44 protein-coding genes and 1 pseudogene are annotated in these 50,097 nt (G+C 41.2%); 9 read left to right on the top strand and 36 right to left on the bottom strand.

Annotated elements, in window-relative coordinates; all coding sequences use genetic code 11:
• The 3 genes from C4S60_RS20195 to hslU form a co-directional block, all read left to right on the top strand.
• Positions 1–204 (top strand): SPOR domain-containing protein (locus C4S60_RS20195; protein ID WP_208623290.1); only part of this gene is annotated, 204 nt, incomplete at its 5' end.
• A 258-nt stretch (positions 205–462) separates the two neighbouring features.
• Positions 463–996, top strand: coding sequence for an ATP-dependent protease subunit HslV (gene hslV / locus C4S60_RS20190; RefSeq protein ID WP_103882100.1), 534 nt, complete (start codon positions 463–465; stop codon positions 994–996).
• Between the two features lie 49 nt (positions 997–1,045).
• A complete protein-coding gene (hslU, locus tag C4S60_RS20185; RefSeq protein ID WP_103882099.1) occupies positions 1,046–2,380 on the top strand; it encodes an HslU--HslV peptidase ATPase subunit in 1,335 nt (444 codons plus the stop codon).
• 534 nt (positions 2,381–2,914) lie between these two features.
• Here the strand turns inward: hslU and C4S60_RS20180 are convergent.
• On the bottom strand, positions 2,915–3,205 hold the full coding sequence (locus tag C4S60_RS20180) for a GIY-YIG nuclease family protein (RefSeq protein ID WP_103882098.1): 291 nt from the start codon (positions 3,203–3,205) through the stop codon (positions 2,915–2,917).
• A 184-nt stretch (positions 3,206–3,389) separates the two neighbouring features.
• On the opposite strand from C4S60_RS20180, the gene C4S60_RS20175 reads away from it, so the two are divergent.
• The 3 genes from C4S60_RS20175 to C4S60_RS20165 all read left to right on the top strand — a co-directional run bounded on the left by C4S60_RS20175 (position 3,390) and on the right by C4S60_RS20165 (position 5,606).
• Complete coding sequence (locus tag C4S60_RS20175) at positions 3,390–4,307, top strand: 1,4-dihydroxy-2-naphthoate polyprenyltransferase (protein ID WP_103882097.1); 918 nt, start codon at positions 3,390–3,392, stop codon at positions 4,305–4,307.
• Between the two features lie 80 nt (positions 4,308–4,387).
• Positions 4,388–4,903: a ribonuclease E activity regulator RraA gene (gene rraA, locus C4S60_RS20170; RefSeq protein ID WP_103882096.1), complete on the top strand. Its 516-nt coding sequence runs from the start codon at positions 4,388–4,390 to the stop codon at positions 4,901–4,903.
• A 505-nt stretch (positions 4,904–5,408) separates the two neighbouring features.
• On the top strand, positions 5,409–5,606 hold the full coding sequence (locus C4S60_RS20165) for a hypothetical protein (protein ID WP_103882095.1): 198 nt from the start codon (positions 5,409–5,411) through the stop codon (positions 5,604–5,606).
• Positions 5,607–5,619: 13 nt separating this feature from the next.
• On the opposite strand, the gene C4S60_RS20160 is transcribed toward C4S60_RS20165, so the two are convergent.
• The 3 genes from C4S60_RS20160 to C4S60_RS20150 all read right to left on the bottom strand — a co-directional run bounded on the left by C4S60_RS20160 (position 5,620) and on the right by C4S60_RS20150 (position 8,388).
• Positions 5,620–6,786: a nucleotide sugar dehydrogenase gene (locus tag C4S60_RS20160; protein ID WP_103882094.1), complete on the bottom strand. Its 1,167-nt coding sequence runs from the start codon at positions 6,784–6,786 to the stop codon at positions 5,620–5,622.
• Between the two features lie 100 nt (positions 6,787–6,886).
• Positions 6,887–7,447: a sugar transferase gene (locus C4S60_RS20155; RefSeq protein WP_103882093.1), complete on the bottom strand. Its 561-nt coding sequence runs from the start codon at positions 7,445–7,447 to the stop codon at positions 6,887–6,889.
• Positions 7,444–8,388 carry a UDP-glucose 4-epimerase family protein gene (locus C4S60_RS20150; RefSeq protein ID WP_103882092.1) on the bottom strand — a complete coding sequence of 315 codons (945 nt, stop codon included), beginning with the start codon at positions 8,386–8,388 and terminating at the stop codon, positions 7,444–7,446. Before C4S60_RS20150 ends, C4S60_RS20155 begins: the two co-directional genes overlap by 4 nt.
• A 222-nt stretch (positions 8,389–8,610) precedes the next feature.
• On the opposite strand from C4S60_RS20150, the gene C4S60_RS20145 reads away from it, so the two are divergent.
• On the top strand, positions 8,611–10,479 hold the full coding sequence (locus C4S60_RS20145) for a polysaccharide biosynthesis protein (protein WP_103882091.1): 1,869 nt from the start codon (positions 8,611–8,613) through the stop codon (positions 10,477–10,479).
• A gap of 168 nt (positions 10,480–10,647) precedes the next feature.
• On the opposite strand, the gene C4S60_RS20140 is transcribed toward C4S60_RS20145, so the two are convergent.
• The 12 genes from C4S60_RS20140 to C4S60_RS20085 all read right to left on the bottom strand — a co-directional run bounded on the left by C4S60_RS20140 (position 10,648) and on the right by C4S60_RS20085 (position 24,876).
• A complete protein-coding gene (locus C4S60_RS20140; RefSeq protein ID WP_103882102.1) occupies positions 10,648–11,775 on the bottom strand; it encodes a glycosyltransferase family 4 protein in 1,128 nt (375 codons plus the stop codon).
• Entirely contained in the window at positions 11,762–12,655 is an 894-nt protein-coding gene (locus C4S60_RS20135) for a glycosyltransferase family 2 protein (RefSeq protein WP_103882090.1), read from the bottom strand. Before C4S60_RS20135 ends, C4S60_RS20140 begins: the two co-directional genes overlap by 14 nt.
• A 41-nt stretch (positions 12,656–12,696) precedes the next feature.
• On the bottom strand, positions 12,697–13,653 hold the full coding sequence (locus tag C4S60_RS20130; RefSeq protein ID WP_103882089.1) for a CgeB family protein: 957 nt from the start codon (positions 13,651–13,653) through the stop codon (positions 12,697–12,699).
• A 2-nt stretch (positions 13,654–13,655) separates the two neighbouring features.
• Positions 13,656–16,121, bottom strand: coding sequence for a glycosyltransferase family protein (locus C4S60_RS20125; protein WP_244183152.1), 2,466 nt, complete (start codon positions 16,119–16,121; stop codon positions 13,656–13,658).
• Positions 16,122–16,144: 23 nt separating this feature from the next.
• Entirely contained in the window at positions 16,145–17,269 is a 1,125-nt protein-coding gene (locus C4S60_RS20120) for a sulfotransferase family protein (protein ID WP_103882088.1), read from the bottom strand.
• 7 nt (positions 17,270–17,276) lie between these two features.
• A complete protein-coding gene (locus C4S60_RS20115; RefSeq protein WP_103882087.1) occupies positions 17,277–18,635 on the bottom strand; it encodes an ABC transporter ATP-binding protein in 1,359 nt (452 codons plus the stop codon).
• A gap of 13 nt (positions 18,636–18,648) precedes the next feature.
• A complete protein-coding gene (locus C4S60_RS20110) occupies positions 18,649–19,467 on the bottom strand; it encodes an ABC transporter permease (protein WP_103882086.1) in 819 nt (272 codons plus the stop codon).
• Between the two features lie 65 nt (positions 19,468–19,532).
• Positions 19,533–20,087 (bottom strand): dTDP-4-dehydrorhamnose 3,5-epimerase, encoded by a 555-nt coding sequence (gene rfbC / locus C4S60_RS20105; protein ID WP_103882085.1) that lies wholly within the window; start codon positions 20,085–20,087, stop codon positions 19,533–19,535.
• Entirely contained in the window at positions 20,087–20,965 is an 879-nt protein-coding gene (gene rfbD / locus C4S60_RS20100; RefSeq protein WP_103882084.1) for a dTDP-4-dehydrorhamnose reductase, read from the bottom strand. The genes rfbC and rfbD overlap by 1 nt, the downstream gene beginning before the upstream one ends.
• On the bottom strand, positions 20,965–21,858 hold the full coding sequence (gene rfbA / locus C4S60_RS20095) for a glucose-1-phosphate thymidylyltransferase RfbA (RefSeq protein WP_103882083.1): 894 nt from the start codon (positions 21,856–21,858) through the stop codon (positions 20,965–20,967). Before rfbA ends, rfbD begins: the two co-directional genes overlap by 1 nt.
• Position 21,859: 1 nt before the next feature.
• A complete protein-coding gene (gene rfbB / locus C4S60_RS20090) occupies positions 21,860–22,924 on the bottom strand; it encodes a dTDP-glucose 4,6-dehydratase (protein ID WP_103882082.1) in 1,065 nt (354 codons plus the stop codon).
• A gap of 599 nt (positions 22,925–23,523) precedes the next feature.
• A complete protein-coding gene (locus C4S60_RS20085) occupies positions 23,524–24,876 on the bottom strand; it encodes an MBL fold metallo-hydrolase RNA specificity domain-containing protein (RefSeq protein ID WP_103882081.1) in 1,353 nt (450 codons plus the stop codon).
• A gap of 488 nt (positions 24,877–25,364) precedes the next feature.
• Here C4S60_RS20085 and wecA point away from each other — a divergent pair, with 488 nt between their 5' ends.
• Positions 25,365–26,438, top strand: a complete 1,074-nt coding sequence (gene wecA, locus C4S60_RS20080; protein ID WP_103882080.1) for a UDP-N-acetylglucosamine--undecaprenyl-phosphate N-acetylglucosaminephosphotransferase — start codon at positions 25,365–25,367, stop codon at positions 26,436–26,438.
• A 1,532-nt stretch (positions 26,439–27,970) separates the two neighbouring features.
• On the opposite strand, the gene cysN is transcribed toward wecA, so the two are convergent.
• The 20 genes and pseudogenes from cysN to wecB form a co-directional block, all read right to left on the bottom strand.
• A complete protein-coding gene (cysN, locus tag C4S60_RS20075; RefSeq protein ID WP_103882079.1) occupies positions 27,971–29,380 on the bottom strand; it encodes a sulfate adenylyltransferase subunit CysN in 1,410 nt (469 codons plus the stop codon).
• A gap of 85 nt (positions 29,381–29,465) precedes the next feature.
• Positions 29,466–30,437 (bottom strand): acetyltransferase, encoded by a 972-nt coding sequence (locus tag C4S60_RS20070; protein ID WP_103882078.1) that lies wholly within the window; start codon positions 30,435–30,437, stop codon positions 29,466–29,468.
• Entirely contained in the window at positions 30,437–31,084 is a 648-nt protein-coding gene (gene cysC / locus C4S60_RS20065; RefSeq protein ID WP_103882077.1) for an adenylyl-sulfate kinase, read from the bottom strand. Before cysC ends, C4S60_RS20070 begins: the two co-directional genes overlap by 1 nt.
• 6 nt (positions 31,085–31,090) lie before the next feature.
• Positions 31,091–32,005, bottom strand: coding sequence for a sulfate adenylyltransferase subunit CysD (gene cysD / locus C4S60_RS20060; protein WP_103882076.1), 915 nt, complete (start codon positions 32,003–32,005; stop codon positions 31,091–31,093).
• 18 nt (positions 32,006–32,023) lie between these two features.
• Positions 32,024–33,763, bottom strand: coding sequence for an SLC13 family permease (locus tag C4S60_RS20055; protein WP_103882075.1), 1,740 nt, complete (start codon positions 33,761–33,763; stop codon positions 32,024–32,026).
• 432 nt (positions 33,764–34,195) lie between these two features.
• A complete protein-coding gene (gene galU / locus C4S60_RS20050) occupies positions 34,196–35,077 on the bottom strand; it encodes a UTP--glucose-1-phosphate uridylyltransferase GalU (RefSeq protein ID WP_103882074.1) in 882 nt (293 codons plus the stop codon).
• 107 nt (positions 35,078–35,184) lie between these two features.
• A pseudogene (locus C4S60_RS20045) lies at positions 35,185–35,337 on the bottom strand (UDP-glucose 6-dehydrogenase); the annotation flags it as partial.
• A gap of 104 nt (positions 35,338–35,441) precedes the next feature.
• Positions 35,442–36,134 carry a transposase gene (locus C4S60_RS20040; protein WP_103882072.1) on the bottom strand — a complete coding sequence of 231 codons (693 nt, stop codon included), beginning with the start codon at positions 36,132–36,134 and terminating at the stop codon, positions 35,442–35,444.
• A 298-nt stretch (positions 36,135–36,432) separates the two neighbouring features.
• The gene (locus tag C4S60_RS20035; protein ID WP_103882071.1) at positions 36,433–37,359 is read right to left on the bottom strand and encodes a KpsF/GutQ family sugar-phosphate isomerase; all 927 of its coding nucleotides are present in this window, start codon (positions 37,357–37,359) and stop codon (positions 36,433–36,435) included.
• Position 37,360: 1 nt separating this feature from the next.
• Complete coding sequence (kdsB, locus tag C4S60_RS20030; protein WP_103882070.1) at positions 37,361–38,110, bottom strand: 3-deoxy-manno-octulosonate cytidylyltransferase; 750 nt, start codon at positions 38,108–38,110, stop codon at positions 37,361–37,363.
• Positions 38,107–38,667, bottom strand: coding sequence for a KdsC family phosphatase (locus C4S60_RS20025; RefSeq protein WP_103882069.1), 561 nt, complete (start codon positions 38,665–38,667; stop codon positions 38,107–38,109). Before C4S60_RS20025 ends, kdsB begins: the two co-directional genes overlap by 4 nt.
• Positions 38,668–38,669: 2 nt before the next feature.
• Positions 38,670–39,467 (bottom strand): 3-deoxy-8-phosphooctulonate synthase, encoded by a 798-nt coding sequence (gene kdsA / locus C4S60_RS20020; protein ID WP_103882068.1) that lies wholly within the window; start codon positions 39,465–39,467, stop codon positions 38,670–38,672.
• Between the two features lie 13 nt (positions 39,468–39,480).
• Positions 39,481–40,296 carry a glycosyltransferase gene (locus tag C4S60_RS20015; protein WP_103882067.1) on the bottom strand — a complete coding sequence of 272 codons (816 nt, stop codon included), beginning with the start codon at positions 40,294–40,296 and terminating at the stop codon, positions 39,481–39,483.
• A 232-nt stretch (positions 40,297–40,528) separates the two neighbouring features.
• Positions 40,529–41,392 carry a glycosyltransferase family protein gene (locus C4S60_RS20010; protein WP_103882066.1) on the bottom strand — a complete coding sequence of 288 codons (864 nt, stop codon included), beginning with the start codon at positions 41,390–41,392 and terminating at the stop codon, positions 40,529–40,531.
• A gap of 2 nt (positions 41,393–41,394) precedes the next feature.
• Complete coding sequence (locus C4S60_RS20005) at positions 41,395–42,237, bottom strand: hypothetical protein (RefSeq protein ID WP_103882065.1); 843 nt, start codon at positions 42,235–42,237, stop codon at positions 41,395–41,397.
• Positions 42,238–42,625: 388 nt separating this feature from the next.
• Positions 42,626–43,981, bottom strand: a complete 1,356-nt coding sequence (locus tag C4S60_RS20000) for a capsular polysaccharide export protein, LipB/KpsS family (protein ID WP_103882064.1) — start codon at positions 43,979–43,981, stop codon at positions 42,626–42,628.
• Positions 43,978–45,423, bottom strand: a complete 1,446-nt coding sequence (locus tag C4S60_RS19995) for a flippase (protein WP_103882063.1) — start codon at positions 45,421–45,423, stop codon at positions 43,978–43,980. Before C4S60_RS19995 ends, C4S60_RS20000 begins: the two co-directional genes overlap by 4 nt.
• Positions 45,424–45,434: 11 nt before the next feature.
• Positions 45,435–46,484, bottom strand: a complete 1,050-nt coding sequence (locus tag C4S60_RS19990) for an acyltransferase family protein (protein ID WP_160111389.1) — start codon at positions 46,482–46,484, stop codon at positions 45,435–45,437.
• A 56-nt stretch (positions 46,485–46,540) separates the two neighbouring features.
• A complete protein-coding gene (locus C4S60_RS19985; protein ID WP_103882061.1) occupies positions 46,541–47,326 on the bottom strand; it encodes a glycosyltransferase family protein in 786 nt (261 codons plus the stop codon).
• Positions 47,327–47,390: 64 nt separating this feature from the next.
• The gene (gene wecB, locus C4S60_RS19980; RefSeq protein WP_103882060.1) at positions 47,391–48,521 is read right to left on the bottom strand and encodes a non-hydrolyzing UDP-N-acetylglucosamine 2-epimerase; all 1,131 of its coding nucleotides are present in this window, start codon (positions 48,519–48,521) and stop codon (positions 47,391–47,393) included.
• 321 nt (positions 48,522–48,842) lie between these two features.
• On the opposite strand from wecB, the gene C4S60_RS19975 reads away from it, so the two are divergent.
• The gene (locus tag C4S60_RS19975) at positions 48,843–49,877 is read left to right on the top strand and encodes an IS110 family RNA-guided transposase (RefSeq protein WP_103882059.1); all 1,035 of its coding nucleotides are present in this window, start codon (positions 48,843–48,845) and stop codon (positions 49,875–49,877) included.
• The last annotated feature ends 220 nt before the right edge of the window (positions 49,878–50,097 follow it).

The following is a 50,097-nucleotide window of genomic DNA, read 5'->3' as shown; positions in this document are numbered from 1 at the left end:
TACAAGACACTGGCTCAGGCAGAAGCCCGCAAACTGGATATCGCCTTCCAGGGCATCTCCAGCACCATTCGCAAGAAAGAGAACAGCAGTTGGTTCCGTATTGTGCTTGGCCCATACAAATGGAAGCGAGACGCTGAGCGCGATAAGCACAAATTGCAACGAGCCAAAATAGAACCGTGTGCGATTTGGAAAGAGGCGCAGTAGGTTCTATGGTTCTATGGTTCTATGGTTCTATGGTTCTATGGTTCTATGGTTCTATGGTTCTATGGTTCTATGGTTCTATGGTCCACAAAACCATAGAACCTCAAAATCATCTAGTGTAATACGCTGTTCGTTATCTCCCCTCAGGGCCACAGGGCCATAGTCCCGCTCTTAAACCGCTTTTCTTCCCCCTTGAAATCCTTTTCTTTCGTCCACATATCCATTTCAGACACAAATTAAAACCAAAATGAGGCAAACGTCGTGACTACTATCGTATCTGTACGCCGAAACAACAAAGTCGTGATTGCGGGTGATGGACAAGTATCACTGGGCAACACCGTAATGAAAGGGAATGCCCGTAAAGTTCGTCGACTGTACAACAACCAGGTACTGGCCGGTTTCGCTGGCGGTACTGCTGACGCGTTTACTCTGTTCGAGCGCTTTGAAAGCAAACTGCAAATGCATCAGGGTCATCTGACCAAAGCAGCAGTAGAGCTCGCTAAAGACTGGCGTAGTGACCGAGCGCTGCGCAAACTGGAAGCCCTGTTGGCCGTGGCCGATGAAACGGCATCCTTGATCATTACCGGTAATGGCGATGTGGTTCAGCCAGAAAATGACCTGATTGCCATTGGCTCTGGCGGCAACTTTGCCCAGGCTGCAGCCACTGCACTGCTGGAAAACACCGATTTAGACGCACGTGAAATCGCCGAGAAAGCACTTAAGATTGCCGGTGACATCTGTGTGTTCACTAACCACCATCACACTATTGAAGAACTAGAAACCGACGAGAAATAACGTCCAAGAAGAAAAAATAGTGTCTGCAAATTTGTAAGGAATTTTTATTATGTCTGAGATGACTCCACGCGAGATTGTTCATGAGTTAAACCGCCATATCATTGGCCAGGACAAAGCGAAACGCTCTGTGGCGATTGCCCTGCGTAACCGCTGGCGTCGTATGCAGCTCGAAGAGAGTCTGCGCGTAGAAGTATCACCAAAAAACATTCTGATGATTGGTCCAACGGGTGTGGGTAAAACCGAGATCGCTCGTCGTCTGGCAAAACTGGCCAACGCACCTTTTATCAAAGTCGAAGCGACCAAATTTACCGAAGTGGGTTATGTCGGTAAAGAAGTGGAAACCATTATTCGTGACCTGACGGATGTGGCGATCAAAATGACCCATCAACAAGCGATGGAAAAGGTGCAGTTCCGCGCGGAAGAGCAAGCCGAAGAACGCATTCTTGATGCTCTGTTGCCACCAGCACGTGATGCATGGGGCCAGAACGAGCAACCAGACGAGAGCACATCGAACACGCGCCAAATCTTCCGTAAGAAGCTACGTGAAGGTAAGCTGGACGATAAAGAAATCGACATCGAAACTGCAGCACCGCAAATGGGGGTTGAGATCATGGCGCCTCCTGGTATGGAAGAAATGACCAACCAGCTGCAAAGCATGTTCCAGAACCTGGGTGGTGATACCAAGAAGAAACGTAAGCTGAAAATCAAAGATGCCTTTAAGGCTCTGACGGAAGAAGAAGCGGCGAAGCTGGTTAATCAGGAAGAGCTGAAAGAGCAAGCGATCTACAACGTTGAAAACAACGGCATCGTGTTCATCGATGAGATTGACAAGATCTGTAAGCGTGGCGAAGCGTCAGGCCCGGATGTCTCTCGTGAAGGTGTTCAGCGCGACCTACTACCACTGATCGAAGGCAGCACGGTTTCTACCAAACACGGCATGGTGAAAACAGACCATATCCTGTTTATCACTTCTGGCGCGTTCCAGGTCGCCAAACCATCGGATCTGATCCCTGAATTGCAAGGTCGTCTGCCTATCCGTGTCGAACTTGAAGCCCTGAGCAGTGATGATTTCAAACGCATCCTGACCGAACCAAAAGCGTCACTGACCGAGCAATACATTGCCCTGATGAAAACCGAAGAGGTGGATATCGAATTCACCACCGACGGCATTCAGCAAATCGCAGATGCGGCCTGGACCGTGAACGAAACCACCGAAAACATCGGTGCCCGCCGCCTGCACACGGTAATGGAGCGCCTGATGGACGAGATTTCATTCGAAGCCACCGACAAACCAGGTTCTAAACTGGTCATCGACTCTGGCTACGTGAAAGCGAAACTGGGCGAGTTTGTTGAAGATGAAGACTTGAGTCGTTTTATTCTTTAATCGGTAACGACTTGATGGATAAGAAGCGGTGTTCGAAAGAACACCGTTTTTTGGTTGGTACAAATGGAGTTCCTATCAGCGTAGTCACTGCTCCTGATTCTCCAATACCACGTCGTCTCCACTCCCCGTCATCTCCACTCCCCGTCATCTCCTTGAAAAAGGAGATCTCCTACCGCGCGTGGCTGACTAAACCAAAGCACCTCACCTTTGTATGCGGTACAAACTGAGTCCCTATCAGAGAAGTCACTCGCTTTATGAGATCTTCACTTGCGTGAAGATGACGGGAGGGGTGAAGATGACAAAACCGCCGTCATCTCCTTGAAAAAGGAGATCTCGTACCGCGCGTAGCTCACTAAACCAAAGCACCTCACCTTTGTATGCGGTACAAACTGAGTTCCCATCAGGGTAGTCATTCGCTTTATGAGATCTTCACTTGCGTGAAGATGACGGGAGGAGTGAATATGGCGGAGAGGGTGAAGACGGCAGGTATTGGGAGACCTAGTACCTCACATAACTCTCCCAACTCATACCCCCCTACCACAGCTCCAAACTCAGATCTCGCCAGTATGGGTTGTGGCTGGTGACCAATTCATTCTTCCATGGGCGATTCCAGTGTTTGATCTGCTTTTCTCTGGCGATCGCCGCTTCCATGGTGTCAAACTGCTCAAAATGTACTAGCAAGTGCACATTGTACTTCTTGACAAAACCACCCGTGACGCCGTGTTTATGCTTCCAGATTCGCTGTTGAAGATTAGACGTCACCCCGATGTAGATAACACTATGATTTCTCGAAGTGGTGATGTATAAGCAAGGGCCTTTTACCATGGAATACTCTCTATTCTTGGAACGAAAACCCATACTAATCCCCTAAAAGTAAAGAGTTTTCAGCGCACTTCACACATTGAAAGCAATCATACTTTTTTCAAACTTTTCCCTTGGTATGGTTCGAGGTTAGCCAAAGCCTCTTTTTTCCGTATACTAAACCAAACTGAAGACAGCTAAGCAGACTATGAATCAATCCGTTCGAATCTGGCTCGATGCGGCCAGACCCAAAACTTTACCTCTCGCGTTGGTCTCAATTGTGACCGGAAGTGCTCTGGCCTTTTCTACTGGCAAGATGTCCTGGAGTGTGGCTCTTCTCGCACTACTCACAGCAACCTTGCTGCAAATTCTTTCGAATCTGGCGAACGACTATGGAGATGCGGTAAAAGGGACGGACAACGACAACCGTCTGGGGCCGATGCGTGCTATTCAGTCTGGTGAAGTTTCGCAACAGGAAATGAGAAAAGCCATTATCCTCAATGTTGTACTGACTATCTTAGCGGGCCTGGGGCTTGTTCTGCATGCGCTTGACTCGCTGCAGAATATTCTGGCCTTCATCGGCTTGGGCGTATTGGCTATTGTCGCGGCTATCGCCTACACAGTTGGCAACAAACCCTATGGTTACGTTGGTCTTGGCGATATTTCCGTGTTTATCTTTTTTGGTCTGCTGGGCGTTTCCGGCACCTACTTTCTGCATACCGGGCATATAGACTCACTACTGTTCCTGCCTGCGGTGGGCTGCGGCTTGCTTGCTGTTGCGGTACTTAACGTCAACAACATGCGTGATATTGAAAATGACAGCGCCTGTGGCAAACGCACCGTCGCGGTCAGACTTGGCGAGCGCAAAGCCAAGGTGTATCACTTTTCCCTGCTGCTGTGTGCCGTCATCGCTTTCGCACTCTACCTGACACTGCAACAGTCGCCTCTTTGGATCAGTCTGCCATTTATCTTTAGCCTGATTGTGGTCGCCAAACATGGTAAAGCCGTGTGGAAAACCACTCAGCCAGCTCAAATCGCTCCTATGATGCCAATAGTAGTGAAGTGCTCACTGTTCACTAATATCCTGTTTTCAGGAGTGGTTATAGCTCAAACTCTGATGACATAATTGAGCCTTGTCATTGCATTGACCTATTCAACCGATATACTCGAATCATACCTTTTGAAAAACTGCATAGAAGAGTCGCCATGGAATACAGTACTTCAGCCCTATGTGATATCTACTTAGATCAAGTAGACGTTGTTGAACCTATGTTTAGTAACTTTGGCGGCAGAGCCTCATTTGCAGGTCAGGTCACCTCGGTAAAATGTTTTGAAGATAACGGTCTTATCCGTGAAATCCTGGAACAGGATGGCGTGGGTCGCGTGCTGCTAATCGACGGCGGTGGTTCACTTCGTAAAGCCCTCATCGATGCGGAAATAGCTCAGCTAGCTGAAGACAACGAATGGGAAGGTCTGGTTGTTTATGGCTGCGTCCGAGAAGTGGATGAACTGGAAGACATGAATTTAGGCATTCAGGCCCTGGCTTCGATTCCTGTCGGCGCTGCACAGTCAGATGTCGGTGAAGTGGATGTACCGGTCAATTTCGGTGGTGTCACCTTCTTGCCTGAAGATTATGTCTATGCCGACAATACCGGAATCATCTTATCTCAAGAGCCACTGGATGTGAGCTTTGAGGAAGATGAAGAAGAAGCGGGAGAGTAATTACACCTTTTCCCCAGTAACACCACGCGGTTATCCTCCTGAAGTAGAGGGGATAACGCAGTGGCGATTCAAGCCTCTGTTGTCTCCTATTCTCTTTCGTCTCCAAGAGCCCGTCATCTCCTTGAAAAAGGAGATCTCATGCCGCGCATGACTCACTAAACCAAACCACCTTGCCACACCGCGTTCGGACGCTTTGGGTGCTGCAGTCACTCAGGGTAGTCACTCGCTTTAGGAGATCTTCACTTTCGTGAAGATGACGGGTATTGGGAGATCTCGTACCACACATGACTCATCCAATTCATACACCATGCCCTACCACCTCGCCTTTGTGCGCGGTGCAAACGATGACTCACTCAGGGTAGCCACCCGCTTTGATAGATCTTCACTTGCGTGAAGATGACGGATGGGGTGAAGATGACAAAACTCCATGTTTCACCGCGCTCTATTGATGCGCTTTAGGTTCAGTGGTTATTTGAGGTAGTCACCCGCTTTAATAGATCTTCACTTGCGTGAAGATGACGGATGGGGTGAAGATGACGGATGGGGTGAAGATGACAAAACCCCCGTCATCTCCTTGAAAAAGGAGATCTCATGCCGCGCGTGGCTGACTAAACCAAAACACCATGTTTCACCGCGCTCTATTGATGCGCTTTGGGACAAAGACTACCGTATGGCCGAGGGCACAAAAAAGGCTGTCGATTGACAGCCCTTTTCGTTTAATCGTTACCAAATAGGTCTCGCGTGTATACCTTATCCGCGACATCCGCTAACTCAGGCAACATACGGTTGGAAATAATCAAATCGGCTTCTTGCTTAAATGCGTCTACATCACGAATTACTCGTGAATGGAAGAAGTGGTCTTCTTTCAGTACCGGCTCATACACAATGACTTCAATACCTTTCGCTTTCAAGCGCTTCATGATGCCCTGAATACTGGATGCACGGAAGTTATCTGAACCAGACTTCATGATCAAACGATACACACCGACAACCTTCGGGTTGCGCTTCAAAATGGACTCAGCAATGAAGTCCTTACGTGTACGGTTCGCATCCACAATGGCGCCGATGATATTGTTTGGCACTTCCTGGTAGTTAGCCAGTAGCTGTTTGGTATCTTTCGGTAAGCAATAACCACCGTAACCAAACGATGGGTTGCAGTAGTGACCACCGATACGTGGGTCAAGCGCCACGCCTTCAATGATTTGGCGAGTATCCAGACCCAATGCTTCAGCATAAGAGTCCAGCTCATTGAAGTAGGCTACACGCATCGCCAGGTATGTGTTCGAGAACAGCTTCACCGCTTCGGCTTCAGTTGAGTCAGTAAACAATACCTCGATGTTCTCTTTCTGCGCCCCTTCCACCAGCAAGTCAGCAAACACTTTGGCACGCTCACTGCGCTCACCAATGATGATGCGAGAAGGGTTAAGGTTGTCATAAAGCGCACTGCCTTCACGCAAAAACTCTGGCGAGAAGAACACATTCTCTGTGCCTAACTCTCCACGAATTCGTGCGGTGTAACCAACAGGAATGGTCGACTTAATCACGATGACCGCATCCGGGTTCACCGCCATGACATCCTTAATCACCGCCTCTACGGAACTGGTATTAAAGTAGTTGGTCTGTGGATCGTAGTCGGTTGGCGTGGAAACAATGACATAGTCCGCACCACTGTACGCCAGCTCTTTGTCCAGCGTTGCCGTGAAGTTCAGATCGTCACGTTTCAGAAACGCTTCAATTTCGCTGTCAACAATTGGCGACTGGCCATTGCGCAGCATCTCTACTTTCTCTGCATTAATATCGACCGCTACTACCTCATGGTTCTGAGCCAGCAACATCGCATTTGATAGGCCTACGTAACCTGTTCCTGCTACTGCAATTTTCATCGCATTATCTCTTTATTAAGCTTAACTGTGATAAATGGTATCGGTTGCCGCTTTTTGAAACAAGTAAAAGCGTGTAAGGGTCATGTCGCTCTCTAAAAGCCTATCTAATCCTATCACCCGCGCCCTTACCTGTTGCTGTGGCAATAATCAGACGAAAATAGAGGCCAATGGAGAACTGCTCTATCATTTTTGCATCAACCACAGCCAATTTGCCCGGTTCAGACATGTCGATACCATTCACCTGAGCCAATCCTGTAATTCCAGGTAACACCGTATCCACCCCTCGCTTTTGTCTTTCTTCAATCAGCTCTTCCTGATTAAACAAACACGGTCTTGGGCCTACAAAGCTCATCTCTCCTTTGAGGACATTCACCAATTGCGGCAATTCATCCAGTTTACTCTTTCTGAGAATTGCCCCCAGTTTAGTGACGGATTGGGCATCGACCATATGGGTCGCCACTGACTTTGTACTCACGGCCATGGTACGAAATTTATATAAAGTGAATGCCTTGCCTCGTATACCCACTCGGGTTTGGCTGAAAATGGGAGAGTCACTATCGAACTTTCCCACTACATACACTATAGCCATCACTGGCCAAAGCAGACACAAACCAACAATGGCTAAAGTGATATCGATAAGTCTGACTAGAGGTGAGTTCATTTTTTCTTACTGTCCTTTACCGTTTTTGCAATACCCTGTTCAAAAGAATAAGGAGGAGCCCAATTCAGGGTTTGTTTTATATGGCGAATATCAAACTGAAGGTTGCCAAATAGGCGTTCCGCTATCATTGGTTTACCCACGATTTTTAGCAAGATTTTTAGAAACGCCACCGGAATGGGCACTAATAGAGTTCGAGCCCCATATGCCTTTATTAACTCTGTTAACAATTGAGTGGTAGACGCATCTTCGTCGTCGGAAACTAAAAACGTTTGATTTGCCGCTGCAGGGTGAGTGATACAGAGACTGATCACGTCACACAAGTTGTCTAGCGAAATAAGCGAGCGCTTGTTGTTTATGGCTCCGAAGGGCAAAGGTAGCCCCAGACGACTCAGCTTCATCAAAGCCGCAAAGTTGGCTTTAACCTCTGGCCCGTATACCAGTGGAGGTCGGATAATCACCACTTCCATGCCCGACTCGTTAGCGATTTGGGTAAGTGCTAATTCCGCTTCGTACTTACTTAAGGCATAGGGGTCTGTTGGCGCTTCTAAGACGGTTTCGCTCAGTGGATGACTCGCCGCACTCACCTCACCATTCACTTTCGCACTACTGATAAAGATAAAGCGTTTTACTCCAGCGGCTACAGCCTGCTTTGCCAACTCAATAGTGGCTGAGGTATTGACTTTGCGATATTCCTCTAACGGGCTTTTGGCATCGTCATCTAATATATGAGCACGCGCAGCACAGTGGATCACGACGTCAACCTGTCTCTGATGAAGCTCTTGCGCTACATCAAAATGACTCGAAAGATCCAATTTCATCTCTGACGAATGTGAGACATTTCTGCACATTGAGATCACTTCAACCTGCTGATTTTCAGTCAGTAAGTGAACCAACGCCTTACCCAAAAATCCTGTTGTCCCTGTTACTGCTACTTTTTTCACTTATCTCTCGATTTTTGCGCCTATTTCGGGCTCTATTATGCAAAAAAACACAAGTAAAAGCTGCCAATTCTTTAACTCTATCCCATTGTGTCTGTGAGTCATCTCATGAATTCTGTAGCCCTATAACATCACCTGCTGCGACAAAACTAGCCAGCCCAGTCAACACAAGGTAAAATCAAAAAAAAACTAAAAACCATAAACTCAGTTGCTTCTAGGGTCCCCATGCTATCTCACACTCCCTTTACTTTTCTTCTTTCTGCGGACAGAAGACTAAAGCGAGCAATAACAATCACATACGATGTGGTCGCTATCGCTTTTTCTTTGTATCTTGCGATCGCTTTACGTCTGAATGAATACACGTTTGACTTAGAATTCCGAGAAATACTCACTCTACTGAGTACTATCGTTGTAACCATTGGCTGCTTTATCAAACTAGGCATGTATCGTGCGGTGCTGCGCTACATGATGTTGCCCGCATTAAGCCACATTTTTCTCGCAGTATTTATTTCTGCTATCACTCTGGCTTTAACTGGCTTCTTCTTTCATACCTTTATTCCACGTAGTGTTCCGTTTATTTATGCTGGGCTGGCTATACTGACCCTAGGCATGCCTAGAGTATTCATTCGTTCGGTGTACTACCAGCTGTACAAACGAAAAAAGGCCAATGTCTTTATTTATGGGGCAGGATCAGCGGGTAGAGATCTTGCTTACGCATTGATCCAGGGCGAAGAATACCATCCCGTTGCGATTCTTGACGACGATCCTGTAAAAATCGGACAGATCTTTTTTGGCATACGCGTTTACCCAAGTTCTGAGTTTCAAGAGCTGAGTAATCTCTATCGCCCCAAAAAAGTACTGCTTGCGGTCAACAATATTTCCAAAGGTGAAAGACTAAGATTACTAGAAAAGCTGTCACATTGGCCTGTAGAGATATTATCGGTACCGTCGGTGGAGGACATCGCACTAGGTAAAGCAGAATCAACCGAAGTAAAAGAGCTGGACATTGCCGACTTATTGGGGCGGGAAGCCGTAGAGCCTGACATGGCGCTCATGGCGAAAAATATCAAAGGGGAAAGCGTAATGGTGACCGGAGCCGGAGGCTCCATCGGCTCAGAACTTTGCCGTCAAATCCTGCGCTTAAAACCGAAGTCACTGGTTATCTTTGAGCTTAATGAATATAACTTATACAAAATTGATCAAGAGCTTTCTGCCATTAAAGAAAGACTCAACCTCGATGTCGTTATCACTCCGGTATTAGGTTCGGTTCAACGTCAGAATCGCCTGGAAAAAACGATGATTGCTCACGACGTCAATACTGTTTTTCATGCCGCAGCCTATAAGCACGTGCCACTGGTTGAAAGCAACATCGTTGAAGGGGTGCGTAACAACGTATTTGGCACTCTATATTGCGCTCAAGCAGCAATTAACTGTAACGTACAAAACTTCACGCTGATCTCCACGGATAAAGCCGTTAGACCAACCAATGTGATGGGGGCAACAAAACGCATGGCGGAGTTGGTCCTACAAGCACTTGCTGACAAACAGCATGATACTACCTTCACCATGGTCCGTTTTGGCAATGTACTAGGCTCATCCGGGTCTGTTGTACCACTGTTCAAACAACAGATTCGCAAAGGTGGCCCTGTTACGGTAACCCACCCAGATATCATTCGTTACTTTATGTTGATTCCAGAAGCGGCACAATTAGTTATTCAAGCGGGCGCTATGGGTCATAATGGGCAAGTATTTGTCCTAGACATGGGAGAGCCGGTGAGAATTCTGGATCTTGCCAAACGGATGATACACTTGATGGGCATGAGAGAGCACATTGATGAATGTGGTCAGGAAGGCGACATTACCATAAAGTTTACCGGCTTGCGGCCTGGAGAAAAACTTTATGAAGAGCTATTAATTGGCGATAACGTCGAAGGCAGTGGCCACAAAAAAATCATGACGGCCAAGGAAGAGATGCTGACCTGGATCCATATGGAACCGCTCTTATCCGAGCTTGATACTTGCTGTCATAATTTTGATGAAGAATGTATCATACGCATCCTATTAGATGCGCCGACTAATTATTCACCTAGCTAAGAGAAATGCAGAAAATTCATATCTTACAACTAGAAAGGGTTAACAGAAGCTAATGGGGCTTCTGCGAACACTCCTATTTAAAGATGGGCCACTTATAGAAATCTTCACTGTCTCCATTGACCTAGTGGTAGCTTCAAGAGTTAATTGGTTATATACAGGATGTTCTTATTAAGAAATTTTCAAATAAACGGCTTCTGTTTTGCCAAATACAATATGTTGAGAAAACTGCTCTTCAACTAGCTTTCGACCATTTATTCCAAATGCCTTGGTCTGGACAGGTTCTGCCAATAGGTACTTTAGCGCAGAAGCAAGCGATTCACTGTCATTAGGTTTGCATAATATACCGTTGACATGGTTACTGACGATTTCACGACAACCTACAACATCCGTAGCTACAATAGCTCTTTCGCATGACGCAGCTTCTATTAATATTCTTGGAACACCTTCACCATAAACTGTAGGCAGACACACTATGTCACTTTCAGCAATAAGTGCAGGCATATTAATCACACTACCTAGCCATTCTATTAATCCTTCTGAACTCCATTGCTCAATTTGATTCAAGGAGATTGCGGAGGAAACGTCAGTATCAACAATGCCGGCAACTTTTATGGTGAAATCGACACCCTCTTTTTTTAGAATTTTCCGTGCCTCAATTAATTGATCCAGTCCTTTTTCTTTTAGTAAACGGGCCGCGAATAAAACCGACTGGTTGTTTGGAAAGGGAGAGGGACTGAATTTATTAAGATCTATGCCGGCACCTTTGATCACAGTGCCATTATTTTTCACAACCTTTTTGTCAATAAAACACTTGTAGTCATCAGAATTTTCAAATATAAAGTATGATTTCGGAGTTGATACAAACCGGTAAAGCAAGGTAACCAAACGTCTAATCATTCGAAACTTAAAATGATTCGAACTAAAAATGATACCTAGACCTGTGACACTAAAAATTATTGGCCTCTTTAAAAAAAGACGATTTAATATACCACAATAGAGGTTAGGCTTAACTGTAACACAATGAACTAAGGTTGGTTGTATTTTTTTTATCTCATGATACAAAGAAAATATACTGCTTATTTCAGAAAAAGGGTTGATACTTTTACGTGCAAATCTCAGCGAGTGACAAACAAAACCAAGTGAAGAAAAGTATCTTAAACTCTCATTATCTGTAAACTTGGTTATAATATGAACCTCATATCCCTTAGAGCGAAAATAACTTGCTCTTTCAACCCAATGCAGTTTAAAGTACCAATCTACATTAATCACGAATACAAGCTTTTTAGTACTTTCCATACTTACCTCGTCGTGCATCACAAATGCCTTGCATAATCTTTTTGAAGTGTTCATATCGATTCGGGAGTAAAGTAGAGAAAACCAAAGCTTGAAGAGTTGACTTAATTAATACGTATTTCTTCCAAGGTGAAGGGATATAGTCTCTATGACGAAGCAAATGAAAATTACGATAGAAATAATAATGCCTTAAAGGTGAATGTATGGTCAGATATCTACCAAAGACAATTAAAGGCTTATCTCCTATTTTATGATACATCTTCGCATTTTTAGCTACTACACAGCTATAATTATAGTTTTTTAAACGAAACCCCCATTCCATATCGACACAATCAATAAACAAGCCCTCTTCCATCAAACCAATTCTATCTAATATATCCATTGATATTAAACAACCGGAGGCAATGAGAAAATCACATTCAAAAAAATCTTGCTTTGAATTGTTAGGGTTAATCTTATGCAGTTTATTATTTCTTGTGGCTATAAATAAACCAGGAGCTCTACTGTCAGTATCGATATGCACTGGACCTACCGCTCCAACAGAGCAACCTGAAGACCTAGCACGTTCTCTAGTGAATAATAGATCAGAAACAAGACTTAATGAAGGCAAACTATCTTGATCAAAAAGAATAACATCTTTAAATTCATCACTCTTAGCTTTTGATATGCCAATATTTTGAGCGTAAGCGATACCCATATTTTCATTTAGCTCACTCAAAGTAATATTTGAACAAACCAAATGCCTCAAGTCAGTAGAAGAACCATTGTCTACTATATATATTTTTCCTACTTGACATATCAAAACCTGAATCAGTTTCTCAAGTTCACTCAAGTCTGGGTGATATGTTACAATTACTGCTGCAACATTAGTATTATCATTCATACATAAAGCCAAATTATGGGTATATGAACATGCCCAAAAAATTAATTAAGCGCTAAAAATTTCTCTATTATAACTGCACACCTATTCTTATATTGATGATCATTCAATGTTCTTTCTTGAGCATTTCTTGCTATAGAAATCAGTTTTTCAGGATCATCAACATATTCCTCAAAAAGTTGCTCAAGTTGTTTAGCATTATCAAAAAGTAGTATCTCATTATCCGGTTTATAATATTCTTCAATTTCGAGTGATTCAACATAATATAACTGCACACTACCAGCCATGGCTGCTTCAAACGTTCTAGGACCAGGTGTTGAAGGATCTAACTTAAACCTATCGTTACCAAGGCTGAGATGGCGACCAACGTTTAATGTGAACTTTGAGTTCGCAATAAAATTAGGTAATTCTAAGTTATTTATCCGTTCATTTTTGCAAAATGATAAATCAGCAGGCCATTCGGCACCAGAAATATTACAATTCTTCGATGAAAGAAACTTTTTTAAATCACGAAGCAAGCTAACTCTATTTTCAAACGCTACACCACAAAAAAATAAATCATGGTCCCACTTATTAGTGATCTCAACAAAGTGAGCATTTTTCGATGCCGCCATAGGCAGATGAAAAGTATTGTCATGATAATAGAATTTTGAGGCCCACTTATCATTACTAAATACAATATCGGCAATATCTAAGATTTTGAAATTAAAATCCTGCTCATATGGATCGTCATGAAGCCAAAAAATCAATTTTGCTCCTGTTTGCGCGCATGCATGTTTTATTGCACCGTACTCACAGCTATCCGGCATACAAGACCCAAATACGAGAACAAAGTCAGCAGGTTGGTTCAATATTGATTTAGCACAACTCTGAAGAGGAACATTAGTGACTTGTTCTTTTGATAATAAACTAACAAAGCCATCATATACGTAATTACGCATAACCGAATTGTGGTTTATCGAATCCGGAGACGCACCAGTAAGAATAACATTCATACTCATAATTATATACCGGCCTTAATTTTCATGTTCTTAATAATCTTTTGAAGAGTCACTTTAATCCCCCTCGTTTTCACCTGATTTATTATGAACTTAGATAAGTGAATAGGATGCTTAGGAATTCTTCTTGCGACAGAGGGCATGTGCAAAATAACAGGTTGATTTTGTAAAGAAGCCCAAAAAATGGAATTTAACTTAACACCACATGTCACAAGATCAATATTACTTTCAACATTAATGATGTTTTTTTGTGGCCGAGTAGTTATCAGCTCTTGATAAAGCGTGTGCAACCAGTCTTTATGCCCATTGACTGATTCATGTAATTGCTCATTTAGAATATTAGTTTGGATATTCTTCCAAGATATCCTATCATAATTTAATTGTTCAATAACATCAACCACCGCGCCTACATCATCAATACCAACCTTAAAGCCTATATTATCAGTGACTCTTTCAGCAAGTGCACCAACATCGGTAACAATAGGCACGATACCGGCACGCCATACTTCAGATAAAGTAATGCAGTAGGTTTCAGGCCAAATTGATAGATGTAAAGACACATGTTTATTCTTTAGTATTTCTGGCAAATCTGTATATTGATATTCACCATGAAATACAACATGTTTAAAGTCTAGACTATGTATTGCATCCAAAAACTCAGGTGCAATTTGTCCATAGACATGGAATCGTAAGTTTGAATTTCTTGTTTCATTAAATACACGTAATAATGTATCAGCACCTTTTACACGGGTAAAGTTGCCTAAAACTAACACTTCAAACATTTCATCAAACTGACTAGCAGCTTCTATCTTTTCAATAAAAGCATCATCACTACAAGGTATGCCTCTAGTAACAATTTTATCCCGATTTAAGTTCGGATAAACATCTAGTAGATGATCTCTTGTTGATTGAGAGTTTGTATGAATTACATCGAATGTTTTTAACAGCTGAGACCAAAAAGCAATACGACGAGATTGCGAGCCTCTTTCAATATTCTCAATTTCAGATAAACAAATATCAGTATTTCTTACAGACTTAAATGTTTCAGGACGATAGCGCCCTGTTTGATCTATTAAGTTGAATCTATGAGTTATTGGGAAATAGTCATGTACAGAGAAAATGCTTGGTATACCAAGTGCTTTAGAAATAAACGGTAATGAAGGAACATGTCTGATTAAATGTTGATAATGCACCAAGTCAACATTATATTTGTTTAGCAGTACACCAAAAGTTTTTTCACGCTGCTCGCAGCTAAGCATGTGCTCACTTGTCGTAGGTAGTTTATTAGGGAATGACACTTTATCTATTTTATTATATTCAGAATCTAAAATTAGGTATTCTTTACCTTCTTCAGACTTGAGGTTAGGAACATAGTAAAGTACTCTAAATTCGTCTTCATTGTATTTATCTTTCATTAAATCTAGATAAATCTCAACACCACCGTAGGGTGTACTCGTAACTACATTATGTGCGACAACAAGTATTGTTTTGATTGGCTTTGATGACTTTTCATCACTTAAAGCAACACTTGATAACTGCTCTAAGATGTACTGAATACGATTATGGTAAGTATGACTCTCTCTAACTTTATTTTGAGAAGATCTCGCGATAGCCAATCTTTCTGTGGGATTAGTAAGGTAGTACTTTATCTTTTCAATACACTCCTGTGGAGAAGAGAATGCTGCATAATCTTCGCCCTCAATAAAGTAATCAGCTATACCTGGAATATTTCTATCCACCAACTGAAATCCACCTGCCATTGCCACCTCAAACAATCTAGGGCCAGGCGTACCTGCCTCTGCTCTTCCCTCCGAGGCCGTAAACTGTCGGTGAAGAGATAAGACAATTGCACTACGATTTGAAAAACGAGCAAACTCGCTGTTTGGTGTTCGCCAATTGTACGCACTTTTATCCAAATCAAGATTAATTTTTGGTAAATGCTCATTTGTTGGCAAGGCTAATTTGAATTTTATATCTTCAATTTCATTTTCAATTGACTTTAGTAAACTGACACGGTTAGGCCACGCTGTACCAGCAAAGAATAAATCGTAACGGTAGTTATCATCAATTATTTCGAAGTCATGAAGTGTCTCACATGCAGCCAGTGGTAAGTGTCTTGCGTGAGATCCATATTCAGATACACTATCTTTATCATTTGTAAAAACCAAATCAAAAAGATTTGCATTTTGCCTATTGATTGGAATCTCATAAGGGTCTTCAACATTCCAAACAATACTTCTTCCACAAATGTTCTTCAATCGCTCACAAAAAGCAGGCTCTAACTGTTCACCATCGAACGCAAAAAATAAGTTACAAGTGTTATCTCTAGCTTTAGTTATTGCATCAGAATAATCAGCCATGATGACCAAATCTACATCTTTATTCTGCTTTAATGCATTGTACACACCTAGTATTAGGTAATGATTAGGATTTTGCTTTTTTGTGTCTAAAAGAAGAATTTTCCACTTCATCAATATATTTTCTCCGCTAAGATTTATTTTAGAAAATTCTTTATTTTCCCTATGAGGGATGAGTTTTCTTTTGATTTTATCGCTTCCAACTCTTTTTCCAGAGCAAGACACTTACTTGATAAAAGCTCTACATCAGATTTGTAAGATGCGATACATTCTAATGCCATTTGATGACGTTGAAGCTCAATATCACGTTCATTTAACGCTGAGTCTCTTTCGGATAAGGTGTGTTCAACATGTTTTAAAGCGATCTCTAGTCTTTCTGAGCTATACGCATAATCAGTCAAGAGCTCTTCACTTGATTTGGCCAATTCATTAATTAGCTCAAATACTTCAGGAAAATTATTGTTAACAAATGACCAATCATCAATGTTCTTATTATAGTCTTTTGGAAGTGCTATAAGCTCATCTCTAGAAATCTCCAACAAGAATTTATAAAGCTCCTTTGTTTTTTCTGAAACAGAATCACTATTATCAAGGTCATTCAAAGTATATTTTGAATGTCTTAAACTGCTATCAATAAAACCTTGGCAATACTCATTTAGTTCATCAGTGTTCAGTCTTTCTTTTTTATCAAGAGCAGAGGACACCCTGAGCATTTCATCTCTAGGATTCATCATTAGAGTATCATAATCGATTACGACCAACTTCTGACCTTTTAATGAACTCAGCGCGTCCATATAATAAGCATACCATAAAAGTGCCGATTTCCTTTCATTAAAAGAATTCCTCTTTTTTAATGAATCAATCACACTCAAGGGATTTCGAATAACAAGGCAATACTGCAGCTCTGAATTAACTCTTTTTGAAACAGCTTCCCAGAAAGATATGAGTCTCATAGAACGGGGATCTTTAAAGCCCCAAGTGTCATGAACTTCATGTTGTGCGCATAAGTATTTCGTAGCTTTAAGTAGCTCCTTATCAGGTAAAGGCGTGTTTATCGGTCCAAATGAATCCCAATTCTTTCCATTTAGTTTTAGAATCGACTCATTTATCTCCAAAAGAGTATTATCTTCCCAAAATCCCTTTAGATTATCTTGTTTTGCGTCTAAAAGGTTATCACCAAGCTCTATGCCCATAGTACTCAAAGCTCGTGCAACGGAGCTAGTTCCACTCCGATGCATACCCAAAACTATCACTGTTTTCATAAAGGTCTCAATTGATTGAATGTGATTGTTCTACGTTAAAATCTATATAACACGTTTCACACTGCTCTTTGACAGGTAATACTCTAAATAGGTAGGTATCTAATACTCTCGCAAGAAAATCCTCATCCCCTTGATTTATTCCACGCACACCTGCATTTAGCGCATACACTCCCGGGTTCAAACTCGCTTTGAACTTAAATGAAGTGGTATATTCTACACCTGAACTGATACTATCTATTCCTGAGTAGGCATCATGAGAGCTAATGTACCCCCCCAATTCAGTACCATTCAACATTTTAATTACCATTGCAAACCTTACCATGGTAACTGAGGAAGAGAATTTAACATTATAATTATATTTATATTCCTTTCCTCGGATTAAAACATTAACTTTATCTCCATCCAAAGTTGTAATGTGAGGATTTAGTATTTCTGCTCCGTCACTTTCATACACAACAGGTTGAGATTTTAACCCTTCTTCAAAATACTCATCATTGTCATTTAAACTAGCTTCGTCCCTTTTATCTCTTTTATCGTTGCCTTGTGCCCTTTGTTTCTGAACTTTTGAGTCAGACTTTAATGCAGATGCACCTTCACTTAACAATAAACTACGTAATAAACTCTTTTTTTCATCCGGAGCATAAAGAAGCTTCTGATAGCATGATATGACATCCTTTGGATTGTCATCCAAAAGTAGTTCACCATGATCAAACAACATCGCTCTATCACATAGCGACATAACTGTTTGCGGTGAGTGTGTAACAAAAAGTACAGTTACCCCCGAATCTCTTAGAGCATTAATTCTTGAATAACATTTATTTTGAAAAGCCTCATCACCAACGGCTAGTGCTTCATCAACCACTAAAATGTCTGGCTCAACATGAATTGCAGCTGCAAATGCCAACCTTACATACATGCCACTAGAGTATGTCTTTACTGGTTGGTCTACAAATTCACCAATATCAGCAAACGACAAAATATCATTTATCTTACGCTCAATTTCGGTTTTCTTCATACCTTGCATTGCCGCAAAGAAATAAATATTCTCTCTTCCTGTAAATTCTGGATTAAACCCAGACCCTAACTCCAATAGCGCAGAAATTCGCCCAGAAACACCCAACTCTCCTGATGTTTGCGTCAAAGTTCCACAGATTATTTGAAGTAAAGTTGACTTGCCCGCACCATTTGCACCCACTAAGCCAACAGTTTCACCTTTTTTAATCTCAAATGAGACATTCTTCAAAGCTTCAAATTTTCGATGTCGCTGTGACTTAGAAAAAAAGTTTTCTAGCAAACGGTCAATAGGCTTATCATATATATGAAAACTTTTTGAGATACCATCTAATTTAATAACAGTTTCGCTCATTATTTAGCATCCCTTATAAAACATCAGAAAAGCCTTTTTGGACTTTTTGGAAAAACATGTAACCTAAATAAAAGCTAACTAAAGCGAAGCCAAAATATATTGACAAACTTGAAAAGTCCGGCAAAAATCCATAGACAAGAATATTTCTCAAGTCATTGATTATTTGGGTAATAGGATTAAGTAGTAAAATAGGTTTAATTGCACTTGGAGCGTGATCTATCGAGAAAAACACAGTACTAGTAAACAACAGAAAGGTAATCAAAGTACCCATGATTTGTTCTATATCACGAAGATAAGCTCCAAGAGCAGCAAAAAACCAAGCAACTCCCATAAACATAAAAACCATTGGCAAAATGACTATTGGGAATAGTATTAAAGTCCACTGTATACTTCCACCACTTACTAAAAAGAACATAATTAAAACGATCATGCTAACTAATAAATGGAACAAGCTTGATAGGAGTGTTACCCAAGGAAGAACCGCTATTGGAAAAACCACTTTCTTAACTAGATTTACATTTCCAACAATTACTCCAGCAGATCTGCCTATCATATCAGCTGCCATCGCATGAATGACCAAACCTGCGAAGAGCATAACTGCATAATCTGCAGTTGTATCACCAACATCTGGCCATTTAGCCTTGAAGACAAACCTAAAAAAGAAAGTATATAAACCGAGCATGAAAAGTGGAGTACAAAAACTCCAAAAAATACCTAGTACAGAACCCCTATATCGACCAATTACATCTTTCTTAGTCATACTTAGAATTAAGTCTTTATTATGAATAAAAAGACTAAATGGCTGCACTAGTATTTTTACAACATTAAACATCAATATATCCTAGCAACATCTGTGTGCTCCCTTAGTAACATATCAGTGGGCGCACCATATGATTTTTACAGCTTCACCGCTTTTGACAATGATAAGCCATCTGCATCTTTCGCTGAAAGTGAAGGTTGACCCCCTTCCTCGATGGGCCATTCAATAGCTAACTCGGAATCATCCCACACAATAGAGTGTTCTGCTGTTGGGTTATAATAATCTGTACACTTGTATACAAACTCCGCTTCTTCACTCGTCACGTAAAAACCATGCGCAAAGCCTTCTGGCACCCATAGTTGTCGTTTATTTTCTGCAGAAAGATATACGCCAACCCACTGACCAAGTGTTGGCGAATCCTTACGAACGTCCACAGCCACATCAAAAACTTCACCTGATACAACTCGAACTAACTTACCTTGCGTGTTTTCCGTCTGATAATGTAGACCTCGCAGAATACCTTTCTTAGATTTAGAGTGATTGTCTTGAACAAATGTGGTCGGCTTGCCACCAGTAACCAGCTCTTCAAATTTCTTTTGCTGCCAAGTTTCCATGAAGAAACCACGTTCATCGCCAAAAACTTGTGGTTCAATGATTTTTACGTCTGGGATTTTGGTATCAATTACTTTCATTATTTGTATTCCGCAATATTGTTCAATGCTAACTTCCAGTCACTTGGGACAATTCCAAATACAGACTCGATTTTGCTGCAATTTAATCTTGAGTTAGCAGGTCTAGGCGCTGGTAGTGGGTATTGGTCTGCAGTGATTTCATTGACCAATGGCGTACTTTTCAAAACACTATATTTATCCGCAGCAAAGAATATTTCTTTAGCGAACTCGTACCAACTCACATGAGGAGCACCGGAATAGTGATAAACCCCCGAAAGATCATTATCAGCAACAGCAAATTTATCCATCATTGTAATAAGCGCATCAGCGATGTCGCCAGCATAAGTTGGACCACCAAATTGATCACCGATGATCCCTAATTCCGGTCTGTCGGCACCCAACCTCAGCATCGTTTTCACAAAGTTGTTTCCATGCTCACCAAATACCCATGCAGTACGCAAAATGGCATATTTCGAGCAATGCTCCTGAACCGCTAACTCACCCGCTAACTTACTCTTGCCGTATACACCCTGTGGCCCTGTCGTGTCAGACTCTGAATAAGGTTCAGTTTTACTTCCATCAAAGACATAGTCTGTTGAAATGTGGAGTAATAACGCGCCTACACTCTCTGCGGCCATCGCAAGGTTCATTGGGCCATCACGATTGATAGCGAAGCTAGGTTCGACATCACTTTCAGCTTTATCAACAGCCGTATGCGCAGCGGCATTAATTATTACATTTGGCATCAACTCAGCGATTACAGCCTGAACTTGCTCTTTATTGGTGATATCAAGCACGTCACGGTCATAAGCAACAACATCGATATCTTCACGCTTATTTAAACGCTCTACCAGGCAGTGACCAACTTGTCCATGGCTGCCTGTAATCAATACTTTCATTATTTATTCACTCTTTTGCGCTTGTCTTCAATCAGTCTCATCAAATACTGACCATACTCATTTTTAAGCATGGGCTCGGCTATATCACTCAAGGCTTCATCAGACAGCCATTGGTTTTGCCAAGCGATCTCCTCTAAACATGCCACCTTTAACCCTTGGACATGTTCAATCGTTTGAACAAAAGAGGAAGCTTCGTGGAGGCTCTCATGAGTACCAGTATCCAACCACGCAAAGCCACGACCTAGCAACTCCACATTTAACGAGCCATCATTGAGATACATCTCGTTCAGCGTGGTAATTTCTAGCTCACCGCGCTCTGAAGGTTTAACTTGTTTCGCAAGCTCAACAACACGATTGTCATAAAAATAAAGACCAGTAACGGCATAGTCTGATTTTGGCTGTTTTGGTTTCTCTTCGATGGAGAGTGCTTTCATATCTGCGTCAAACTCGACCACACCAAATCGCTCCGGATCTTTTACTTTGTAGCCAAATACTGTAGCTAAGCCTTGCTCTGTTAATTCCCGAGCATTTTGTAGCTGTTTACTGAACGCCTGGCCGTAGAAGATATTGTCTCCAAGAACTAGACAAACTGAATCATCACCAATGAACTCTTCACCAATGATGAATGCCTGAGCAAGGCCATCCGGACTAGGCTGAATGGCATACTCTAGGTTAATGCCATAATCACTACCATCACCCAGTAGTCGCTGGAAACCAGCCTGGTCTTCAGGTGTTGTAATGATCAAAATGTCGCGAATGCCTGCCAGCATCAGCGTAGAGATCGGATAATAAACCATTGGTTTATCGTAGATTGGAAGTAGTTGTTTAGAAGTCCCGCGTGTCAGCGGATAAAGGCGGGTACCAGACCCACCAGCCAATACGATTCCTTTCATATTACTTTTCTGCCCCTAAACGCTCTAAGCTGTATGAGCCATCAAGCACACGACTCCACCAAGGTTTGTTGTTCAAATACCACTCGACGGTTTTACGAATACCTGATTCGAAGGTTTCTTCTGGTTTCCATCCCAATTCACGCTCAATCTTAGATGCGTCAATCGCATAGCGCACATCGTGGCCTGGGCGGTCTGTCACGTAAGTGATCAGCTCTTCATAGGCGTTTACACCTTCCGGTTTGTTCGGAACCAACTCTTCTAGCAATGCACAGATAGTCTTGACGACTTCGATGTTCGCTTTCTCGTTATGGCCACCAATATTATAGGTTTCTCCTACCACACCTTCTGTAACCACTTTATATAGTGCTCTAGCGTGATCTTCTACAAACAGCCAGTCACGGATCTGCATGCCGTCACCGTAAACTGGTAACGACTTTCCGTCCAAAGCATTCAGAATCATGAGGGGAATCAACTTCTCCGGGAAGTGATATGGACCATAGTTGTTTGAGCAGTTAGTCACGATGGTAGGAAGACCATATGTTCTCAACCATGCCCTTACTAAGTGGTCGCTTGACGCCTTTGATGCAGAGTAAGGAGAGGACGGCTCATAAGAAGTTTCTTCAGTGAACAGGTCATCGGTGCCTTCAAGGTCACCATATACTTCATCAGTAGAAATGTGATGAAAGCGGAATACTTGCTGTTTATCTTTATCCAGATTATTCCAATAGGCTCGAGCAGCCTCGAGTAAATTGTAGGTACCGACAATATTCGTTTCGATGAAAGCAGCAGGACCATCAATCGATCGATCAACATGAGACTCAGCCGCCAAATGCATGACCGCATCGGGTTTGTGCTCTGCAAACACACGATCTAGTGCTGCGCGGTCACAAATATCGACTTGCTCAAATGCATAACGCTCATTGGAGTCAATCTCTTCAAGTGACTCTAGGTTACCGGCATAAGTCAGTGAATCAATGTTTACCACTGAGTCATTGGTGTCGTTGATTATATGGCGAACAACCGCTGAGCCTATAAACCCTGCGCCGCCTGTTACAAGTAGCTTCATCTAACGTTCCTTTATTTTTTATATGCTACCGCCCTTGAGTCAAGCCCTCAAAAGCTGGTCGATCAATTTATCTGACTCTAAAGGGAGCAATCCCCATAAAGATAATTTGCGGTGATTATATAGGAAACCTTACGGTGGTGCGAGAGCACGAAAACACGAGAGCACGAGAGCACGAAATACGCCAACTTAACGGGCACGCATGCGCCATAAGTCGAACATCGTGATTCGATATAAAGAAGAGAGGGGACTATAAAACCTACTGCGACAACCAACGTCATCTCAAGTTCTAAAGCTACATCCATCTAAGTCTGCTTTATCTCTTGAGTTTTCTTTCTCTGTGAACGGCACTTATGTGCTCTTCTTCACAATCCTTTTCCTTGAATGAGCGGCATTGTTTACTATGTATACTTAAAATAAAAGGGAAACTTTAACCTGTAACATCTAGTTTCATAAAACTTTGAGGTGTATCAAATTTACAAACCCCTGACATAAGCTTTGCAGATCACACCACAAAAAACCAATCAACCCGTGAACCTTGCAACACCTTTCCCTACGCGTTAATCAATACCCATAATTTGACCAAATTCACTGTATCATCTTCACGCCACAACATCACAACTCGGATAGAGAACCTTGAGTTGTGCCGCAAGGTTTTGCCGGGCGCTATCTTCTCCATGAATCAGATGAAGCTGCTTGAGATGCGGTTGGCAACCTTCTACAAACTTGATGAGATCACTTCGGTCGGCATGTGCAGAATACCCTGATATTGAATGTACGCTTGCGTTGATTTTTATGGTTTTGCCATCAATCCAGACCTCATCTTTGCCTTGCTGGATATCTCGGCCCAGCGTCCCTTCAGCCTGATAACCACAAAAAAGGATATCGGTTCGTTTGTCCGGCAATAATGCTTTCAAATATTCCATCACTCGCCCGCCCTGGCACATACCCGACGCCGACACAACAATCGCCGCCTCTCCGGTTGAAGCCAGTCGGTTGACGATCCGTTTGTGCTCGCGATGGCTTTCGACGACGATGCACTGGGAAAAGTCTAATGGCCTTCGCCCCTGCTGCAGTTTATGCTGAGCTTCCTGCGCCCACAACTTTCGATAGCGGCGATACGCTTTGGTTACTTTCGCCGCCATCGGCGAGTCTATAATGATCGGCAGCCTGGAGGTCAGTTTATGTTGATGCAGCAGCGACTCAATATCGAACAGTAACTCTTGAGTACGCCCGACGCTGAAGGCAGGAACAACAATGGCACCACCGTCTCTCAGGCTGCGATTGATAATAGTGAGTAAACGCTCACTGCGCTGATCGATGGATTCATGTTGTTTGTCTCCATATGTCGACTCTAAGAACAGGTAGTCAGCGCGTTGGGGTGAAACTGGGTCGGGAAGCAACGGGGTTTGACTTGGCCCCAGGTCGCCTGAAAATACCGCTATTTCATTGTTGGGCAACTTAAATTCCGCGTAAGCACTTCCTAATATGTGCCCGGCAGGGTTGAGCCTGACGTAGCTGAAGTAATCGTTGCGACATGATTTAATGGGTACCCAAGTGCTATAGGCAATGGGACGTAAGTGTTTACTGACTAACTCAATACATATATCAATCTGTGCGCCGCTCAGGCCGGATTGAAGCTTCAGAGCGTCTGATAACATCAGTGGCACCAGATACGCAGTAGCTGGCGTGCAATAAATTGGGCCTCGGTATCCGGCCGCCATTAACCACGGGATCCTGCCTATGTGATCGATATGCGCATGAGTAAGCACGATCCCCTGGATACGTTGCAGGTTAAACGGTAAAGCAAGATCGTGTTGCTTTTCATCACTTCCCTGATACAGACCACAATCAATCAGAATGGATTCTTCACCAATCCTCAGTTCATGGCATGAACCAGTCACGGTCCGTTTTCCGCCGTGGTGAAACACCTCCACGTTATGGGTTAACTGCATCATTTACTCCGTTAATGGCACCTGACTACAGAACAGACCTATCGAATCATCGAAACATGGTCAATGGTTCAGGTGTGTTTTTAGCTCACAGGCTCTAAAACCATCACACTTATCTAGCACTATTTGGGTCTGGCACTATTTGGGGCCTTGGCCTCCTCAAATACCCATGAAGGGCAGCCAAAAGTCAGCAGATATTTATCAGAATTCAGTGGGCCTTACTTAGTAAATATCAGATTTCGCTTCAAAAATTTCAGCCAGAACGTATACGAAATGTTAACCAGCTCTCAGTTTCGTAATCACAAATTATAATAGATACAGATTGCTAATCAAATCGCTTCATATCAACAAGGCGTTATGTATACTGATGAGCAACATATGGCTTATCCCTTCTTTCTTGTACCGTCAGATAACAAAATTGACCCGAATAAGAGGCAACATCTGACAGGGCTCCCCTGCAAGGAAAGGGAAAAAATAATCAGTGGTATTACATGCTAACAACGCTAGGCTTTGCTTTGGCCTCTTCGTTTGTGTCGCTTCATGGTGCGCGGAGAATGGCTAAACGCATCGGGCTCGTCGATAAGCCCAATGCACGGAAACAACATCAGGGAGTCATTCCACTTGTCGGTGGTATCGCTATTTGTACAACGGTGACGCTAACATCGCTAATGTTTGGCCTTGATATCAACCACCTACCACTCTTTCTTGCATCCATCATTGCACTGACCATCCTGGGTGCCATTGATGATAAGTTTGATATTAGCTTTAAAGTTCGGATGCTCTGTCAGGCGCTACTGTCGATTGCGATGATCTATTTTGCCGATCTGGAACTGCATACACTGGGTAATATGTTTGGTCTCGGCCATACCGAGCTGGGTGGGTTCGCGGTGCTAATCACGGTACTTGGGGTCATTGGTGCCATTAATGCCTTCAATATGGTAGATGGCATCGACGGATTACTTGGCGGTCTGTCCATTGTCAGCTTTGGCGCATTAGCCATGGTGCTGTTTAACGAAGCACACTCCGGACTGGGGGTACTTTGTCTTATCTTTATTGCCGCAGCCATACCTTACATTTGCATGAATCTCGGATTCTTTGGGCCTAAGCACAAGGTCTTTATGGGGGATGCGGGGAGCATGATGATCGGATTTTCGATTATCTGGCTACTGCTCAGCGCCAGCCAAAACTCTGACAGCGCCTTAATGCGTCCTGTCACTGCCCTGTGGTTAATCGCTCTGCCACTGATGGATATGGCAGCCATCATGATACGGCGAATTCGCCGCGGCGATTCTCCGTTTAAACCGGATCGCGAACATCTGCACCATATTTGTCAACGACTGGGGCTCAATTCCAGACAAACCTTACTGGCAATATGTGCATTATCGGCGTCTCTGACAGGATTTGGTCTTTACGGTGAGTATGCCCAAATTCCTGAAGCCGTGATGTTCTACCTGTTTATTGCCTGCTTTATTGGTTACGCGCTGTGCTTGTCTTACATATGGCGGATCACTCGTTTTCTACGAGAAAGATCTCAACAACAAGCCGAGCTTACGTTATCCAAATAACCTGCAAAAACATAGGATTACATGATAGTTATTGAAGGGAATTGTCGCCAGATTTGGCTGTTCCTTTCAATAGCTACATCATGCAAAACTCGGCTTCTGGATACAAGCTATCTATTGAATACATTATCAGTTTCGTGACCTTGGTTCAGAAGTGCAATCTTGGTCACATTTTCATTTAATCTTCAGCGCAAGTTGGACGCACCTTTCTACGCTCGCCTGTTTAATGAAAACCCTTAAAGCATTCGCCCGACTCATACCGCCAAATATAAATATAACCCATCAATATCAATTGGTTATATATTAATTAATTCTTTACCTCCTGGTAATTGAAAGTGCTTTCTTGTTTGTGAGCAGGCCATCAAGTATGGAACCAGTATCACATTAAGTTTAAGAATTAGACTAAAATATCTAAACAGGGAGTTAGGCATTATGAGCAAAGGGAGGTCTCATGCAATATCATTGCCCAAGCTGTAAGCAGCTACATGTCCATCGACGGATAAAAAGAAGCTGGCTGGAAAAGCACAGATTCAAATCTTCCCGAAAGTATTGTTGCCCTAACTGCCACAAGACGTTCTTTATTGACTTGCTCAATCATCAACCTGAAGAGAGTAACGAGAGTTAGTTGGTTGAACTACGGCTTTCTGAACCAAGTTTCTGAGTCTGGACTCTGATTCAATGCCCTGACTCAAAAGTTAGAAGGGCTTCACGAAGAAGGGCTTAATCAGATACGGCATCACTGGCGCACTAAGGTGAGTGAGTTGCGAGGTAAGGGAGAGGGAAGTGATTAACAGCGCCTTAAAGAATCGCGGGCAAAAACGGATAACGCAGTCAGTCAGAGAGAATAAGCCACGCTTAATGGTCGTTGACGTTGTCCAATGGGTAAATGATTAACACCGATAAACTGGAAACAAAACGGCCTCAATAAAGCTTCCGACTCAAGAAACTGAAACTAAAATCGGTAACCACACGGTGTTTTATACTGATGAGCCTAACTATCAAGAATTCAATGATTTTACTCACTTCGTCAGGCAGAAATACATAGCATGAGCAGGGCTAACCACTTAAAGAGTTAGCACGTGTGCTGAGTAACTAGGGGCCCGTACTAAGAAGCTTTATCTGTAGTAACTTATACTCGATCTTACACATCCGCTGGTTAGTCACGACTAGATCGTATAGGCGACCTGTTGGTATCGTAAATCACAATTGGACAGAAGCAATCTAGTCTCCATTGTTTTAACATCTCCCAGAATGCCGTCATCCTCACGCAAGTGAGGATCTCCTAAAACGCGTAGCTATTTGAAAAATAATGACTACGTCGCGTAAATTGCGTTCACATCACGCTGTATGAGATCCCCTTTTTCAAGGGGATGACGGGGTTATTTTTTGGGTTTAGAAACAAGAAATGGGGCAGAACCGATTTGGGGCAACCTGTCAGTTCTAGTCACATCAAGGAAACGAAACCGACAGATTGCATTCAGGCTAATTCACTTTTATCTTCTTAAAATAGAGACCCCATGCATTTATGTTGTAACTTAAATCTCTGCACAGCCCCATTCTGGGAAGTGCTTACGCACATAAGCGTTCAGATCTTTCTCGGCCTGAGAGTACACTCTTACTTGGCCTTCATTGCCATCGATAACAGTCTCCACCATACCCGCACCCACAGTGACATTAGTGTGACGGTCAATCACCACAAATGAACCCGTTTGCGGAAGCTTACGATACGTATCTACTGCAATTTTGTCCGTTAATGCAATGTCAGAAAGTGCGATCTCATTTAGTCCAAGAGTTTCGCTGCCTTCTGCATGCTGCTCAAGAGTGTTCACATCAATCTTATGTGGAATCGCCACCACTTTACCGGCACAAGATTTGGTCGCAAACTTAAAGATGTACTCTTTATGTGTGCGCATTGGATTCTCATCCATCCAAACGACGTGCGCTTGCATTTTGTTAGTCACACTAGGTTCGTGGCCACTGTGCACCAACATATCGCCACGAGACACATCGATTTCATCTTCTAATGTAATGGTAATCGCTTGACCTGGACGTGCAGTTTGCAATTCACCGTCATAAGTGTAGATAGATTTGATGCGAGACTGCTTACCTGATGGCAGGGCTGTCACTTCATCGCCTACTTGCACTAGACCAGAAGCAAGTGTGCCACAGAAACCTCGGAAGTTTAGGTTGGGACGGTTCACATACTGCACTGGGAAGCGCATATGTTCCAGATCTTTGTCTTGGTCGATTTTCACCGTCTCAAGAAGTTTCATCAGAGTAGCACCTGGGTACCAATCCATGTGCTCACTTGGAGTAACTACATTATCTCCCTTAAGCGCCGAGATTGGAACAAAGCGAATGTCGTCGATGTTGAAGTTCTTCGCCATCTCACGGTAATCCGCTTTAATCTTCTGGTACACCTCCTGGCTGTACTCCATCAAGTCCATCTTGTTGATAGCGACAATGATGTGCTTAATGCCTAGAAGACTGCAGATGAAACTGTGACGGCGAGTTTGCGTCTGAATGCCATGTCGAGCATCTACCATCACAATAGCCAATTCACAAGTAGACGCGCCAGTCACCATATTACGCGTATACTGCTCATGCCCAGGAGTATCAGCAATAATGAACTTTCGTTTATCAGTTGAAAAGTAGCGGTAAGCCACATCAATCGTAATACCTTGCTCGCGCTCGGATTGAAGACCGTCCACTAGCAAAGCCAGATCAAATGCTTCATCGGTAGTGTTGAACTTTTGAGAGTCTTTCTCAATCGCCGCCATCTGATCTTCATAAATCAACTTTGAATCGTAAAGCAGACGACCAATCAATGTTGATTTACCATCATCCACGTTACCGCAAGTCAAAAACCGCAGTAGGTCTTTATTTTCATGAACTTTTAAATACCCTTCGATATCGGTAGCAATAAGTTCAGAGCTATGAGACATAATATTCTCCTAAATTATGCTTGCTCGGGCTTACCTGCCCAAACAAAAATACTGTTGTGTACCCATCCGTGCGTGCGCACATCCATTATTTATTCGATGGCTTGTAGAAGTCGCTCAGCACTTGCGTGAACTTATCTGCATCATCTTTCGGCAGTTTATTGATACCCGCAGCAGCCTTACGCCCTCCCCCCGTTGGGAACGACGAGCAAACCTCATCGGCACCCACTCGATTATTCAAGGGTGCGCGCACACTTACGGTGTAATCTTGCAGATTAGGGTTTAGCGTTAGCACGCCATGAGCGAGTTCAGGGCTTTGGTTTGCAAGTTCATTACCAAACACACCACTGATGCGTCGTGCCCAGGCTTCACAAGGCAATTCAAATACCATGCACTGCGCATCAACATGAAACGGTTCGATACTCGTGACCTTTTCATGGTCTAAGGTATAGCCTTTTTTAAGCACGTGGTAGGGCGAAACATCATCATCCAGAAGAGTGAGCGGGTCTTCATACTTACTCAGCTGTCGATACAGCTCGGCCGGTTCAATATGCAGGTCCTGTAATGAGGCTCCGTAACCGTTGTAGTTGATTAAGATGCCAAGCTCTTTCAAGAACTCTGTTTCGCTATCGGAGAGACCAATTTTCGTCGCTAGCTTTTGCGCCGACGCAAACAGGTTATCACCAAAGGCCGCTGCTACAGCCCATTTCGCGTATTGACCACCAAGCTTTTGGTTAATCAACAAACTAGTGCATACTTCAGCATCCAAATCGATCAACGCTTCCAGCTTGTCTGATTTCGGAAGTTCACCACTGCGGTGATGGTCGCAGTAAAATACCGACACCCCATTATCAAGCAAGATCTCAAGTTCCGGCAGGTTCTTCTCCATCGAGATATCCAGTGCCGTTACTGACGTGGCGTTTTCGCCATCCACTTGCCTGAGCAATTTGATGTCACGCTTCACACCGGTAATCAACGTTGCCTCTTTCGGCTCTGCGAGGCGAAGTTGCAGCAGCGCAATGATGCCATCGGCATCACCATTAAATACGTCATAATGCATTACGCTTCTTCCTTTAATTGCAAGTAGCCTTTTTTCTCTAGCTCACTCACCACAAAATCCGCACACGCTTCGATACTGAGATTTTCAGTCTTAAGATGAATATCAGGATTCACTGGCTGTTGGTACTCAGAATCAATGCCTGTGAAGTGTTTGATTTCACCCGCGCGCGCTTTCTTGTATAAGCCTTTCGGATCACGTGCTTCACACACATCAAGCGGTGTATCGACAAACACTTCAAGAAACTCTCCGTCTTGCATCAAATCACGCACTTGCTGGCGGTCTGACTCAAATGGAGAAATAAAGGCGGTTAACACTATGTTGCCCGAATCGACAAACAGTTTGGCAACCTCACCAATACGGCGAATGTTCTCAACACGCTCTGCGTCGGAAAAGCCCAAGTCTTTATTCAGGCCATGGCGCACGTTATCGCCATCTAAAAGATAGCTATGTTTACCCATCTGGAGCAATTTGCTTTCAACCGCATTTGCCACGGTGGACTTACCTGAACCACTCAGGCCTGTAAACCATAAACACACAGGCTGCTGCTGCTTTAAGGCAACCCGATCAGCGTGGGTTACCGTTGAATTGTGCCAGACTACGTCACTCGATACTGAGTCGTGTTCTTTACGTTGATAAGGAGTCGTCATAATGAATTAAAAGTAACCTTCACGTTTTTTCTTCTCCATAGAACCGGCGCTGTCGTGATCGATGGCACGGCCTTGGCGCTCTGAAGTCGTCGTCAAAAGCATCTCTTGAATGATTTCCGGAAGCGTGGTCGCCTCAGACTCAACGGCACCTGTTAGCGGGTAACAACCCAAAGTGCGAAAACGCACCATCTTTTCTTCCACCACTTCGCCTTCTTCAAGCTCCATGCGGTCGTCATCTCTCATGATCAGCATGCCATCACGCTCAACCACAGGACGCTTCGCCGCCAGATACAGGCCTGGGATTTCAATGTTTTCCAGGTAGATGTATTGCCAGATATCCAGTTCGGTCCAGTTTGACAGAGGGAAGACGCGAATGCTTTCTCCCTTATTTACTTTACCGTTGTAAATATTCCATAGCTCTGGGCGCTGGTTTTTTGGATCCCATCGATGGTGTTCATCACGAAACGAATACACGCGTTCTTTGGCTCGAGACTTTTCTTCATCTCGACGCGCACCACCAAAAGCCGCATCAAATCCATGCTTGTCCAATGCTTGCTTCAGGCCTTGAGTCTTCATGATATCAGTATGCAGTGAACTGCCGTGCACAAAAGGGCTGATGTTCATCTTCAGTCCTTCAGGGTTTTGATGCACAATCAGCTTCATGCCTAGCTTCTTGGCCATGTGGTCACGAAACTCAATCATCTCTTTGAATTTCCATGTTGTGTCCACGTGCATCAGTGGAAACGGTGGAGTGCCCGGCGCAAATGCTTTTTGCGCTAGGTGTAGCATCACTGACGAGTCCTTACCAACTGAATAGAGCATTACTGGGTTATCGAACTCAGCCGCCACTTCGCGCATGATGTATATCGACTCTGCCTCAAGCTGCTTGAGGTGAGTCATACGCTCTGGAGAGATGTTCATTACTAAAAAGTCCTTAATTTACAATCCAATAAAGGCTGGAATTGCGGTCAACACAATCAAGCCATAAAGCAGGCACATCGGTACGCCCACTTTCACAAAATCTTGCAGTTTATACTGCCCCGCATTCAAAACCATCAAGTTGGTTTGATAGCCATACGGACTGATAAAGCTAGCACTGGCACCAAACGCCACCGCTAAGATATACGCCTGGGGGTTAGCCGACACGCTCGAGGCTAGCTCGATACTAATCGGGAACACCAACGCCGCTGCCGCATTGTTCGTGACCAACTCCGTCATCAACCAAGCTAACAAATAGACCACAACTAGCCCAGTAAATGGGGTAAACAAATAGTCATAAGAGTGTACCATTGTTTCTAAGCCGCCTAAGGCTCCGCTTTTGCTGAGCGCTTGAGACAATAACAACGCCGATGAAATAATCAGCCAAATGTTTTTAGGTAAGCGTTGCAGTACTTCGCTTGCGCTTAAACAACCTGACAATAAAAACACGCCAAGCAATATCAGCATTACCTTAAACAGAGAGACGATGCCTGTCGCGGCCAATAAAATTGAGCCCAGAAAGCCAGCCACTACGAGCTTTTCTTTCCAGCCTTCAAGGCAATGCTCCGTTTCAACCTCATTAAGCAGATAGAAGTTTTTTCTGATGTTGTTTCGAGAGGCGTAGTCCTCGCCTACTGCCAACACCAGATAATCCCCCGCTTCCAGGTAGACCTCACCCAACTTACAAGATAACGTTTTGCCGTCGCGCTTGATTGCCACCACCGCCGCATCAAACAGCGCACGAAATCCCGTATCCTTGAGTGTTTTGCCAACTAAGTGACTCTCAGGTCTTATCACCACTTCAGAGAGGTTATCCAGAGGTAGCCCGCTGTTGCTGGCAAACAAAGAAAGACCATCAAATTGGGTTAATGTAGTCACCTTTTTAACATCGCCACTGAACAACAAACGGTCGTTTGGCGCAATCACCTCCTGAGGGGTCACTGGGGATATCAAGCGCCCTTTTCGTAATATTTCAACCAGAAACAGTGACTCAAGATGTCTAAGGCCATTTTGTTCAACAGTTTTCCCGACTAAGTCAGAGTCCACTGAGACTTCAGCATCGATAATATAGTCCTGAATCTGAACATGACTTTTACCACGTTCTGGCAAGAGCGGGCTTAATACGAACATCAGTGCGCCGCAGCCGAGCACCAGACAAAGACCCACGGCGGTAAAATCAAAGAACTTCAAATCAGGATAGCCAAAGTCGATGACCAGGCTATTGACGATTAAATTGGTAGACGTTCCTACTAAGGTTAACGTTCCCCCTAGTATCGCCGCGTACGAGAGGGGCAAAAGCAGTTTACTGGCTTTATGGTAAGGATTGTTGCGGATGGGTGCCAACATTGTCGATACCACTGCGGTGTTGTTCAATATGGCAGACGACAAGGTCGTTAAACTAAACAACCGAACCCAGGTGAGGCGATAACTTGGCCCAATTACATAACTGGTGATAACACGCAGTAGCTTGGTTTTTTCGAGCGCAACCGAACAAACCATTAAGAGCATTAAAGTTAGCAAGCCTTTGTTAGAGAAACTCTGAATCACCTGCTCTGTCGTCACAAGCGAACTTGTCAACAGCACCAGCAACAACACGCCAAAGACTTTTTCAGAATGAGATTGAAAGCGTATCAAGCCGCAGACAGTAACAAAGAATAAAAAAAGCACCTGAACTGCAGGGCTCGTTAACCAATCAAGCAAGATCGACGCTCCTAGCTAAAAGGTTGAACTTAAGAAAACCGCATACGAGTTTTCCATAATAGCAAAATGACCATGCACGGCATAAGACCTATGAGAAAGCGCGATATTTCTGCAAAAAAACTCCCGCGTCACCAAACATATACGTCACTAGGATATCGCCTAGGAATCTCAGGGTTCATTAAGGAAGTAAGGATAACAGCATCTTAAGCTTAGCGTTATGCCCTGTATTTACATAGACGAAATTCAAGATTCGCACAGGTAGTTGCAACTGGAAGGCTAAAGGGTGATAGAGTGAGCCCTAATAAAGTAACCAATGGCCTCTATATTTCATAAAGGCCAAGAGATACTGTTTGGGCTCTTAGTTCATGGTTGCAAATACTGCCAATGCCGTAATAGAGCGATATTAGGCCAACCAGGCACCACGCATTGTTTTTATGCCGCCGACAGAGCTTTCGAGTCTTGCTTTACTTTGCTCTGGTCGCCAGCTTGCGAACTGAGGTAAAGGTTGTGATAACAGTAGTTAGTCGCTTCCATATAGCCTTCAACGCTGCCGCAATCAAAACGCTTACCTTTAAACTTATAAGCCATCACACAGCCTTGCTGCGCCTGCTTTAAAAGGGCATCGGTGATCTGGATTTCACCGCCTTTACCCGGCTCGGTATTCTCGATATGTTCGAAAATATCTGGTGTCAGAATATAGCGGCCGATAATGGCCAGGTTACTTGGCGCAGTACCGGACTCTGGCTTTTCGACCATATTATCGACGCGGAACAAATTATCTTTAAGCTGTTCGCCAGCAATAACGCCATACTTATGAGTTTCGGTCTCTGGTACTTCTTCCACAGCGACAATCGAGCAGCGGAATTTGTTGTACAGCGCCACCATTTGCGCCAGTACGCCTTGCTCTTCGTTAACACAAAGGTCGTCGGCCAACACCACCGCAAAAGGATTGTCGCCAATCAGTTCTTTGCCGGTGAGAATGGCATGCCCTAGCCCTTTCATTTCACGTTGACGAATATAGGTATAAGAAGCTGAATCAATCAATGAGCGAATATCGGTAAGCAGCGACTCTTTCGAGCTTCCGCTGATTTGATGTTCCAGTTCGTAATTTTTATCGAAGTGATCCATCAGGGTGTGCTTGCCACGCCCGGTGACAATCGCCATATGGTTCATGCCCGCCTGAATCGCCTCTTCGACGCCGTACTCAATCAATGGTTTGTTGACTACTGGCATCATTTCTTTAGGCATGGATTTAGTGGCGGGAAGAAAGCGAGTGCCGTAGCCTGCGGCAGGGAATAAGCAGTGTTTGATCATAACGTTGTCTCTTGTATTTAAAATAATAATTGTTGTGCCCCAAAGTTAGATACAAAAAGAGCAGCAAGAAATACTCGCTGCTCCTTTTCAGTCCACTGGGTTATGGTTTACTTGTCACCGTTAAACAAATCTCGGGTATAGACCTTGTCTTCTACATCTAAAAGCTCTTCCGCCATGCGATTTGACACAATCACATCGGAGCGAGACTTAAACTCGGACAAGTCGGTTAACACTTCTGAGTGGAAGAACTCTCTTCCTTTAGTAAAATAAGACCACTTAGATAGTTTTGGAACGAACTGCTTTGGCAATTCGTTGGAGACTGTTTTCACTATTCGAGTGGTTTTAACTACCTAGTAGCTTGATTTTAACCGCACTCGCTCGATGGCCTACCACGGTTGCGAATACGAAATGATTGGCCAGTTAAAGCTTCGATCTGTTCTAGAAATCTATTACTGCCAATCGCTAAACTCGACTCGGTGGCTGTTTTAATGGTATGACTTGCACTTTGAGATAGTGGTTTACCGAAGAGTGAACGATAACCTTCAAGCCTTGAGTTTAGATCTTTACCAAGCAACAAATAGTTTGGATGCGGCTTTATCAATTTCGATGCCTTGCCAAGTGCGTTGGTTTTGTAACTGCTCCATTTATAATCCGCGGCCACATTGACCATTCCCGCCGCAACGGGATTCAACTCAATATATTTGTACAGTTGAAACAGGTAGTTTTCACTGTCGACCAACGCAGATTTGAATCGCCCTTCCCAAAGCGTACCAGACCGCTTGTAGCGTTTATTGAAATAGTAGACATAGCTTCGACCTAATGACTGCATCATTTTGGAAACGCCAGATTGACTATGAGGAGTACAAAGCAGATGAACATGATTTGTCATCAGAACCCAAGCGTGGATGTGTACTTGATATTTATCTGCATACTGCTTGAGCCATTCTAGATACGCCAGCATATCCTCATCATTACAGAAGCAAACCTGTCGGTTATTGCCACGTTGAATAACATGTTGTGCAATACCAATCGGGGCGTACCTTAGTTTTCTTGACATATGTATCTCAAATAGGGTCAGAGTAAACTCACTGACTAACTATCTAAAGACACACATCAATGTACGAGTAAAGTAACGCCAAGATTAGAGGTGTAGCGAAGGAATTCATACTTTTGTAACGCTTACCGAACAGGGTTAAATGACTCTGACCCCTTTTACCCCTATGGGCATGGATTTAGTGGCGGGGAGAAAGCGAGTACCGTAGCCTGCGGCGGGGAATAAGCAGTGCTTGATCCTGTTTAGGACTCCTGATGATTTAGGCTTAAGGTTTAAACGCCTAGTACACTGAAGAACTCCATTACTTCTTCAAAAATCCGACTAATTTATCGCTTTCAGTTACCAACAGAGCGTTAACCTTTTTTTCGTCCATTAAGTTATACGCCGATTGGATGCTAGCTTCCGATGACGTAGAAACAGGATTGAACGTTGCTACATCCATAGCATTTAGATCAAATACATCCTTACCACTGGATTCCATCGCACGACGTAAATCACCATCAGTAATGATCGCCATCTCAGGAGTGTCGATAATCACTGCAAGTCCAAGCTGACCACTTGAGATAACGTTAATTACGTCTTTAAAAGAGGCACCTGGCTCCACAATTGGTAGACCAACAGAGACCATCTCATCTCTGACCTTTCCAAGTAGACGACGACCTAGACTTCCCCCAGGGTGAAAGCGAGCAAAGTTCTCGGGCTTAAAGTTACGCTCTTCCATTAAGCAAATAGTCAAAGCATCTCCCATAGCCAATGTTGCTGTAGTAGAGGCAGTAGGGGCAAGCTGCAATGGGCATGCTTCTTGAGGAACAGAAATATCCAAATTGCAGTGCGCAGCTTTTGCCAGGGTAGAATCAGGGCGCCCTGTCATAGAAATGATAAAGTTTCCATTATCTCGTAGGAACGGAAGCAGTTTCAAAACCTCATCGGTTTCACCAGAGTTCGAAATCGCAATGAAAACGTCCTCTGACTTAACCATGCCTAAGTCACCATGAAATGCTTCCCCGGGGTGCATGAAAAACCCGGCGGTTCCTGTGCTTGCAAATGAGGCAGCAATTTTTTTACCAATAATCCCCGACTTACCCATACCACAAATAATGGTGCGACCTTTGGTGTTTAAGATTGCTTCGATAGCAACTTCAAACGACTGGCCCAACTGTGTAGCCATATATTCTAACCCCACAATTTCTGTGCGGATAACTTCCCTAGCGCGATCAATTACTGACATGTTAGTTTTCCATTATAGCTTTAACGTTTAGATAATCTTGCTCGGTATCAATACCGTGAGGTGGAGCATGTTCAACAATCGTTGCTCCAATGGAAAGACCATTGCTCAAAGCACGCAATTGCTCAAGCTTTTCCAATTGCTCTACTGTTGATTCTGGAGATTGACAGAATTTTCGAAGGATTTTTACAGAATAAGCGTAAATACCTATATGTCGAAAGACTGAGTCAATAGATTCAGGTTGGTCACGATTAAATGGAATCGCCGAACGTGAGAAATAAACAGCTCGGCTACATTGACCCATGGCTACTTTAACAATATTTGGATTATTCACATCTTCAATAGAATGTATCGGTGAAATAGCCGTTGTAATGTCAAATAAGGAGCTCTCTTTGGTAAAAGCAATGAGCTGCCGTATCAGCGAGCTCGGAATTAATGGCTCATCTCCCTGAACATTGATGACTAATGTCTCATCATCCCAGCCAAGCTGAGTCGCAACCTCATTTAACCTATCAGTTCCGCTGGCATGATCTGCATCTGTCATAACACAAGGTATAGACAATTGAGATGCTTTTGAGAAGATACGGTCATCATCTGTTGCTACCACAATATCTTCGGGTGACACTCCTGCCTCAACTGCACGCTGGAACACATGCCAGAAGATCGGTTTACCACAAAGTTGAAGTAAGGGTTTTCCAGGAAGGCGAGAGGAACCAAAACGAGCAGGTATAACCACTTTTAGTTCAGTACTCATTGCTCAATACCTTTAAGGTCGTCTAACGCAATTTTGTTCAACAGCGGTTGGTAGACCTCTTTTAGCTGAAGACCACTTTGTATTATGAGTAAGTGATCAACAAAATCCCGGACCATTCCAAAACCACCGTTACATTGAGAGATCCAGTTGGCTTCGGCTAAGACCAATTGGTGAGCATCCGCTGGAGCCACTGACAAGCCACATTGGCTCATAATAGGCAAATCAAGCACATCATCACCACAAAAAGCTATTTCGTCTGCAGCAATATCAAAACGACCACAAATTTCTACCAGTTTAGGAAGCTTATGTTTGCAGCCAGTTTCAATTACATCAAACCCGAGTTGTTGGCAGCGCTTTGTTAGTGCGGGACTCGCTTTACCCGAAATAACACCGGACTTTATTCCGTGGGCCCGTAACAACTCGATGGCTAAGCCATCTTTAACATTAAACGCTTTAATGAATTCGCCGGATTCTGCCATATAAATAGTGCCATCTGTCATGACACCATCTACATCAAACAGAACCATTTTTATTGGTTTGTTTGTCACTAGCGCCATATTTAAACCAACTTTGATTCAATAAATGGGCGCTTATTTACTACCTGATCAATTTCTAGCAAGGTTTCAAGAAGCTCTTTCATATGTTTAAGCGGCAACATATTCGGACCATCACAAAGTGCATTATCTGGATCAGGATGGGTTTCCATAAATAAACCGTCAATGCCAACGGCTACAGCCGCTCGTGCAATGGCAGGAACGTGATAGCGATTACCGCCGGTCGAACCATTCAAAGTTCCAGGCATTTGAACGCTATGTGTAGCATCCATGACAACCTTGCATCCGGTCTCTTTCATGATAGTCAAACCTGGCATATAGTTAATTAACTGACCAAATCCGAAGCTAGTGCCTCGGTCACACAACCAGATATCTTCATTACCTACAGCACGACATTTTTCAACGACCGGAGCCATATCACTTGGATGCATCCATTGCCCTTTCTTGATATTCACTGGTTTGCCCATGGAAGCTACGCGTTGAATGAAACCGGTCTGCCTAACCAGAAAAGCTGGGGTTTGTAGTACATCAACGACAGAAGCAACTTCATCAAGAGGCGTATCTTCATGAACATCTGTTATGACTTTAACACCAAGTTGATCCTTAGCTTTTTGTATTATTTTCAAACCTTCTTCAAGGCCAGGACCAGTAAACGCTGTTGCTGATGATCGATTAGCCTTCGTGAAAGATGACTTAGCGATATAGTCGATACCAAGTTTAGTAGTAATTTCTTGTAAACGGCCAAAAGTATCAATAACTAAACCTTCAGATTCGATCACACAAGGGCCTGCAATTAAAAACATAGTTACTCCAAAGTTAATCTATTGAAAAAGAATAATTTGAATACTCTTTTTCCCATACATCAAAATCACTTAACTGATAGGAATAGTTAAGAATCATATCGCTCATTTTTGAAAAACAATTATCATCCAACTCATTATCAATCACAATACCAGTATTCATTTGTAAAATTTTCTGCGACTGTGGAATGATTTCATTAACGATAATAGGAACCTTAAAAGCTAAATGCTCATAGTATTTGTTTGGACATGCATATTTATGCAAAAAAACCTCTGGGGAATAATAAGCCCAAACAAAATCAACATATGAGTATAATCTTTGAATCTCCACTGGTTCATATTTACCAAGAAAAGTTAGGTTATCAATTTCAGTTGATAGCTGTTTAATTTTGTCATCTAGACTTCCCATTCCTGCAATTAAAATTCTGAAATCAGGCCTGTTTTTGAAAAAACCAATCAGCTCTAAAATACCACGTGTATCATCCAAAGAACCGAAATAACCGATACGAATTCCGTTATTAGAGTTTTCATTAAAAACAGGAAATTTATCAGAACGATTAATTTTAGGTACATTTTCACAAATCAACGGTGTTGTTGAAAGTGTTAACGAAGTAAGCGATAACTTATCTAAATAGTAATCAATTCTAGATTTACCAGGAAGAATAACTCGAGAGCTTTTTGAAACAATAAAACACTCTATCCAATCAAATAACTTAGGATAAGCGAAGTTACGAAACTTTGTTTCTGCAATTGGATCCACTATATCTAAGTAAATCTTTATCCTCTTAAACATACCTGCGAGTTTAATTGGAATATAAGTATCTAGATCCATACAAATAACTTTATCTTGTTTCCTCATTTTAAATAGTGACAACACAAAAAGTCTTAATAGAAACAGAGGGTAAGATATAACAAGATGATAGTCTTTTCTCCCAAACCTAAGAAACTTATTACATTTATCGTGATCCTCCCAGGTTATATAAACAACATCTTCATCAAGAAATTCATTGTAACGCTGTAATCTTGAATCTCTAACCAAGGGAAGAGATCTTACAACATAACATTTACTTATGTATTTGCTCATTCTTACCTGACTTACCTTTTAATCCATGAAAAAAACCAAGAGTAAACAGTGAAATAGGCCTTAGTTTTCTAGTCATCACGGATAGTTTAACAGTTGTAATTAACATTTTTAAAAAAAAAATCAAATTATTCAAAAAACTAACTTTTATCTTTTCTTTTATCATAAAGGAGTTTCTAACAATATAATAAATTGAATTAGTAACTGCAGCATGACTATTATTATCCCTAATTAAATGATAGCGCTCAGAACAAACAACTCTATACCCAAGAGCTCTGACATTCAAAGACAATTCAACCTCCTCCCAGTACATAAAATAACGCTCATCAAAGATACGTTCAAACAAGTCTACAATGCTTCTTCTAATAACGAAAAATGAACCGGCAGCATAATCTGATGAACTGAGTTCAGTTCGATTATCTGTTATATTCCACTTTTGCAACAAACCATTTAAATGAATTGTGTTGTACATTAACCTACCTTCATTATCATACGTTTCAAAGTAAAGTTGACCAATATCATTATTAGTACAGAAAATATTACTGGCGTAATCCACAACAGCAGGCGAAATATTTATATCACCATTTGAGATAATTATATCACCTGTAACCTTGTTCTTGGATAAAGCCCAAAAACCAATATTATTACCGCCTGAATAACCAGAGTTATTTAATGCTGACACAATAACCAACTTATCGAGAAAAGTATTAAATCTTGACAACTGATTAGTTTCATGAGAGTTATCTACAATCACAATTTTTGATATCATATCAGAAGAGTGAAAGTCATTTACTATCCTATAAACCTCATCCCATGAGTAATAATTAATTAGCAATAAGTTAAACATCCTCACCTCTTCAATGCAATATTATATTGTAGTGAATAAAATATCAAAATAATGGAGAGTGATGCTTTGTCAATTAAAAATGAATTAAACAACCCACCCATAGTTAAAATAAAATAAAGTGGTGCAAAATTAGGAATGGCGTTTTCTCTAGATACTAACCAAAACTTATAAGCGATTGATAAAAACATAAAAATTAAAATAATACATATTACGGGACTCAAATCCAATGCGAATATAAACCAAGATCCGTCAGTTATTATATCCTTAGTTACATAATCATTTATTTTGATGCCCAAAATCATGTTATCTGATATATATGACAACGATTTAATATAATCAGAATAATGCTCCTCATTTGATACAGAAGCCCACTCATCATTACCCGTAAAACGGTCAATGATCAAATTCACAACAGGAGAATCCTTCAAAATAACAAATAATATAACACAAGCCACGCTAAAAAGAATTGATGTATATAGAGCATTCTTGAATGATAATTTCAAAACACAAATAAACAAAACCAAAAAAACAGCAGAGGCAATATTTACCCGAGAAACTAATAACAATATTGAAATCAAGCTCAAAAAGAAGATACACATATCACTTAACTTTCTCTCATTGAAAATATTAAATAGTGATATTGTCAAAGGAAAAAGAAGCGTACTTCCATATACTATAGGGTTATTATATAGCCCATTCATAGAAAAAAGTATTATATCTTCAATCTCTCTAGAATTATTTGTTATTGCTAACTCTGACTTTATTACAGGCAGTTCTACAAATGCATTGGGAAGTGACTCATGAAAAAAAAACTGGACCAATCCTATAACAGCCAGAATTGACATTGAAATGTAAATATACCTAAACATTCTCAAACTGAATGATTTATTAAGACCATAACATAAAGATATAGATAGAAATATGGATAAATAGTAGATAGTGTTAACAAAACTATTTAAATCAGCATCTTTTAAGAAATAAATTGATTTTAATAAAATGCCAAAAATAACAACCCCAATTATGTGGAAGATAATATCGACCTTTGAGAAGATCAAAACAGAGAAATAGGTTAGAAAAAAAATTGGAAATGATAATAACAGAGTTAATGACAAAAATGATAAGGGTAAAGAAATACCAACATACTTACAAATTGATGTTAATACGCCACCAAAGAGAATAATTGTTAGATAACAATAAGAATATCTTTGTCTAAAGCATTCAAATTTCATCAATTCATTCTCGTTCTAATAAGTTAAACAACTTTCTAGGATAAGTTAAATACCTATCTTGAAAGTGCCCTTTACAAAGGTAACTAAAAATAAATTCAAATAAGAACGAATCAACCATTTCACTATCAATTTCATCATGTATAACATTCTCTAATTGAATATCTAAAGGCAACTTATCATTATAATCAAAAGTAACTCCTTTATGAGTATAGTAAGATTTTCCAAGCGTAAAAACCTTCTTCTTAAGTAAAAGTGCTTCAATTCCAACAGTCGAGTTGTTAACAACACATAGCTTTGAATTTATAATCAAATCTGAAAGGCTGCAATTATTTGCAAATTTGATATTAGGGTTGGAATTAACGATATCATAAAGCTCACTATCATAGCGTCCTATATAGAATGGATGCTCTCTGATAAAGAGTTTTTTTCCGTATGGAATAGACTGACTCATTAACTTCACAATTTCAGTAAAGCTATCAAAGTTTGGTGAGTTATCAATAAACTGAGCATCGACAGGTACTTGTAAAAACAGAACTATATAGTCATCATCTAAAGAAACTTGTTCACTTTTGATTATATCTTTTGATCTAAATTCTTTTTTTATTTTCCCTCTAATCTTTTCTCTTAATGCTGATTTGAAATCAAGCCCAATTTGTAAGTCAACTGGTAGCAGTTTCGATAAAAACTTAGGTGGATACATCAATAGAAAAGTCAAATAAGTATTGAACCTTATAGACAAGTTTTTTTCATCTGTTTTCCAATATTTTTCAACCTTATTGTTTTGATAATTATTTCTGTATTTTTCAAGTTCTTGCTTTTCACTTTGAGTTAGCCTATTAAAGCTCGGAGAAAATGAAATATTACAGTTCACGCCTTTCAAATCTAACATTGTTGTGTCAAAAGGCCCTTGTTCGAAATATATGATCTTCACATTATACTTCTTTGCAAGAAATATTATGACGGAAGGTAATAGCCTTGTATCACCAGAAGAAATCAGAATATCAAAATTTTCTTTAATAAATATCGGCTCAAAGTAAGCTATATACTTTATAGCTTGTTGCTTTAGTTGCTCATCTTTGTTTTTACCATATAGCTTAAATGACTTACTATTAAACCCAATAAGTTCAATAATATCACCCTCATATTCATTTAATAAGCGTTCATAATTTGAGTCTGAAGTAATGCATTTTTGAGAATATATGCTTTCTATATTTTTAGATTTAAAATAGTGGTGTGCTGCAGGGTATATAGCAACATTAAAAAAACTCAAATCACTACTAAACTCTCCAACAATACCATCTTCTAAGAAATGAAAATACCTAGCAAAGTCGCGAAAATATGTTGTTGTGATAATTTTCATCTTATTAGCTTTTCCTTAATAGATAGAACCATACTATCTTTCAATAAAAGTAGAATAAATAGATACGAGAGTACAGATACTGCAATGTTAGTTATCATAAACACAATATTATCATCAAGCACTACATTGTTCTTAAACAAGTAAATAACAACTAAGTAAATACTATTAGCTAGCATAATATTCATAACTCGGCGATTAAAGATGAACGCTAAATTAACCTTCACAAAGGTCACATTAATTAACTGATAAATAAGAACTGATAATTCAGCAGTTAGAACAGCTATTGCGGCGCCATTATGACTAAACATAGGAATTAATATGACATTCATTAGTACTGATACAATAGCACCTATAAATAATGACTGGGCAACAATTTTTTCCTTCCCGCTTGCATATAAAACCTGCATGCCAATAAAGCTAGTTATTGTACTAACTAAAATCAAAGGTGACATTATCATTAGAGATAGTGACGCTTCCTCAAAATCAAATCCAGCAAATAAAAGTATAATTTCTTTAGAGTAAGTAAATGTAAATATTGCTGTAGGTAAAGATATCAATAGCAACAATGAAAAAAGGTCAGACAATAGACTTTGATATCTTTCGTTATTTTCCTTTGATAAAATTGACGAATCTGAAAAGTACACAATAGACATTGATGATATTAAGGATGTCGCAGTTCTAATTAACTTAATTGCAGTACTATATAGCCCAACAGCATAATTATTAGTTAAGATACCTAATATGACACTATCTAACAAAGTATAGATAGTAGACATAATTCTTGTGCTTAGAAAATAAATCGTTGGTTTAATATGCTTAACAATTGATAGACCAGTAAAGGTAAACTTAATCACTTTCGTTGCATGAAAGAGATTAAAAATATTGGCGCAACTTAATGATATTGTTGTTACCAAAACGTATGCTGAAATATCACTCTCATTGTGGACCATAGAAAAAACAAGCAAAAGAGAGACGACTTTTACAGCTGCATTTCGTACTGCTAGTATTTTGAAATTTTCTAACCCTTGAAAGAGCCAATCTATTTGGAAAAAACTAAGCGCGATATTAATTGAAGCTATAATATATAAAATATAGTTTTCTCTCATTGTTTCTATTGAACTAATGAGGAAGAAAAAACCTACAAATGAGATCACTACACCAATGACATTTAACATCATCAACTCAGATACAAGTTGATTTAATGATTCTCTATTATTTCTTCTTTTAGCGACTTCTCTAACACCATATATAGGAATTCCTAAAGAAGCAATAGTTGTAAAATATGCTGCAACAGTAATGGCTAAATTTGCAGCTCCTATTCCTTCAACACCTAAAGCTCTTGATACATACGGGAATATAATGATAGGAAATAATGAATTCAATAAATAATAAAAAGCATTAAATATTACATTGATGCTTTTATTGTTTTTTTTTGTTTCCATATTATAAAACTTTATATTATTTTAATGCTTTCTTTACTATATAATAAATCATCACGGTCTCTTGATTTATTATATTTTAACAATCTCTTTTCAAGACAATGCCAACTTAACAATGACAGAACAATGACAACAAGAATACATAATAAGAACCCCCAACCAAAATCATTTAGCCAACCTCTCGATGTAAAGTATTGAATAACTGGAAAATGTACAATATACATTCCATAAGATATGTCACCAATACATTTTGGAATTATAATTCTGAATGGTATTAAATAGGAGAAAAAGTAAACAACAGATGCAAGTGCAATTGGATGAATAGCGTAGATCTTATCAAAGACTAAAAGATACATCGTCGACAATAAAAACAAAACAAACATTAATTTATCACTTGGTCTTATATAATTTAATACAGCACCAGCCATAAAAAAACAAAGTAATGATGGTAATTGATTATTAATAGATGGATTGACTCCATGTTCAATTATTAAGAACCTAATAAAGTAGAAACACAAAATAGACAGTGCATACAAAATAAGTATTGCAAAATATCTTTTTGTTCCTTTATTGATCCAATCAAATATTAATGGTACGGCAAAGTAAAACATAACCTCTATTTTAATTGTCCATAATGACCCATTGACTGCTGTAATAACATTATCCTCAAAAACACCAGGTAATGATGGAGACATGAAATTCATGAATATTGAATTAAAAATGATGAACTTTAAGCCTCCATTATAAACAAAGTCTTTAATATCTACATTGCTAATAATTAGGCCTAAAATAAAGGTTAACAGAATCACTATCAAATAAAGTGGCAATATCCTTACAATTCTTGATTTGGAATATTTTTTTAATGAATTGGATTTATTATAACTATATACAATCAAATAACCACTAATTACAAAAAAACATTCAACTGCAAACTCACCACTAAAAAACCCAAATACTATTCCATCAATAGGGCTTAATACGGATATATGATACATAAAAACTATAGTTGAAAGTACTATTCTTATGAGATCAAAATTGTTATCTCTTACTGGATTATTATCCAAAATGTCGTTCGAATTATTCATGGCTTCAGTGGGAGTTGTTTATTGTGTCGATAGTATTAGAAACCATCACATTCTAATAAGGATTTTTTCGATGTTAGTTTTTTTTTAGATAGTAAGTACCTAACTATACTTTTAACATGCCAATAAAAATGTTTCGAAATTAACTTTCTATTTGAATGTTTAGCTAGATGAACGGCTTTTATATTGGGAAAATAAACAACAGACTCATTTATCATCGAACTCCTATAGCAAATATCAATATCTTCACAATACATGAAATAGCATTCATCAAAACCACCTAACTTACTATAATGAGATGATTGAAATACTAAAAAAGACCCTGCCGCCCAATCAACAATTGTTGGTTTTTTTATTTCGCTCTTATTGACAACCGTTTTATTCCCATAGCCCAAAAATGACATGACGAAATCAAGAAGGATAGGAAAGTCACGTACAGACTCATCGTAGATTGAATAATTCATATCCTTATATAAATTAATTGCTCCAATCTTAACGTTATTTTTAGTCATCAGACTGACTAAATTAGTTATCATTGTAACAGTTATGAATACATCTGGATTTAATACAATGAAATAATCACTTGGCTGCATTCCCAGATGCTTTTTACAGTAGGAATACACAAGATTATTATTATGTCCAAATCCAATATCATATTGTTCATCTAGTATATGGAGTTGGGTATATCTATTATAGTAGCTTTTTTCCTCTTTCCTGTTTAACTTAACTATGACATTAAACTCCTCTGATAAGTGTGGAAGACAATTCAATTGTTCAATTATCTCACTATGATTATGAGACACTACAGATATATATACTGCCATACAGTTATAGTCCAATTACAACAGAACCAGAAAAACCAGCACCACTAGTGACCAAAATCTTCATCTAATTATTTCCTAGAAGTGAATTCAAAATTCTTTCGCACGCTTTACCATCACCGTACGGATTATGGGCAAAACTCATGGCTCCATATGCAACATCATCGTTAAGTAGCGTGTTTATATTCGAAGTAATCTTATCAATGTCCGTTCCTACTAATCTAACTGTACCTGCAGCAACTGCTTCTGGCCGTTCTGTTGTATCACGCATAACCAATACTGGCTTACCAAGGCTCGGAGCTTCCTCTTGTATGCCGCCAGAGTCTGTTAATATGATGTCTGCACGGTGCATCAAATAGATAAATGGTAGATATTGCTGAGGTTCAATCAGTAATACATTATCTTCATCACCCAGTATGCGATTTACTGGCTCTCGTACATTTGGGTTTAGGTGCATTGGGTATAGTATTTGACAGTCAGGATGATTCTTCGCAGTAATAGCTAGTGCTTCACAAATACGCTCGAAGCCGCCACCAAAGCTTTCACGTCTATGACCAGTCACAAGAATTAGTTTTTTGTCATTGTTTAGGTATGGAAAACTTGCAGCTAATGTCGCCTTTAAGTCTTTATCATTGGTAATTTTGTCTTTAACCATTAAGAGGGCGTCAATCACAGTGTTCCCTGTTACATGAATATCATCTGGACTAAAGTTTTCTTTGAGTAGATTCGCTTTAGATGTTTCTGTTGGAGCGAAATGATATTTGGTTAACGCACCAGTTAATCGACGATTTGCTTCTTCTGGCCATGGTGAATAAATATTGCCAGTCCGAAGGCCTGCTTCAACATGACCCACTTCGATTTGCTCATAGTATGCCGCTAAACTCGCCGCAAACGTGGTTGCCGTATCGCCATGAACGAGCACGACATCGGGCTTGAACTCTTGTAGAACAGGTTTGAGTTCTTGAACGATACGTGCAGTTACATCGTTGAGCGTTTGACCCGCCTTCATCAGATTCAAATCGTAATCTGGTGTAATTTCGAATAACTCTAGAACTTGGTCGAGCATCTCTCTGTGCTGAGCAGTCACGCAGCATTTGGATACGAAACGCTCATCGCTTGCTAAAGCATGAACAAGAGGTGCCATTTTAATGGCCTCTGGACGCGTGCCGAAGACCGTTAAGATTTTTTTCTTAGCCATTTTGGGTTGCCACTTTTGACGTTGAAGGGAGTTTACTCCCTGAAAGTTTGAAGTTTAGAATTGAATTTTTTGCAGTTTTTGGTCTCAGTACTTTTAGTGTGCTGAGACAGTTTTTAGCCATTTTGAGACAGTCTAATTCCGCTATCTCATTGTAATAACTTGATTTGAGTGTTCTTCTCTAACCCGCGCTAATAGTCCTTTATTTTATTTTAGGTAGTCACTCGCTTTATGAGATCCTCGCTTTCGCGATGTATGGACTCCCTCCCTCAAGAGGGAGCTAAAATTACTGGTGACCAAACCATAATCTTTAGGAGTCCATACATGAATAAGTCTACGACCATTGCTATTGATTTAGCAAAAAGCTCATTCCAGGTTTGTAAGCTGGTTGGCAATCATGTCGCTACAGAGAAACCATTCAGCAAAGCCAAACTAAAATCCTGGTTACTCAAACAACCGCCTTGCACCGTCGTAATGGAGTCCTGTGCTACTTCCCACTTTTGGGGGCGTTTTTGCCAATCCATAGGACATGAAGTTATCTTGATCGCACCAAAGAATGTATCCCCATTCCGTACGAATCAAAAAACAGACAAAAATGATGCGATGGCTATTGCTGTCGCAGCTAAGCAGCCTAATGTCCACTTCATTGCGGTCAAATCAGTAAGGGCGCAGTCTCTCCAATCCGTCGACAAAATGAGGCAACACTTAGTCGATACCATTACGGCAACAAGCAATATGATTAGAGCTCTCATCGCTGAGTTTGGTATTGATATCCCACGTGGTACTTCCGCTTTTGGAAAACAAATCCCTCTCGTCTTGGAAGACGCTGAAAATGGCCTGCCAGATATTGTCAGAGAGCAAATATCGACGATGTACTGGCTTTATCAAGACCTCATTGAAAAGAAAGAAAAAATCACAAAACAACTCAATAACGAGATACAGCAACAACCTGAATGTCGCGCCCTAACTGCTATTGAGGGAGTGGGCAATGTCAACGCGCTGGCTTTATATCTCGCCATTGGTGAAAACGGCGGTAACTTTAAAAACGGCCGTGAAGCTTCTGCGTGCATCGGCTTAACGCCAAAACAGTACAGCACTGGCGGCAAGACTGTACTTTTAGGTATCGGTAAAAAATTCGCCTGTAAACGAATACGAGCCAATTTGATTCAAGGTGCTCTCGCTTTTGTTCGGGCTGTCGACCGAAGGGAGCCAAAGACAACAAAAGAGGCTTGGGTCAAAGGCCTGATAGAAAGAGCCGGGCTCCGAAGAGCGGCTGTTGCTCTCGCCAACAAAACAGTCAGAACGGCATGGTCAATGCTCAATCACCACCAACCATACCGATTACCCGAAACAGTTTAAGAACCATATTTAGGTTACAACCAAGAGTAAGACAAAAACAGGTAAGACCGACCCTAACGAGCCAGATCATCCTCATGGTACCAGGTACCTTTTTCGCGAAGTGGCATTAGGGTGCGAAAACATCAAGGGGCAGAGTTCGCTACTCAATAAGAGCCCGAATATGCGCATGCTTCCTACTTATTTTTGTCCTCTAGTTGCAATCTAACGGGAGTCCATATAC

Origin of the sequence: Vibrio hangzhouensis (assembly GCF_900107935.1) — a bacterium.
In the GTDB taxonomy this organism is placed as follows: Bacteria; Pseudomonadota; Gammaproteobacteria; order Enterobacterales; family Vibrionaceae; genus Vibrio; species Vibrio hangzhouensis.
The sequence above is the reverse complement of the archived record's forward strand: the minus strand, read 5'-3'. Positions and strand labels throughout refer to the sequence as shown.

Coding starts and splice junctions, on each gene's coding strand:
- C4S60_RS20005 (WP_103882065.1), bottom strand. CDS start 42,237: ATGTCAATTCTGGCTGTTATAGGATTGGTCCAGTTTTTTTTTCATGAG.
- rfbD (WP_103882084.1), bottom strand. CDS start 20,965: ATGAAAGTATTGATTACAGGCAGCCATGGACAAGTTGGTCACTGCCTG.
- C4S60_RS20155 (WP_103882093.1), bottom strand. CDS start 7,447: ATGAACTCACCTCTAGTCAGACTTATCGATATCACTTTAGCCATTGTT.
- cysC (WP_103882077.1), bottom strand. CDS start 31,084: ATGACGACTCCTTATCAACGTAAAGAACACGACTCAGTATCGAGTGAC.
- rfbB (WP_103882082.1), bottom strand. CDS start 22,924: ATGAAGCTACTTGTAACAGGCGGCGCAGGGTTTATAGGCTCAGCGGTT.
- C4S60_RS20015 (WP_103882067.1), bottom strand. CDS start 40,296: ATGGATCTAGATACTTATATTCCAATTAAACTCGCAGGTATGTTTAAG.
- C4S60_RS20160 (WP_103882094.1), bottom strand. CDS start 6,786: ATGAAAATTGCAGTAGCAGGAACAGGTTACGTAGGCCTATCAAATGCG.
- C4S60_RS20035 (WP_103882071.1), bottom strand. CDS start 37,359: ATGTCAGTAATTGATCGCGCTAGGGAAGTTATCCGCACAGAAATTGTG.
- galU (WP_103882074.1), bottom strand. CDS start 35,077: ATGATCAAACACTGCTTATTCCCTGCCGCAGGCTACGGCACTCGCTTT.
- kdsA (WP_103882068.1), bottom strand. CDS start 39,467: ATGTTTTTAATTGCAGGCCCTTGTGTGATCGAATCTGAAGGTTTAGTT.
- C4S60_RS20120 (WP_103882088.1), bottom strand. CDS start 17,269: ATGAAAACAGTGATAGTTTTGGGTATGCATCGGAGTGGAACTAGCTCC.
- wecB (WP_103882060.1), bottom strand. CDS start 48,521: ATGGCTAAGAAAAAAATCTTAACGGTCTTCGGCACGCGTCCAGAGGCC.
- rfbA (WP_103882083.1), bottom strand. CDS start 21,858: ATGAAAGGAATCGTATTGGCTGGTGGGTCTGGTACCCGCCTTTATCCG.
- rraA (WP_103882096.1), top strand. CDS start 4,388: ATGGAATACAGTACTTCAGCCCTATGTGATATCTACTTAGATCAAGTA.
- C4S60_RS20010 (WP_103882066.1), bottom strand. CDS start 41,392: ATGTTTAACTTATTGCTAATTAATTATTACTCATGGGATGAGGTTTAT.
- kdsB (WP_103882070.1), bottom strand. CDS start 38,110: ATGAGTACTGAACTAAAAGTGGTTATACCTGCTCGTTTTGGTTCCTCT.
- C4S60_RS20180 (WP_103882098.1), bottom strand. CDS start 3,205: ATGGTAAAAGGCCCTTGCTTATACATCACCACTTCGAGAAATCATAGT.
- C4S60_RS20140 (WP_103882102.1), bottom strand. CDS start 11,775: ATGGAAAGTACTAAAAAGCTTGTATTCGTGATTAATGTAGATTGGTAC.
- C4S60_RS20025 (WP_103882069.1), bottom strand. CDS start 38,667: ATGGCGCTAGTGACAAACAAACCAATAAAAATGGTTCTGTTTGATGTA.
- C4S60_RS20145 (WP_103882091.1), top strand. CDS start 8,611: ATGCTATCTCACACTCCCTTTACTTTTCTTCTTTCTGCGGACAGAAGA.
- wecA (WP_103882080.1), top strand. CDS start 25,365: ATGCTAACAACGCTAGGCTTTGCTTTGGCCTCTTCGTTTGTGTCGCTT.
- C4S60_RS20070 (WP_103882078.1), bottom strand. CDS start 30,437: ATGCATTATGACGTATTTAATGGTGATGCCGATGGCATCATTGCGCTG.
- C4S60_RS19975 (WP_103882059.1), top strand. CDS start 48,843: ATGAATAAGTCTACGACCATTGCTATTGATTTAGCAAAAAGCTCATTC.
- C4S60_RS20110 (WP_103882086.1), bottom strand. CDS start 19,467: ATGTTTAATGTTGTAAAAATACTAGTGCAGCCATTTAGTCTTTTTATT.
- C4S60_RS20115 (WP_103882087.1), bottom strand. CDS start 18,635: ATGAGCGAAACTGTTATTAAATTAGATGGTATCTCAAAAAGTTTTCAT.
- C4S60_RS20085 (WP_103882081.1), bottom strand. CDS start 24,876: ATGCAGTTAACCCATAACGTGGAGGTGTTTCACCACGGCGGAAAACGG.
- C4S60_RS19995 (WP_103882063.1), bottom strand. CDS start 45,423: ATGGAAACAAAAAAAAACAATAAAAGCATCAATGTAATATTTAATGCT.
- C4S60_RS20000 (WP_103882064.1), bottom strand. CDS start 43,981: ATGAAAATTATCACAACAACATATTTTCGCGACTTTGCTAGGTATTTT.
- hslU (WP_103882099.1), top strand. CDS start 1,046: ATGTCTGAGATGACTCCACGCGAGATTGTTCATGAGTTAAACCGCCAT.
- C4S60_RS20130 (WP_103882089.1), bottom strand. CDS start 13,653: ATGAGTATGAATGTTATTCTTACTGGTGCGTCTCCGGATTCGATAAAC.
- cysN (WP_103882079.1), bottom strand. CDS start 29,380: ATGTCTCATAGCTCTGAACTTATTGCTACCGATATCGAAGGGTATTTA.
- C4S60_RS20040 (WP_103882072.1), bottom strand. CDS start 36,134: ATGTCAAGAAAACTAAGGTACGCCCCGATTGGTATTGCACAACATGTT.
- cysD (WP_103882076.1), bottom strand. CDS start 32,005: ATGAACATCTCTCCAGAGCGTATGACTCACCTCAAGCAGCTTGAGGCA.
- C4S60_RS19985 (WP_103882061.1), bottom strand. CDS start 47,326: ATGGCAGTATATATATCTGTAGTGTCTCATAATCATAGTGAGATAATT.
- rfbC (WP_103882085.1), bottom strand. CDS start 20,087: ATGAAAGTAATTGATACCAAAATCCCAGACGTAAAAATCATTGAACCA.
- C4S60_RS20125 (WP_244183152.1), bottom strand. CDS start 16,121: ATGAAGTGGAAAATTCTTCTTTTAGACACAAAAAAGCAAAATCCTAAT.
- C4S60_RS20175 (WP_103882097.1), top strand. CDS start 3,390: ATGAATCAATCCGTTCGAATCTGGCTCGATGCGGCCAGACCCAAAACT.
- C4S60_RS20135 (WP_103882090.1), bottom strand. CDS start 12,655: ATGAATGATAATACTAATGTTGCAGCAGTAATTGTAACATATCACCCA.